This window comes from Ruegeria sp. BE3 (assembly GCF_056538865.1).
In genome coordinates this window covers 53,890-107,632 of record NZ_JBQFTW010000011.1, presented here as the reverse complement: position 1 = coordinate 107,632, position 53,743 = coordinate 53,890, and the positions used below count along the sequence as shown (strand labels likewise).

General features: G+C 59.3%; 65 protein-coding genes (2 of these 65 running past the window's edge). 32 read left to right on the top strand and 33 right to left on the bottom strand.

The genetic code is table 11. The features are described 5' to 3' along the window. From ACR0AZ_RS19115 to ACR0AZ_RS19070, 10 genes are all read left to right on the top strand, one after another. On the top strand, positions 1-1,067 hold the 3' portion of the coding sequence (locus ACR0AZ_RS19115; protein WP_480470773.1) for a TRAP transporter substrate-binding protein. The gene continues 79 nt to the left of window position 1, outside the view; only the last 1,067 of its 1,146 coding nucleotides appear in the window; its start codon lies beyond the left edge, outside the window; its stop codon occupies positions 1,065-1,067. 107 nt (positions 1,068-1,174) lie between these two features. Next, on the top strand, positions 1,175-1,690 hold the full coding sequence (locus ACR0AZ_RS19110) for a TRAP transporter small permease (protein ID WP_170694801.1): 516 nt from the start codon (positions 1,175-1,177) through the stop codon (positions 1,688-1,690). Between the two features lie 15 nt (positions 1,691-1,705). Continuing rightward, complete coding sequence (locus tag ACR0AZ_RS19105; RefSeq protein WP_480470772.1) at positions 1,706-3,037, top strand: TRAP transporter large permease; 1,332 nt, start codon at positions 1,706-1,708, stop codon at positions 3,035-3,037. 36 nt (positions 3,038-3,073) lie between these two features. Continuing rightward, positions 3,074-4,381: a histidinol dehydrogenase gene (hisD, locus tag ACR0AZ_RS19100; protein WP_480659438.1), complete on the top strand. Its 1,308-nt coding sequence runs from the start codon at positions 3,074-3,076 to the stop codon at positions 4,379-4,381. An 8-nt stretch (positions 4,382-4,389) separates the two neighbouring features. Further along, positions 4,390-5,127 (top strand): SDR family NAD(P)-dependent oxidoreductase, encoded by a 738-nt coding sequence (locus ACR0AZ_RS19095; RefSeq protein WP_480470770.1) that lies wholly within the window; start codon positions 4,390-4,392, stop codon positions 5,125-5,127. Further along, complete coding sequence (locus tag ACR0AZ_RS19090; RefSeq protein WP_480470769.1) at positions 5,124-6,086, top strand: alcohol dehydrogenase catalytic domain-containing protein; 963 nt, start codon at positions 5,124-5,126, stop codon at positions 6,084-6,086. Before ACR0AZ_RS19095 ends, ACR0AZ_RS19090 begins: the two co-directional genes overlap by 4 nt. 18 nt (positions 6,087-6,104) lie before the next feature. Further along, on the top strand, positions 6,105-6,410 hold the full coding sequence (locus tag ACR0AZ_RS19085) for a UxaA family hydrolase (RefSeq protein ID WP_170392543.1): 306 nt from the start codon (positions 6,105-6,107) through the stop codon (positions 6,408-6,410). A 12-nt stretch (positions 6,411-6,422) separates the two neighbouring features. Continuing rightward, positions 6,423-7,601 carry a UxaA family hydrolase gene (locus ACR0AZ_RS19080; protein WP_480470768.1) on the top strand — a complete coding sequence of 393 codons (1,179 nt, stop codon included), beginning with the start codon at positions 6,423-6,425 and terminating at the stop codon, positions 7,599-7,601. A 60-nt stretch (positions 7,602-7,661) separates the two neighbouring features. Then, entirely contained in the window at positions 7,662-8,696 is a 1,035-nt protein-coding gene (locus ACR0AZ_RS19075; protein WP_480668073.1) for an Ldh family oxidoreductase, read from the top strand. A 74-nt stretch (positions 8,697-8,770) separates the two neighbouring features. Then, the gene (locus ACR0AZ_RS19070; protein WP_480470766.1) at positions 8,771-9,187 is read left to right on the top strand and encodes a universal stress protein; all 417 of its coding nucleotides are present in this window, start codon (positions 8,771-8,773) and stop codon (positions 9,185-9,187) included. 46 nt (positions 9,188-9,233) lie between these two features. Here ACR0AZ_RS19070 and ACR0AZ_RS19065 read toward each other — a convergent pair whose 3' ends face one another. Genes ACR0AZ_RS19065 through ACR0AZ_RS19055 form a run of 3 tightly spaced genes read right to left on the bottom strand, consistent with a single transcriptional unit; the run spans position 9,234 to position 11,615 of the window. Further along, entirely contained in the window at positions 9,234-9,965 is a 732-nt protein-coding gene (locus ACR0AZ_RS19065; RefSeq protein ID WP_480470765.1) for an amino acid ABC transporter ATP-binding protein, read from the bottom strand. After that, positions 9,965-10,798, bottom strand: a complete 834-nt coding sequence (locus ACR0AZ_RS19060; RefSeq protein ID WP_480668072.1) for an amino acid ABC transporter permease — start codon at positions 10,796-10,798, stop codon at positions 9,965-9,967. The genes ACR0AZ_RS19065 and ACR0AZ_RS19060 overlap by 1 nt, the downstream gene beginning before the upstream one ends. 1 nt (position 10,799) lies before the next feature. Next, positions 10,800-11,615 (bottom strand): ABC transporter substrate-binding protein, encoded by an 816-nt coding sequence (locus ACR0AZ_RS19055; RefSeq protein ID WP_480470763.1) that lies wholly within the window; start codon positions 11,613-11,615, stop codon positions 10,800-10,802. 473 nt (positions 11,616-12,088) lie between these two features. Between ACR0AZ_RS19055 and ACR0AZ_RS19050 the strand changes: the two genes are divergently transcribed. Continuing rightward, positions 12,089-14,323, top strand: a complete 2,235-nt coding sequence (locus tag ACR0AZ_RS19050) for an autotransporter domain-containing protein (RefSeq protein WP_480668071.1) — start codon at positions 12,089-12,091, stop codon at positions 14,321-14,323. A 98-nt stretch (positions 14,324-14,421) separates the two neighbouring features. Here ACR0AZ_RS19050 and ACR0AZ_RS19045 read toward each other — a convergent pair whose 3' ends face one another. Continuing rightward, positions 14,422-15,813, bottom strand: coding sequence for an aminotransferase family protein (locus ACR0AZ_RS19045; RefSeq protein WP_480470761.1), 1,392 nt, complete (start codon positions 15,811-15,813; stop codon positions 14,422-14,424). Positions 15,814-16,032: 219 nt separating this feature from the next. Between ACR0AZ_RS19045 and ACR0AZ_RS19040 the strand changes: the two genes are divergently transcribed. After that, positions 16,033-17,661 (top strand): acyl-CoA synthetase, encoded by a 1,629-nt coding sequence (locus tag ACR0AZ_RS19040; RefSeq protein WP_480470760.1) that lies wholly within the window; start codon positions 16,033-16,035, stop codon positions 17,659-17,661. On the opposite strand, the gene ACR0AZ_RS19035 is transcribed toward ACR0AZ_RS19040, so the two are convergent. The 6 genes from ACR0AZ_RS19035 to ACR0AZ_RS19010 form a co-directional block, all read right to left on the bottom strand. After that, the gene (locus tag ACR0AZ_RS19035) at positions 17,658-17,990 is read right to left on the bottom strand and encodes a DOPA 4,5-dioxygenase family protein (RefSeq protein WP_480470759.1); all 333 of its coding nucleotides are present in this window, start codon (positions 17,988-17,990) and stop codon (positions 17,658-17,660) included. The two genes, ACR0AZ_RS19040 and ACR0AZ_RS19035, sit on opposite strands and share 4 nt — an antisense overlap. A gap of 87 nt (positions 17,991-18,077) precedes the next feature. Beyond that, complete coding sequence (gene maiA / locus ACR0AZ_RS19030) at positions 18,078-18,716, bottom strand: maleylacetoacetate isomerase (protein ID WP_480470758.1); 639 nt, start codon at positions 18,714-18,716, stop codon at positions 18,078-18,080. Between the two features lie 7 nt (positions 18,717-18,723). After that, a complete protein-coding gene (locus ACR0AZ_RS19025; RefSeq protein ID WP_480470757.1) occupies positions 18,724-19,266 on the bottom strand; it encodes a VOC family protein in 543 nt (180 codons plus the stop codon). 5 nt (positions 19,267-19,271) lie between these two features. Next, a complete protein-coding gene (locus ACR0AZ_RS19020; protein ID WP_480470756.1) occupies positions 19,272-19,469 on the bottom strand; it encodes a DUF2783 domain-containing protein in 198 nt (65 codons plus the stop codon). A gap of 5 nt (positions 19,470-19,474) precedes the next feature. Next, positions 19,475-21,085 (bottom strand): FAD-dependent oxidoreductase, encoded by a 1,611-nt coding sequence (locus ACR0AZ_RS19015; protein ID WP_480668070.1) that lies wholly within the window; start codon positions 21,083-21,085, stop codon positions 19,475-19,477. 134 nt (positions 21,086-21,219) lie between these two features. Then, positions 21,220-22,170, bottom strand: a complete 951-nt coding sequence (locus tag ACR0AZ_RS19010; RefSeq protein ID WP_480668069.1) for an MBL fold metallo-hydrolase — start codon at positions 22,168-22,170, stop codon at positions 21,220-21,222. A gap of 52 nt (positions 22,171-22,222) precedes the next feature. On the opposite strand from ACR0AZ_RS19010, the gene ACR0AZ_RS19005 reads away from it, so the two are divergent. Next, positions 22,223-22,786 carry a DUF2585 domain-containing protein gene (locus tag ACR0AZ_RS19005; RefSeq protein WP_170402422.1) on the top strand — a complete coding sequence of 188 codons (564 nt, stop codon included), beginning with the start codon at positions 22,223-22,225 and terminating at the stop codon, positions 22,784-22,786. A 20-nt stretch (positions 22,787-22,806) separates the two neighbouring features. Here the strand turns inward: ACR0AZ_RS19005 and fahA are convergent, their stop codons facing one another. Genes fahA through hmgA form a run of 3 tightly spaced genes read right to left on the bottom strand, consistent with a single transcriptional unit; the run spans position 22,807 to position 26,064 of the window. Then, entirely contained in the window at positions 22,807-24,066 is a 1,260-nt protein-coding gene (gene fahA / locus ACR0AZ_RS19000; RefSeq protein ID WP_480668068.1) for a fumarylacetoacetase, read from the bottom strand. A gap of 22 nt (positions 24,067-24,088) precedes the next feature. Beyond that, a complete protein-coding gene (locus ACR0AZ_RS18995) occupies positions 24,089-24,712 on the bottom strand; it encodes a LysE family translocator (protein ID WP_480668067.1) in 624 nt (207 codons plus the stop codon). Continuing rightward, positions 24,709-26,064, bottom strand: a complete 1,356-nt coding sequence (hmgA, locus tag ACR0AZ_RS18990; RefSeq protein WP_480668066.1) for a homogentisate 1,2-dioxygenase — start codon at positions 26,062-26,064, stop codon at positions 24,709-24,711. The genes ACR0AZ_RS18995 and hmgA overlap by 4 nt, the downstream gene beginning before the upstream one ends. Before the next feature lie 58 nt (positions 26,065-26,122). Between hmgA and ACR0AZ_RS18985 the strand changes: the two genes are divergently transcribed. Continuing rightward, the gene (locus ACR0AZ_RS18985) at positions 26,123-26,575 is read left to right on the top strand and encodes a MarR family winged helix-turn-helix transcriptional regulator (RefSeq protein ID WP_480660282.1); all 453 of its coding nucleotides are present in this window, start codon (positions 26,123-26,125) and stop codon (positions 26,573-26,575) included. Positions 26,576-26,637: 62 nt separating this feature from the next. After that, a complete protein-coding gene (locus ACR0AZ_RS18980) occupies positions 26,638-27,882 on the top strand; it encodes an adenylate/guanylate cyclase domain-containing protein (protein ID WP_480668065.1) in 1,245 nt (414 codons plus the stop codon). An 87-nt stretch (positions 27,883-27,969) separates the two neighbouring features. Here the strand turns inward: ACR0AZ_RS18980 and ACR0AZ_RS18975 are convergent, their stop codons facing one another. Beyond that, complete coding sequence (locus ACR0AZ_RS18975) at positions 27,970-28,779, bottom strand: division plane positioning ATPase MipZ (RefSeq protein WP_480470747.1); 810 nt, start codon at positions 28,777-28,779, stop codon at positions 27,970-27,972. Between the two features lie 218 nt (positions 28,780-28,997). Here ACR0AZ_RS18975 and ACR0AZ_RS18970 point away from each other — a divergent pair, with 218 nt between their 5' ends. The 3 genes from ACR0AZ_RS18970 (at position 28,998) to ACR0AZ_RS18960 (ending at position 32,298) form a co-directional block, all read left to right on the top strand. Beyond that, a complete protein-coding gene (locus ACR0AZ_RS18970) occupies positions 28,998-29,885 on the top strand; it encodes an AEC family transporter (RefSeq protein ID WP_480470746.1) in 888 nt (295 codons plus the stop codon). Positions 29,886-29,979: 94 nt separating this feature from the next. Then, positions 29,980-31,569 carry an MFS transporter gene (locus ACR0AZ_RS18965; protein ID WP_480470745.1) on the top strand — a complete coding sequence of 530 codons (1,590 nt, stop codon included), beginning with the start codon at positions 29,980-29,982 and terminating at the stop codon, positions 31,567-31,569. Between the two features lie 51 nt (positions 31,570-31,620). After that, complete coding sequence (locus ACR0AZ_RS18960; RefSeq protein ID WP_480470744.1) at positions 31,621-32,298, top strand: SOS response-associated peptidase; 678 nt, start codon at positions 31,621-31,623, stop codon at positions 32,296-32,298. A 79-nt stretch (positions 32,299-32,377) separates the two neighbouring features. Here ACR0AZ_RS18960 and rpmE read toward each other — a convergent pair whose 3' ends face one another. After that, positions 32,378-32,599, bottom strand: a complete 222-nt coding sequence (gene rpmE, locus ACR0AZ_RS18955) for a 50S ribosomal protein L31 (protein WP_480668064.1) — start codon at positions 32,597-32,599, stop codon at positions 32,378-32,380. Positions 32,600-32,610: 11 nt separating this feature from the next. After that, complete coding sequence (rplS, locus tag ACR0AZ_RS18950; protein WP_170328369.1) at positions 32,611-32,994, bottom strand: 50S ribosomal protein L19; 384 nt, start codon at positions 32,992-32,994, stop codon at positions 32,611-32,613. A 377-nt stretch (positions 32,995-33,371) separates the two neighbouring features. Here rplS and ACR0AZ_RS18945 point away from each other — a divergent pair, with 377 nt between their 5' ends. Beyond that, the gene (locus tag ACR0AZ_RS18945) at positions 33,372-34,175 is read left to right on the top strand and encodes a glycoside hydrolase family 25 protein (RefSeq protein ID WP_480470743.1); all 804 of its coding nucleotides are present in this window, start codon (positions 33,372-33,374) and stop codon (positions 34,173-34,175) included. Here the strand turns inward: ACR0AZ_RS18945 and ACR0AZ_RS18940 are convergent. The 12 genes from ACR0AZ_RS18940 to ffh form a co-directional block, all read right to left on the bottom strand. Then, a complete protein-coding gene (locus ACR0AZ_RS18940; protein WP_480470742.1) occupies positions 34,172-34,534 on the bottom strand; it encodes a hypothetical protein in 363 nt (120 codons plus the stop codon). The two genes, ACR0AZ_RS18945 and ACR0AZ_RS18940, sit on opposite strands and share 4 nt — an antisense overlap. A gap of 196 nt (positions 34,535-34,730) precedes the next feature. Continuing rightward, on the bottom strand, positions 34,731-35,540 hold the full coding sequence (gene trmD / locus ACR0AZ_RS18935) for a tRNA (guanosine(37)-N1)-methyltransferase TrmD (protein ID WP_480470741.1): 810 nt from the start codon (positions 35,538-35,540) through the stop codon (positions 34,731-34,733). Continuing rightward, a complete protein-coding gene (locus tag ACR0AZ_RS18930) occupies positions 35,537-36,352 on the bottom strand; it encodes a hypothetical protein (protein ID WP_480660270.1) in 816 nt (271 codons plus the stop codon). Before ACR0AZ_RS18930 ends, trmD begins: the two co-directional genes overlap by 4 nt. Further along, positions 36,352-36,855, bottom strand: a complete 504-nt coding sequence (gene rimM / locus ACR0AZ_RS18925; protein ID WP_480470739.1) for a ribosome maturation factor RimM — start codon at positions 36,853-36,855, stop codon at positions 36,352-36,354. Before rimM ends, ACR0AZ_RS18930 begins: the two co-directional genes overlap by 1 nt. After that, on the bottom strand, positions 36,848-36,994 hold the full coding sequence (locus tag ACR0AZ_RS18920) for a hypothetical protein (RefSeq protein ID WP_480470738.1): 147 nt from the start codon (positions 36,992-36,994) through the stop codon (positions 36,848-36,850). Before ACR0AZ_RS18920 ends, rimM begins: the two co-directional genes overlap by 8 nt. Before the next feature lie 2 nt (positions 36,995-36,996). Further along, complete coding sequence (gene bluB / locus ACR0AZ_RS18915) at positions 36,997-37,632, bottom strand: 5,6-dimethylbenzimidazole synthase (protein ID WP_480470737.1); 636 nt, start codon at positions 37,630-37,632, stop codon at positions 36,997-36,999. 12 nt (positions 37,633-37,644) lie between these two features. Next, positions 37,645-38,034, bottom strand: a complete 390-nt coding sequence (rpsP, locus tag ACR0AZ_RS18910) for a 30S ribosomal protein S16 (RefSeq protein WP_010437590.1) — start codon at positions 38,032-38,034, stop codon at positions 37,645-37,647. A gap of 43 nt (positions 38,035-38,077) precedes the next feature. Then, positions 38,078-38,374 carry a chorismate mutase gene (locus ACR0AZ_RS18905; protein ID WP_039541590.1) on the bottom strand — a complete coding sequence of 99 codons (297 nt, stop codon included), beginning with the start codon at positions 38,372-38,374 and terminating at the stop codon, positions 38,078-38,080. Beyond that, positions 38,371-38,910 carry a GNAT family N-acetyltransferase gene (locus ACR0AZ_RS18900; RefSeq protein WP_480470735.1) on the bottom strand — a complete coding sequence of 180 codons (540 nt, stop codon included), beginning with the start codon at positions 38,908-38,910 and terminating at the stop codon, positions 38,371-38,373. The genes ACR0AZ_RS18905 and ACR0AZ_RS18900 overlap by 4 nt, the downstream gene beginning before the upstream one ends. After that, positions 38,907-39,458: a GNAT family N-acetyltransferase gene (locus tag ACR0AZ_RS18895; protein WP_480668063.1), complete on the bottom strand. Its 552-nt coding sequence runs from the start codon at positions 39,456-39,458 to the stop codon at positions 38,907-38,909. Before ACR0AZ_RS18895 ends, ACR0AZ_RS18900 begins: the two co-directional genes overlap by 4 nt. Beyond that, positions 39,455-40,012: a GNAT family N-acetyltransferase gene (locus ACR0AZ_RS18890; protein WP_480660266.1), complete on the bottom strand. Its 558-nt coding sequence runs from the start codon at positions 40,010-40,012 to the stop codon at positions 39,455-39,457. Before ACR0AZ_RS18890 ends, ACR0AZ_RS18895 begins: the two co-directional genes overlap by 4 nt. After that, positions 40,009-41,517 (bottom strand): signal recognition particle protein, encoded by a 1,509-nt coding sequence (gene ffh / locus ACR0AZ_RS18885; protein ID WP_480470732.1) that lies wholly within the window; start codon positions 41,515-41,517, stop codon positions 40,009-40,011. Before ffh ends, ACR0AZ_RS18890 begins: the two co-directional genes overlap by 4 nt. Positions 41,518-41,774: 257 nt before the next feature. Between ffh and ACR0AZ_RS18880 the strand changes: the two genes are divergently transcribed. Further along, positions 41,775-42,662 carry a sulfotransferase domain-containing protein gene (locus ACR0AZ_RS18880; RefSeq protein ID WP_480470731.1) on the top strand — a complete coding sequence of 296 codons (888 nt, stop codon included), beginning with the start codon at positions 41,775-41,777 and terminating at the stop codon, positions 42,660-42,662. A gap of 3 nt (positions 42,663-42,665) precedes the next feature. Here ACR0AZ_RS18880 and ACR0AZ_RS18875 read toward each other — a convergent pair whose 3' ends face one another. Continuing rightward, positions 42,666-43,184, bottom strand: a complete 519-nt coding sequence (locus ACR0AZ_RS18875) for a hypothetical protein (protein WP_480470730.1) — start codon at positions 43,182-43,184, stop codon at positions 42,666-42,668. Between the two features lie 88 nt (positions 43,185-43,272). On the opposite strand from ACR0AZ_RS18875, the gene ACR0AZ_RS18870 reads away from it, so the two are divergent. Further along, a complete protein-coding gene (locus ACR0AZ_RS18870; RefSeq protein WP_480470729.1) occupies positions 43,273-43,803 on the top strand; it encodes a prolyl-tRNA synthetase associated domain-containing protein in 531 nt (176 codons plus the stop codon). Here the strand turns inward: ACR0AZ_RS18870 and ACR0AZ_RS18865 are convergent, their stop codons facing one another. Beyond that, the gene (locus ACR0AZ_RS18865; protein WP_480470728.1) at positions 43,804-44,544 is read right to left on the bottom strand and encodes an aspartate/glutamate racemase family protein; all 741 of its coding nucleotides are present in this window, start codon (positions 44,542-44,544) and stop codon (positions 43,804-43,806) included. A 68-nt stretch (positions 44,545-44,612) separates the two neighbouring features. Beyond that, a complete protein-coding gene (locus ACR0AZ_RS18860) occupies positions 44,613-45,194 on the bottom strand; it encodes an FMN-dependent NADH-azoreductase (protein WP_480470727.1) in 582 nt (193 codons plus the stop codon). A 119-nt stretch (positions 45,195-45,313) separates the two neighbouring features. On the opposite strand from ACR0AZ_RS18860, the gene ACR0AZ_RS18855 reads away from it, so the two are divergent. The 3 genes from ACR0AZ_RS18855 (at position 45,314) to ACR0AZ_RS18845 (ending at position 47,604) form a co-directional block, all read left to right on the top strand. Then, positions 45,314-46,192 carry a LysR family transcriptional regulator gene (locus ACR0AZ_RS18855; RefSeq protein ID WP_480470726.1) on the top strand — a complete coding sequence of 293 codons (879 nt, stop codon included), beginning with the start codon at positions 45,314-45,316 and terminating at the stop codon, positions 46,190-46,192. Then, complete coding sequence (locus ACR0AZ_RS18850) at positions 46,189-47,100, top strand: DMT family transporter (protein ID WP_480470725.1); 912 nt, start codon at positions 46,189-46,191, stop codon at positions 47,098-47,100. Before ACR0AZ_RS18855 ends, ACR0AZ_RS18850 begins: the two co-directional genes overlap by 4 nt. Before the next feature lie 90 nt (positions 47,101-47,190). Next, on the top strand, positions 47,191-47,604 hold the full coding sequence (locus ACR0AZ_RS18845) for a universal stress protein (RefSeq protein WP_480470724.1): 414 nt from the start codon (positions 47,191-47,193) through the stop codon (positions 47,602-47,604). A 3-nt stretch (positions 47,605-47,607) separates the two neighbouring features. Here the strand turns inward: ACR0AZ_RS18845 and ACR0AZ_RS18840 are convergent, their stop codons facing one another. Next, positions 47,608-47,940, bottom strand: coding sequence for an ArsR/SmtB family transcription factor (locus ACR0AZ_RS18840; RefSeq protein WP_480470723.1), 333 nt, complete (start codon positions 47,938-47,940; stop codon positions 47,608-47,610). Positions 47,941-48,172: 232 nt separating this feature from the next. Here ACR0AZ_RS18840 and ACR0AZ_RS18835 point away from each other — a divergent pair, with 232 nt between their 5' ends. The 5 genes from ACR0AZ_RS18835 to ACR0AZ_RS18815 all read left to right on the top strand — a co-directional run bounded on the left by ACR0AZ_RS18835 (position 48,173) and on the right by ACR0AZ_RS18815 (position 50,743). Further along, positions 48,173-48,505: an AtpZ/AtpI family protein gene (locus tag ACR0AZ_RS18835; protein ID WP_480470722.1), complete on the top strand. Its 333-nt coding sequence runs from the start codon at positions 48,173-48,175 to the stop codon at positions 48,503-48,505. Between the two features lie 2 nt (positions 48,506-48,507). After that, positions 48,508-49,266, top strand: coding sequence for a F0F1 ATP synthase subunit A (locus ACR0AZ_RS18830; RefSeq protein ID WP_480470721.1), 759 nt, complete (start codon positions 48,508-48,510; stop codon positions 49,264-49,266). 48 nt (positions 49,267-49,314) lie between these two features. Beyond that, the gene (locus tag ACR0AZ_RS18825; RefSeq protein WP_005981269.1) at positions 49,315-49,539 is read left to right on the top strand and encodes a F0F1 ATP synthase subunit C; all 225 of its coding nucleotides are present in this window, start codon (positions 49,315-49,317) and stop codon (positions 49,537-49,539) included. Positions 49,540-49,625: 86 nt separating this feature from the next. Continuing rightward, on the top strand, positions 49,626-50,177 hold the full coding sequence (locus ACR0AZ_RS18820; protein WP_480668062.1) for a F0F1 ATP synthase subunit B': 552 nt from the start codon (positions 49,626-49,628) through the stop codon (positions 50,175-50,177). 5 nt (positions 50,178-50,182) lie between these two features. Next, positions 50,183-50,743 (top strand): F0F1 ATP synthase subunit B, encoded by a 561-nt coding sequence (locus ACR0AZ_RS18815; protein WP_480470719.1) that lies wholly within the window; start codon positions 50,183-50,185, stop codon positions 50,741-50,743. A gap of 85 nt (positions 50,744-50,828) precedes the next feature. Here the strand turns inward: ACR0AZ_RS18815 and ACR0AZ_RS18810 are convergent, their stop codons facing one another. After that, positions 50,829-51,599, bottom strand: a complete 771-nt coding sequence (locus ACR0AZ_RS18810) for a FadR/GntR family transcriptional regulator (RefSeq protein WP_480470718.1) — start codon at positions 51,597-51,599, stop codon at positions 50,829-50,831. A gap of 151 nt (positions 51,600-51,750) precedes the next feature. Here ACR0AZ_RS18810 and ACR0AZ_RS18805 point away from each other — a divergent pair, with 151 nt between their 5' ends. The 3 genes from ACR0AZ_RS18805 to ACR0AZ_RS18795 all read left to right on the top strand — a co-directional run. After that, entirely contained in the window at positions 51,751-52,944 is a 1,194-nt protein-coding gene (locus ACR0AZ_RS18805) for an aminotransferase-like domain-containing protein (RefSeq protein ID WP_480668061.1), read from the top strand. A 44-nt stretch (positions 52,945-52,988) separates the two neighbouring features. Continuing rightward, the gene (locus ACR0AZ_RS18800; protein ID WP_480660242.1) at positions 52,989-53,384 is read left to right on the top strand and encodes a hypothetical protein; all 396 of its coding nucleotides are present in this window, start codon (positions 52,989-52,991) and stop codon (positions 53,382-53,384) included. Between the two features lie 141 nt (positions 53,385-53,525). Further along, positions 53,526-53,743 carry the beginning of a chromosome segregation SMC family protein gene (locus tag ACR0AZ_RS18795; protein WP_480668060.1) on the top strand. Its footprint extends 3,238 nt past the window's final position, so 218 of the gene's 3,456 nt are visible here — the first part of the coding sequence; the start codon lies at positions 53,526-53,528; its stop codon lies off the right edge, out of view.

The following is a 53,743-nucleotide window of genomic DNA, read 5'->3' as shown; positions in this document are numbered from 1 at the left end:
CGGCTATGGTTGCAGGCGCAGCCGGTACACTGTGGTCCAGCGAGGCCGCAGCTCAGACAGCCGCTGAGGAACGAGATCGGGAAAACGCGGCAGAATTCAAGATGACGCTGGCGACCGCCTATGTGCTGGGCGCGTCTCGTAGCTATCCGATCATGCAGCTGGACCTGAAAGAAAACATCCAGAACATGACCAATGGCAAGGTCTATGTGAAACTGGCCCCCGGTGGTCAGCTCGGCGCCGGTGGCGCACTGGCGCAGGCGGTGCAGGGAGGCACAATCCAGGCCGCGCAGCACTCGCTGTCGAACTTCGCACCCTTCGCGAGCGTGGTTGATCTGATCAACCTTCCGTATTTCTGCGGTTCGAACCAGCGGTTCACGAACCTGACCTCATCCGAAGCGTGGAAGGCGGAAGTTGACCCCAAGATTGCGGCATCTGGTTTCAAAGCTCTGATGTATATCGTGATCGACCCGCGCGTCGTCGCGGTTCGCAAGGGTGGCAACGCGATCATCACGCCGGGAGATATGTCCGGTGTCAAATTCCGCGTGCCCGGATCGAAAATGCTGCAGCAGTATTACGGCATGGTCGGCGCAAACCCGACGCCTGTGGCCTGGGGTGAAACTCCATCGGCCATCCGGCAAGGTGTTGCAGATGCACTTGACCCCTCGGTGGGCGCACTGCACGTCTTTGGTTTTGGTGAGATCCTCAGCCATGTGACCTTCACTCAGGCGGTGCCGGATAGTCAGGTCTATTCGATCAACCTCGAATGGTTCGACAGCCTGCCGATGGACGTCAAGGAAGGCATTGAGTTTGCGGGCGAAGTCACCCAGCAACAGAACCTGTCGAAAGTGCCTTCGGCCCGTGCCTATGCCATGTCTCAATTGATCGCGAACGGCGTGGAGTTCCACTCGCTCAGCGAAGATCAATTGGGCGAATGGAAAGAGGCCGGCGGCTATCAGCGCAGTGAATGGGACAGCTTCAAGACCGAGCTGGCCGGATCGATGGATGCGTTCGCCAAGCTGGAAGAAGCCGCAAACACGCGTGCGAAATACTACGTGCACGACGCCTGATCGCGTCTCTCCCCGGGCCGGCGCTTCTGGCGTCGGCTCACCTAATGTTTGCTCACCGAAAAACCCACTAGAAAACGTCGCCCCCGCGCGACGGTAGTGAGGATGCCATGTCTCAGCTCTTTCGAGCGATTGATAAAAATGCCGAACGTTGGCTGCTTCTTGTCTTCTACGTCATGCTTGTCGGCACGATGTTCATAGAAGTGGTCCGGCGCGAGGTCTTTGCCTACTCGTCCATCTGGGGCGAAGAAATCGTCCGGTATGCGTTTATCTATCTCGCATGGATCGGTGCCGCTGCAGCGGTGAAGGAACGCGGTCACATCCGCATTGACGTTCTGATGCATTACGTCCCGCGCACGGTCAAAACGCTGCTCTACATCTTCGGCGACATTGTCATGTTCATCGTGGCGCTCGTCGCGATCTACTGGTCGTGGGAGACCGTCCACGTGTCCTGGAAATTCGGGTCTGTCACGCATGGTCTGCGGATCAGCCAGGTCTTTTTCCTCATGGCGGTGCCGTTTGGTTTCGCGCTGGTCATCTTCCGGCTGGTGCAATCCTTCCTCCGCGATATTGCCGACCTTCGAGCGGGCCGTCCCGTCTACGAAGGCGACAAGCTGTTCGATTAAGGGAGGGCCTGATCCATGATGTGGCAACAACTCGGTGGTCAAACACTTGAACTTGGGTGGGATTTCTACGCCTCCGTTATTCTCTTTGTCGTCCTTGTCGCGCTTGCTGTACCGGTCTGGGCTGCGATTGGCGCAGCATCGATCACCATGCTGCTCATGTCCGGTGCGCTACCGCTCAGCCTTGTGGGTGAGAAGCTGTTCTCGGGCATTGATGCTTTTGCGCTGACAGCCGTGCCGCTGTTTATCCTGACCGGGGATGTTCTGGTCCGAACGGGGCTCAGTCGCAAGTTTCTGGACGTGGCCGAGGCGCTGACCTGCTGGGCCAAGGGCGGGTTCGGTTCGGCCACCGTTCTGGTCTGCGGCATGTTCGCGGCGATTTCCGGATCGGATGCAGCGGGTGCGGCAGCCGTTGGGCGCATGACTATCGACCGGTTGGTGGAGAGTGGTTACCCCCGTCCCTATGCCTGCGCCTTGGTCGCGGCGGGGGCATGTACTGGGATTCTTATCCCACCCTCCATCGCCTATATCATCATCGGCCTTGTGCTGGGCATAGCCGTCTCGACCTTATTCCTTGCAGCACTGATCCCGGGCCTTTTGATCCTGACGGCCATCCTGCTCACCAACGTCGTGATGAACCGGTTCAATCTCTGGGAAGGTGGCGGCATGATGACCGCAGCCGAATGGCGCGCGAATCTGTGGAGGACGGTCAAGTCCGGTTGGTACGCCTTCCTCGTCCCCGGGATCATCTTCTATGGCATCTTTTCGGGAAAACTGACCCCGACCGAAGCTGGCGCCGTGGCGGTTGTTGTGACCATTGTCATCGGGTTCATCCTGGGCACGCTGAAACTGTCCGATTTCCCGGCCATGCTGGTCAGCTCGGCCAAGGTCAACGGCGTGATCCTTCCGATCATCGCCTTCTCGATCCCTCTAGCCGAAGCGCTTGCGATCATTGGCGTACCGCAGGGCTTTGTCGGCGCTCTGACCTCCGTCAGCTCCAACGAATATGTGCTGATCGCCATGATGGTTCTCATCCTGATCATCGCGGGCTGCGTTATGGAAACGACGCCCAACATCGTGATCCTGGCTCCGATCCTCTACCCGCTGGCGCAAGAGATCGAGATGAACCAGATCCAGTTCTGCATCATGATGATCACGGCGTTGGGGGTTGGGTTCATTACTCCGCCATTGGGGCTGAACCTGTTCGTGGTGTCGGGGATTACGGGGGAGTCGATCCTCAAGATCGCCTACCGCGCCATCCCCTTCGTTTTCTTCATGCTGATCGTGACGTTGATGATCGCCTATATTCCGGCGTTTTCGACCTCGCTGTTGCCTGATGTCTATCGATAAGCCGCCGAAAGACGCGGTAGGAAAAGGACCTAATTCATGACCCGTGAATACCTGAAGAAAGCCACGCTGACCGCGCGTAGCGGAGCGTCGGATGTCAGCGAAATTGTCCAGGGAATCCTGACTGACATCGAAACAGGCGGCGATGCCAAGGCGTTGGAATACGCCGCCAAATTCGACAATTACGAAGGCAACGTCATTCTCAGCGATGCCGAAATTCAGGCTGCGATGGACGCTGTACCGCAAAAGTTGAAGCGTGACATCGAGTTCAGCCATAGCAACGTCAAACGCTTTGCCGAGGCGCAAAAGGCATCCATGACCGACATCGCGGTCGAGGTCGTGCCGGGCCTGACCGCTGGCCAGAAGATGATCCCGGTGGATGCAGCCGGTTGCTACGTTCCAGGCGGGCGCTACAGCCATATCGCCAGCGCGATTATGACCGTGACGACGGCGAAGGTGGCGGGATGTAAACATATCGTCGCCTGCTCGCCACCACGCCCGGATGTCGGTATCGCGCCTGCGATCGTCTACGCCGCGCATATCTGCGGCGCCGACAAGATCATGGCCATGGGCGGCGTGCAGGGGGTTGCAGCGATGACCTTCGGGTTGTTCGGTCTTCCCAAGGCCAACATCCTTGTGGGCCCCGGCAATCAGTTTGTGGCCGAAGCAAAGCGTATACTGTTCGGGCGTGTCGGCATCGACATGATCGCGGGTCCGACCGACAGTCTGGTCCTTGCGGATGTCACCGCTGATCCGATGGTTGTTGCGACGGATCTGGTCGGGCAAGCGGAACACGGATACAACTCACCGGTTTGGCTGGTGACAGACAATCGTGATCTGGCCGAAGAGGTCATGCGTCTGGTGCCTGTCCTGATCGAGGACCTGCCCGAAGTGAACCGCGAAAACGCTACGGCTGCGTGGCGCGATTACGCCGAGGTCATCCTGTGCGCGGATCGCGAAGAAATGGCGGCGACATCGGATCAATACGCACCGGAACACCTGACAGTCATGGCCGATGATCTTGATTGGTGGCTGGATCGACTGACCTGCTACGGGTCGCTCTTCTTGGGCGAAGAGACCACGGTTGCCTTTGGCGACAAGGCCTCGGGCACCAATCACGTGCTGCCAACAAGCCGGGCGGCCACTTACACAGGTGGCCTCAGCGTGCACAAATACATGAAGATCGTGACGTGGCAGCGATCGACCGTTGATGCGATGAAGCCGATTGCGCAGGCGACCGCCCGTATCTCACGCCTTGAAGGTATGGAGGGGCATGCGCGGACTGCGGATATTCGATTGGCCAAGTTCTTCCCCGATGAGAACTTTGACCTGACAGCCGAAGACTGACGCCTCCCGTGACCTATCATCCTGATCTCACTGGACATACCGCGCTTGTGACCGGGGCCAGTTCCGGCCTTGGGCGCAGAGCTGCAGACGTGCTGGCGCGCGCTGGTGCAAAGGTCGTGGGCGTGGCTCGGCGTGCAGAAGCGTTGGCCGAACTGGATCAGGTTCATGCGCTGCCATGGGATCTTTCTGATCGTGATCGGTTGGCCGAGTTGGCCGATGCCGCGTCACAACCCTTCGGGCCCCCGGATATTCTGGTACATGCCGCTGGGATCAACACGCGTGAGACTGCGGATGATGTCTCACCCAAAGGGTGGGACATCACGATCGGGTTGAACCTTGCCGTTCCTTTCTTTTTGTCGCAGCACCTTGTGCCTGAAATGAAGACCAAGGGTTGGGGGCGGATCGTCAATTTCGCTTCGCTTCAATCCAGCAGAGCCTTTCCCGGAGGGCTTAGCTATGGCGCGTCGAAGGGTGGTATAGCGCAACTGACACGGGCGATGGCCGAGGCCTGGTCTTCAAGCGGGATATGCGTAAACGCCATTGGCCCGGGGTTCTTTCGGACCGAACTGACCGCTGCGGTTTTTGATGATCCTGAACGCGCCGCCCGAAACGCAGCGCAAACCTGTATCGGGCGCAACGGTGAGCCTGAAGACCTCGACGGCCCGTTGCTATTCTTTTGCTCTGATGCATGCGCCTACGTGACCGGACAGGTTCTGATGGTCGATGGAGGGTTCACAGCGAAATGAAAGCTCTGGTCTACACCGATGTCGAAACGCTGGAATACCGCAATTTCGCGGACCCGGAGCCCGGCACCGATGAGGTTCTCGTCCGCATCGATAGCGTCGGCATTTGCGGGTCTGACATGCACGCCTATCTGGGCCATGATGACCGCCGCCCGGCACCGCTGATCCTCGGCCATGAAGGGGCTGGAGTGACTGCTGATGGTCGCCGCGTAACCATCAATCCGCTGGTCAACGACCCCGACAGCGCGGCCAGCCGGTCCGGACGCGAGAACCTTTGCCCCGCGCGACAGATCATCTCGATGCCGCCGCGTGAGGGCGCTTTTGCGGAATACGTCGCCATACCGGATCGCAATCTGATCGAGGTGCCCGCGCATATCACGCTCGAGCAGGCAGCACTGGCCGAACCGATTGCAGTCAGCTGGCATGCGGTGCGGCTTGGGCTTGCGGCCCTGCACCCGGCAGATGAACGGCGCGCCCATGTGATTGGTGGCGGAGCCATCGGGCTCGCGGCGGCGCTGGCGCTCACCGCGATGGGCATCGAACGCGTCACCTTATCCGAACCCAATGCGGTGCGCGCTGACTATCTGCGCAATGTTTGCGGGATCGACGTGGTAGACACCCCGGATCAGGACATCCCACTGGTGATTGACGCGGTGGGGTTTGCAGCGACCCGCGCGGTCGCGTCGGCGCTCGTCAGCCCTGGCGGTGTGATCCTTCACATCGGCCTCGGCAGTTCCGAAGGTGGCCTGGATATCCGGCGCATCACGCTGCAGGAAATCACGCTGATCGGCACCTATACCTATACCGCACAGGATTTCCGCGACACTTGCAGCGCCATGTTCGATGGCCGCCTCGGGGCGCTTGATTGGGTTGAAACCCGCGACCTGTCCGACGGCGCCGCCGCCTTTGCAGACATTCGCGCAGGCAAGACGCTTGCGCCGAAAACCATCCTTAAACCATAGCGAAAACCGGAGACGTTGATGTCAAATCCAGCCCCAAATGAAATACCGCACCTTCTGGTGCATGAAGAGGAAGACAATGTTGGTGTTGTGGTCGTCGAAGGCCTGACCGCAGGCACTGACATGCTGTGTTGTATCACCCACGACAATTCGACCTTTCGCCTGACTGCAGGTGCGGATGTACCGATTGGCCACAAGATCGCGCTCACGGACCTCAAGAACGGAGATACGGCGATCAAGTATGGTGAGGATATCGGCAAGATCATCGCTGACATCCCCCGAGGTGGGCATGTCCACACGCAAAACTGCAAGACCAAGCGCTGGTAAGGGGCTAATATCATGAGCAAATATTCGAACATGACTGTCATGGGCTACCGGCGCGAAAATGGCCGCGTCGGCGTGCGCAACCACGTGCTGATCCTGCCCGTCGATGACATTTCCAACGCCGCTTGCGAGGCGGTGGCCAACAACGTCAAAGGCACGCTGGCAATCCCGCATGCTTATGGCCGACTTCAGTTTGGCGAAGACCTCGAGCTGCATTTCCGCACCATGATCGGCACCGGGGCCAACCCAAATGTGCATTCGGTGGTGGTGATCGGCATTGAGCCGGGCTGGACCAAGCGCATCGCTGATGGCATCCGCGAGACGGGCAAAGAAGTGGCTGAGTTTTCGATCGAACAGAATGGTGACTTCGAAACCATCCGGCGCGCTTCATGGGCGGCCAAGGACTTTGTCCACAAGGCCACCGAGGTTCAGCGCGAGGAATGCTCGATCAACGAGCTGTGGATCTCGACCAAATGCGGTGAAAGCGACACGACAACAGGTTTGGGATCCTGCCCGACCGTCGGCAACATGTATGACAAGTTGCTGCCCGAAGGGATCACCGGGTTCTTTGGTGAAACCTCGGAAATCACCGGAGCGGAACATATCTGCCAGAAACGGGCCATCAACGAAGAGGTCGGCGAGCGCTGGTACAAGATGTGGAAAGCTTATCAGGACGATGTGATCTTTGCACATCAAACCGATGATCTCAGCGACAGTCAGCCAACCAAGGGCAACATCGAAGGTGGCCTGACCACCATCGAGGAAAAGGCGCTTGGTAACCTCGAAAAGATCGGCCGGACCTCGCAGTATATCGACATCTTGGAACCCGCTGAGCAGCCAAATTCGGGCAAAGGGCTTTACTTCATGGACAGCTCTTCAGCGGCGGCGGAATGCGTGACGCTGATGGCCGCAGGCGGTGCGGTGATCCATACTTTCCCAACCGGGCAAGGCAACGTGGTGGGCAATCCGATCGTACCGGTCATAAAGATCACTGCGAACCCACGCACTGTGCGCACCATGGGTGAGCACGTGGATGTCGATGTCTCGGGCATCCTGCGCCGTGAGCAAACCATTGATGAGGCCGGAGACGCGCTGATCGATATGATCCGCCGGACCGCGAATGGTCGCAACACAGCGGCAGAAGCACTGGGGCATCGGGAATTCTCGATGACCAAGCTGTACCGTAGTGCGTAAAAACTCCGAGGCGGCCAGTTGCATTTGCAACGGCCGCCTCTCGTTTGAACCGGGGCTTAAATGGCTGACACGATCCACCTGACGCTCGCGGAGGCGGTCGCTCTGCTGACCACTGTCTTCGAAAGAGCCGGCGTATCCAGCGCTGTCGCCTCCAGCGTTTCGCGGGCCCTTGTGGCCGCGGAAAGCGAGGGGCAGGTTGGGCACGGTTTCAGTCGCGTGGCAGACTATGTGGCGCAGGTAAACAGCGGAAAAATCAAAGCGGATGCTGCACCGGTTGTGAAGCAGTACGCACCTGCTGCGCTGCACGTGAAAGCCGACCATGGGTTTGCTTATCCTGCGTTAGAGGCTGCGCTGAAGGCAGGTGTTCCCATAGCGCGTGAGATGGGCATTGCAGTCATGACCATCGGCAACTCGCATCACTGCGGAGCCTTGTCGGTACAGGTCGAGCGGATTGCCGATGCTGGTCTGATCGGCCTGATGTTTGCCAATACACCCAAGGCTATCGCGCCTTGGGGAGCCAAAGAGGCCATCTTCGGCACTAACCCGATTGCCTTCGCGACACCCGTTGCCGATGGTCCGCCGCTGGTTATCGACCTGTCGCTGTCCGTCGTTGCACGCGGAAAGGTCATGGCTGCAAGGAAAGCGGGAAAACCGATACCGGAAGGCTGGGCGCTGGATTCTTCAGGGCACTCGACGACCGATCCTGAGGCCGCATTGGGCGGTACGATGCTGCCCATCGGCGATGCCAAGGGTACGGCGCTGGCGCTTATGGTCGAGATACTTGCAGCGGCGTTGACGGGCAGCGCCTTTAGTCAAAATGCAGGCTCGTTCTTTCAAGCGGAAGGCGATGCGCCGGATGTCGGTCAAACTCTCATCGCCATCAACCCGGGTATCCGCTCTGATTTCGGGGTGCGTGTAGCAGCTTTGCTTGATCAAATAGCCTCGTTGGAAGGCGCGCGTCTTCCGGGAGAGCGCCGTCGCCAAGCCATCGCTTCGGCAACGAAAGATGGTTTGAGCATTCCCTCACATCTCTATGGGCAGGTCTGTCAATTCGCCGGCTCGGGCAACACGCCACCGTTAGAGGTCCGAAATTGAGCTTTTCAACGGTCACAATAGAACTGAGCGCTTCACCCCTGGACGCCACATCAACCTGATAAGGAGTGCGTTACATGTACAAATCCATCTTGATCCCCGTGGCGATCGACCATGAAGAACTGGTCGCCGAGAAGATTGCCACCGCCCGCAATATGCTGGCCCCGGGTGGAAAGATCACGCTACTGACCGTGCTGGAACAAATTCCCGGATTTACGGCGGAGTTCGTGACTGTGAAGTCCGAAAATCATCTGACCAACAAAATCATGAGGAAACTCAGATCCCTCGCCACAGATGCCGTTGATATCGATTGCCAGGTCGAGACCGGGAAACCCGGTATCCGTATCACTGAGGTCGCGCGTGAAATCGGCGCCGACCTGATCATTGTCGGCGCGCATCATCCTTCGGCGCTGGACTATTTTTTGGGTTCGACAGCCTCACGTGTATCTCGCCGGGCAACATGTTCCGTTCTGATCCAGCGTCCGCTGGGCTGACACTTCGGTGAGCGTCGCAGAGTTGACGATTGTCGCTGCTGTGCGGTTATTTTAACGCGCGCGCCAAAAAGGCTTTGGTCGTCGCATGCGCCGGGTTGTCGAACAGAACCGCCGGAGGACCTTCTTCGATGATCTGCCCGCCATCCAGGAAACAGACTTTGTCCGCCGCTTCGCGGGCGAAACCCATTTCATGAGTGGCCATGACCATCGTCATGCCCTGACGCTTCAGCATCAGCAAAACATCCAGCACTTCACCTACAAGCTGGGGATCAAGGGCCGAGGTGATCTCATCGAACAGCATGACCTCGGGTTTCATGGCCAGCGCTCGGACGATGGCGACACGCTGTTGTTGTCCGCCTGACAGCTGATCGGGATAGTTGTTCATGCGATCGGCCAGCCCAAACCGTGTAAAAAGCGCTTCGACCTCCGGCAGCAGCTCGGCGCGTGAGAGGCTGCGAACCCGGCGCGGGGCGAGCAGGACGTTTTCCAGCGCCGTCATATGGGGGAAGAGGTTGAAGCTCTGGAACACGATGCCGATCCGGGAGCGGACGGATTGCGGGTTCAGGCCGGGGATCGAGATATCCTCGCCGTCCAGAAAGATCGCTCCATCCTCGATCGGCTCAAGCAGATTGATGCAGCGCAGCAGGGTCGATTTACCAGACCCGGACGCGCCGATCAGGCAGACCATCTGGCCCTCTTCAACAGTCAGATCGATCCCGTCACACACCGTGCGGTCGCCGAAGCGTTTGACAACGCCGCTCAGTTCCAGTTTGGGCATCAGCGTCTCTCTCGCATCTGGCGGGCCATCAGATGATCGGCATAGCGTGTGGCCGGGATTGTCACGATCAGAAAGATGATCGCCGCTCCAACATAGGGGGTGAAATTGGCCAGCAGGGATTTGAATACGCCGGCCTGACGAAAAATCTCGACCGGGCCGATGAAACTGAGCAACGAGACGTCTTTTTGCAGCGCGATCAGCATGTTCATCTGCGAGGGCACAACGTTACGGATGGCCTGCGGCAACACCACGTCGCGCATCACCTGCCGTTCTGACAAGCCCAGCGAAAGGGCGGCTGCGCGCTGGCTATGATGAACGCTATCGATACCAGAGCGGAAGATCTCGGCCACATAGGCTGAATAGGTCAGGATCAGCGCTAGCGAGCCCCAGATATATGGAGAGTTCCACGGGCGCGGCAGGCCCAGCCCCGGAATGCCGAAGCCGATCAGATAGACTGTTAAGATGACAGGCACGCCGCGGAAAATGTCGGTAAACGCCGCGCCAAAGATGCGCAGCGGAAACAGGGCGGGTGACTTTGCGTCCCGTGCCAATGCGATCAGCAGGCCAAGCACCGCGATAGCGGGCGCGGACCAGGCAAAGATCATCACGTTGATCCGAAACGCCTCAAGCAGTTTCGGGAAGGTTTTGACCAGCGTCTCTCCGTTAAAAAAGCTCTGCTGAACCTTCGACCAGCCCGGCGCCAGCGGCACCAGAAAATATGTCGCGGCCACAACCGTGACCGTGCTTATCGTGGCGATCACCAACGACCGGCGTCGCTGTTGCGCCTCATAGCGTTCGCGGCGGGTCATCCCGCCCGCCTTTTGGTTGCTCATGTTACTTGATCAGCGGAACACCGGTCGAGTCCTGCAGCCATTCGGCCTCGATCGCGGCCAGTTTGCCGCTTTCGGTCAGCGCTGCCAGAGCTTGATTAACGCAGGTTTTCAAGGGGTTGCCTTCCTCCATCAGCATTCCGAACTGATCGGGATTGTCGCTTTCATCCGCTGGAAACTGCCCGATGACCTTCGAACCCTCAATCATCACTGCGCTGAGAAACAGCGCCGTTGGCAGATCAAACAGCGCTGCGTCGATCTGGTTGGCCGACATTGCTGCATTGACGTCAGCGTTGTCCCCGTAAAGCAGCGGGTCGCTATCCGGCTGAATGATACTGGCCAGCTTGGGAACCGCAGTGGTCGACCCGACGGCACCCCATTGCAATCCCTTCAGCGCGTCGAGCGTTGGGGCCGTGGCTGTCGCGTTCGGGCTGACCAAAACCGCCATCGGCGCGGTGTAGTAGGGGGCCGAGAAATCAACGACCTGATCGCGTTCGGGCGTGATCGAGTATTGCTGCATGTTGACGTCAAATTCTTTGGCACCCGGCTGAATGGCCTCGTCAAACGAAGACCTGACCCATACGACATCCTCGGCGGCGAACCCCATCTCTTCGGCAACGGCATAGGCAACGGCCGCTTCAAAGCCTTGGCCGGATTCAGGGGCGTCGTCGATCACCCATGGGTAATAGGCCGGGTTGCCCGTTGCGATGGTGAACTTACCTTCTGTCAGGGTCTTGCCAGCGGCGCAGTGCCCATCCGCGAAGGCCGCGGTTGAGAGGCACAGGACCGAACCTGCCGCGATTGAGAGCATCTTGGACATCAGTGGAAACTCCTGCTGGATTGCTTTGCCGCTACGGTAATTCTGCCCGCGCACGCTGTCTAGAACGTGTTGCGGTGCTCCGCATCGGTTCGACAGAGCTTTTTTGGAAACAATCGCCCTGCGGTGTGATCAATGTGCAATATAACGGCTGCGAAGTGCATCCAAAGCGCTGCCTTAATTGCGCCTTACTTCGACTATGGGTAGAAATCTGAACAAAGTATTAATCAGTGATTTTGTAGAGGTATGGGAATATGGGTCGATGCGCATCAAAGCGCACGCGGGCAGCGCGTGGTGGTCGTTTGGTCAGATTGAAAGGCCAGATCGTAAGTGTTGCGCCATCATCGGCATTTGCATTTGTTGCGGGCGTTGCGCTATCGGTTTCACCGTTGAAGGCTGAAGAGGTCTCGACAGCCGTCGATATCCCGATTGTTTTTAACTTGGACGAAGACAACACGATTACTGAAACTGGATCTGTGAATCTTTCCATCGGCGGGGACGCTGTAATCTTGAATCCTGACTATTCCAGCACATTCACCAACAACGGGTTGGTTCGGGGGCCGGCACCGCTTGCCGCGATCGGAAATGGTGTGCGGGTTCTTGGTCAGCTTTTGTCGACTGGTCAGGTTATCAACAATGGCGAGATTGATGTCGCTGTAGATACTCCGGACAATGCGCTTGCACGCGGTATCCAGTTCACTCAGAATGTTGGTGGGCGCGTTCTGAATACAGGCCGCATTGCAGCCAGTTCGACGGTTGCCACGGGGACCGGGGCAGCCTTGGTTTCTGGTATACAATTCGATGGAATGATCCTTTCCGGTGCGGCCATTGAGAACTCTGGAGAAGTGATTTCGATCGCAAACGGTTCCTCAACAGTAGAACTGAATGTGTTGGGGCTGGCTTTCGACGGTGATGTTGCGACAAACCTGATCAACAGCGGCACAATTCGCGCCGAAGGAACAAATGGCGGTATAGGCAACGCCCGCGGCATTCAGATCTTACTGGGCGTGCCTCTGACTGGTGACATCAACAATTCAGGGCTCATCCAAGCGACGATCGAAAATGCAGAAGACGCCTCGGCTGTTGGTGCGATCGTTCAGGGCTTGATGACCGGAGATTTCAACAACAGCGGTCAGGCGATTGCCGAGGCTCAGGGGGCCGCGTCAGCGACGGCCATTGGCTACAACCTGACTGCTGATCTGGATGGCAACTTTGTCAACAGTGGCGAAATCAACGCCCGTGCAGAAGGCGCTTCTGATGCGAACGCTTTGGGCGTTGACATATCGGGCCGCGTGGATGGAGACATTCAAAACACTGGTTCGGTGACAGCTACGGTTGTGGTCGGATCCGGTGCTGCCACCAACAGGGCCTCAGGCATTCAGGTTGGCGACATGCAGGGCCATTTCTCGAACGGCGGCGAAATCTCGGCAACGGCTTTGGGTACAGGTTCGGCTGATGCTTTCGGACTGCGCTTTGACAATTTTGATGGGGTGATTGCTGATGTGGGCCGGATCTCAGCGACCTCCGAGAATGGCCAAGCCTATGCGATTTTCCTCGGTACCGGTACCGGTACGCTGAACGTCGACAGCCGAGACGATGTAACCGGCCTGATCCGGGTTCAGGATCATAACGTCAATCTGGATGCGCAAGGCGGAAGCACTGTGTTCTTCTTCGAAGACGCAGCGCCGGGGTCAGGTGCATTTGTCACCACCGTTTCGGACGGGCGGTCGGCCTGGTTCGTCGAAGATGAAGGCGGTTCCGCTCCTGTCTACGCGGTAGTCGACGGCGCAGATATCGTGACCTCGGGCGACATCATCGCCTATTACGGTTCGGTCGTGGGGCGCACGGCTGAAGCGTTACGCTATGATCTGCCCGAACAGCCCGCACGCGGTCTAGCGTTTGCAAGCAGCGCCAGTGGCTTCCGCCCCTTCGCGATGATTGACGCTGAACTCCGACGGTTTGAGAGCACCCCCGGCATCAATACCGATCTGGAGGTGTTCAACGGTGTGGCGGGGTATTCCGGTCAGGCCGAGAACGGTTTGTCGATGGCATTTGGACTGGGTGTATTCCGATCAGATGGCGACACCGATACCACCGATTTCGATACCATCGGTATCTACCTGGACGCTGCATTCGGCCGCCAGTTCGGGGCATTCACTGTGGAAGGCGGTCTGGGGTTTGGATGGTTGTCCACCGATCGGTCGCGTCAGGTCTCGGGTAGTTCCGATGCCGAAGCTGATTTTGACAGCACCTTGTTCACCGCGCATATCGGTGCCAAGCGCAGCTTTGACGTCAGTGATACGTTTGGTCTGTTTGGGTTCGGCGACGTCCGCTATACGCGTCAAAAGGATGACAGCTATTCCGAAACCGGATCGATTGCGAATGCTTCAGTTGGTGAAACGACTACTGAAGTAATTGAAGCGCGCCTTGGCGTTGAGGTCGAGAAAACTCTGGCAGATGGCGGCCTTCTGATCGGTAAACTCAGCGGCGTCGTGCGGCGCGATCTTGGGGATACTGATGCCGATGTGACCGTCTTTTCCGACACACAGACCCTGTCCTTTGCTGCGACCGATTTCACCGGCGCAAGTGTTCTTGTTGGATATGAACATGATCTGCAAGAAAACATGCGCCTTGAGGTCACGGCAGAGCATGAGATCGGCAATGAAGCACAAGGTCCGAATTTCCTGGCCGGAATAAGGTGGAATTTCTGATCTGCGCCAGATTGGAAACGGCTTAATCCCGCTGCCGGTACAATAAAAAAACCCGCCGTTGACCGGCGGGTTTTTCGTATCTGCGTCAAAGGTTTGGCTTAGCCGAAGACCCGCCCCAGCGCACCGTCCACAGCATCAGTGATCTGATCAATATCGTCCGGTGTCGCAATCAGCGCGGGCGAGAAGCACAACGTGTTGTTCTTGCCGGGGACCGAGCGGTTGGTGACGCCGATGATCACACCCTGCGCCATGCAGTCAGCAACAACCGCCTGAGCCAGTTTCTCATCCACCGGTTCGCGGGACGCACGATCCGAGACCAGTTCGGCTCCAAGGAACAGACCCTTGCCGCGCACGTCGCCGACGACCTTGTGCTTTTCCATCAGCGCCTGAAGATTGCCCATCATGCGATCACCCATGGCCGAACAATTGCCCAGCAGGTTTTCGTCTTCGATGATGCGCATGTTCTCGATCGCCGCCGCCGGTCCCGCGGTGCAGCCACCGAAGGTCGAGATATCGCGGAAATAGTTCATCGGGTCCGCTGCATCGTCCTTGAACATCTCGAAGACGTCTTCGGTTGTCACCAGGCAGGCAATCGCCGCATAGCCCGAAGCCACGCCTTTTGCCATCGTGACGAAATCGGGTTTCACGCCATATTGCTGATAGCCGAACCAAGTGCCGGTCCGGCCCACGCCGCACACGACCTCGTCGATATGCAGCAGGATGTCATATTTCTTGCAGATTTCCTGCACACGCTGCCAGTAACCCTCGGGCGCTTCGATGACACCGCCGCCTGCGGTTACCGGCTCAAGGCACAGTGCGCCCACGGTATCAGGGCCTTCGCGCAGGATGACTTCTTCGATCTGATCGGCAGCCCATTCACCGAAATTCTCTTCGGGTGCGCCGTTCAGCTCATGCTTGCGGTATTCCATACAATGCGGCACGCGCACGAAATCGGGCGCGAAGGGGCCATATTGCGCGTTGCGCTCGTCCTGACCACCAGCAGACATCGCTGCGAGGGTCGAGCCATGATAGTCACGGTCGCGATACAGGATCTTGGTCTTCTTGCCGCCATAGCGCTTATGCGCGATCTGACGGATCATCTTGAACGCCTTCTCATTCGCTTCCGAGCCGGAGTTCGTATAGTAGACGCGGCTCATGCCTGGCATCTTGCTGATCAGCTTTTCAGCAAAGATCGACCCGGGGATCGAGCCCGCGGAATTGGCGAAATAGCACAGCTTCATCAACTGGTCATAAACGGCCTTGCAGATGGATTCGCGGCCGTAGCCGACATTCACCGTCCAGACCCCGCCCGAGACTGCGTCCAGATGTTCTTTGCCGTTCTGATCCCAGACGCGCATGCCTTTGCCTTCGACAATGATGCGCGGATCGTTGGTTTCAAAGGGTTTGTGCTGGATCAGGTGGTGCCAGATATGCGCGCGGTCAGCTTCGACGACGCGAGAGAGATCGTTTTCGTTGAACGTGCCGTCCATGACATGTCCTTTCAGGGTGAGGCGCGCAGGAATCAAACTCCCGGACGGGCGCGCGATGACGTGATGCTGCAGATCAGCGCGAATGAGACCCGCACAGTAGGGCCAGATTAACTCATAGAATAGCGCCAGTGTACCAAAATCGCGTATTTTTACGGGTTTGTTTTGGCGTAAGCTTTGTGCTCAATACGCCAAATCTGTCGCGTTTGGGAGGAGCACCGGATGAGCGCAGCCAACATCTATGAACAGCATCTGGACAAAGGTCCGGCGAATTTCACTCCGCTGTCTCCGCTGAGCTATATCGAGAGGACAGCGGCGGTTTATCCGGATTATCCAGCCGTTGTTTACGGGGACCGGAGGTATACTTGGGCACAGACCTATGCCCGCTGTCGCCAGATGGCCAGCGCACTGGCAGCCCGAGGGGTCGGGCAGGGCGACACGGTTTCGATCATCGCCGCCAATATCCCCGAACTTTACGAGGCGCATTTTGGTGTGCCCATGGCAGGTGCCGTCCTCAACGCGATCAACACGCGGCTGGATGCACCGATCATCGCTTTCATCCTGAACCATGCCGAGGCCAAGGTTCTGCTGGTCGACCCCGAGTTTTCGGGTGTTGTGAAACAGGCGCTGACGGAGGTCGACCATGACGTGCTTGTCATCGACATCGAAGACTCCAGCTTTGACAGCGGTGAGCGGCTGGGTGATCTGACCTATGAGGGACTGCTGGCTGAGGGCGATCCTGAATTCAACTGGTCTCTGCCCTCAGACGAATGGGACGCGATCACGTTGAACTATACCTCGGGCACCACCGGCAACCCCAAGGGCGTGGTCTATCACCATCGCGGCGCGGCGCTGAACGCGACCTCGAACATCCTGACTTGGGGCATGCCGCAGCATTCGGTCTATCTGTGGACCCTGCCGATGTTCCATTGCAACGGCTGGTGCTTCCCCTGGACGATGGCGGCCAATGCGGGCACGTCCATCTGTCTGCGCGCGGTGCGGGATGAGCCTATCTATCGCGCCTTCCGTGAAGAAGGAGTGACCCATTTCTGCGGCGCGCCAATCGTGCTGAACATGCTGGCCAACGCGCCGGATCATCTCAAGGATTTCAGCCAGCAGATCAAGGTGATGACCGCAGGTGCCCCACCGCCCGCCAAGGTGATCGAGGCGATGGAGGGGATGGGGGTCGAAGTCACCCATGTCTATGGCCTGACCGAGACCTACGGGCCTTCTGTTGTCTGCGCCTGGAAAGACGAATGGAACGACAAGGAGGCCAAGGATCGCGCCGCGCTGAAGGTTCGTCAGGGCGTCAAGTACGTGGCGCTCTCGGGTCTTATGGTCGCCGATCCCGAGACGCTTGAGCCCGTGCCCTCGGATGGTGAGACCATGGGCGAGATCTTCATGCAGGGCAACATCGTCATGAAGGGCTACCTCAAGAACGCCGATGCCACCGATAAGGCCTTCAACGGGGGATGGTTTGCCTCGGGCGATCTGGGTGTGATGCACCCGGATGGCTATATCGCGCTGAAGGATCGGTCCAAGGACATCATCATCTCAGGTGGCGAGAATATCTCATCTGTCGAGGTTGAGGATGTACTCTACAAGCACCCGGCTGTGATGGAGGCTGCGGTTGTGGCCCGTCCGGACGAAAAATGGGGCGAAACACCCTGTGCCTTTGTCGAGCTGAAACCACAGGCAGAGGCGAGTGAGGCTGACATCATCGCCTTCTGCCGTGACCACATGGCCCATTTCAAAGCCCCCAAGACTGTTGTCTTCGGGGCGCTGCCAAAAACCTCGACCGGGAAGATTCAGAAGTTCATCCTGCGCGATCACGCACGCGCGTTAAGTTAGTCAAAGATCGACAGATCAAGCTCCAGCATCTCGCCCATCCAAATGGCGCGATCCCGGTGATCTGCCAGGTGGTCACCGGTCTCGGGGTGGGTGAAGATGGTCAGGCCCTGACGGTTCAGGATCAGCCAGGGAAAGACCTGATCGAAGGCCTCGGCTGGAAAGCCCAGCTGGCAACTCCAGCGCGGATGTGGCCCGACATTACGCGCATGCATGCGGCCCATCTGCACGGCAGGGAACAGGCGCGCGGCCTCTTCGCAGACCTGCTGCGCGGTGTCTTGCGTGCCGGCGTCGAAATAGACATGGGCGTGATAGCCGGTGATCTCGGGCATGGTGGTCTCCGTATGTCGTTACAGGGCAACCTAAGGATCAGCTAAACCCTTTGGCACCTGCATTGCCACACAGACCCTGTGCACCGGTCAGATGGGGGCGTGCAAGTCCGGATGCGCGGCGGCAAAGGCCGGGTGATCCGAGCAAACAGCCTCGACCGCCAACAGGCGCGGCATATCGGACAGATCGACCTCCCAACGGCGGGCATTGTAGAGCTGCGGGATTAGGCAGATATCGGCCAGACCGGGTGTGTCGCCAGTGCAGAATGGGCTCTGATCGAATTTACCCAGCAACGCCTCGAACGCCAGCAGGCCGGGGCGAATGAAATGGCGCATCCAGTCGCCGGGCATATCACCTGTACCATCGCTCAACTGTGTGGCGTGGCGCGCAACTGACAGGTTGCAGACCGGGTGGATATCCACCGCGATGCTATGTGCTAGCGCCCGCGCCGCCGCCCGCCGGGCTGGATCCTGCGGCAGCAGACCCAGCTGCCGGGTCTCGTCCAGATAGTCGAGGATCGCCAGAGACTGCGTCAGGCGCACCCCGTCGATGTCCAACACGGGGACCAAGCCTTGCGGATTGCGCGCCAGATGATCCGGCGCGCGATGCGCACCACCAACCAGATCTATCACCACCGGGCGATAGGCGATGCCCGCCAGATTCAGCGCGATCCGCAGCCGGTAACTGGCAGAGGAACGCCAGTAGTCATAAAGAACAACTTCGGTCATTCCCCGATCAGTCCTTGCTCAGTTCCTTGGCGTGCAGCCAGTCGGCGTGCTGAGGCGCCTTCTTGGTGCGCGACCATTCTTCCAGCATGTCCCATTTCACCGAATCCAGCCGGGCCAGCATCGCCTCTTCCTCGGGGTCGGGGCAAGCCAGTTCGACGCGGTGCCCGTTGGGATCGAAGAAATAGATCGAATGAAAGATCGAATGGTCGGTGACGCCCAGAACTTCAACCCCATTGGCCTCAAGATGGTCCCTGAAGGCGATCAGTTCATCGCGGTCTTTCACCTTGAACGCGATATGCTGTACCCATTTGGGCGTATTCGGATCACGGCCCATTTCAGGCTTTGTCGGCAACTCGAAAAACGCCAGCACATTGCCGTTTCCGGCGTCTAGAAACAGGTGCATGTAAGGGTCGGGTTCATGGGTGGAGGGCACATGGTCTTCGGCAATAGCCAGAATGAAATCCATGTTCAGCATCTTGCCGTACCATTCTACGGTCTCTTTCGCGTCCTTGCAGCGATAGGCGACGTGGTGGATCTGTTCGATTTTCATGACGCTTACTCCTGTTTCAACGCAGCGGCGTCCAGCGCCTGCTTAAGCACGGCGTTGTCGCCAATATGGTTTGCCAGCACCAGCACCAGCCGCGCATTCAGCGCGTCGCTGTCGGCTTGGTCCAGCCCTTCATGCGCCGCCAGCAGGTCGGCATAGAAATCATCCGCACGGGTCAGGTTGGGTGAGAGGATCAGATCGGCCATATCGCTTACTCCTTGCCTGTGGCGCGGCGGACCGCGTGCCGGAATGCGTTTTCTTCGTAGGTGTCGCGGCGCGCAGCCACATGCTGATCGGGCCGGATCAGATAGACCGCGCTGGTGGCATCGCCCAGATAGCGATGTTTCAACGTCAGAGTGGGATCATCCTTGATCGACAGAGCCAGACGTTTGACGGTGATCCCATCTACCTCGATCTCATCCGGGGCGTCCGCGTCGATGGTCAGCAGAGTGAACTCTCCGGCCAGCTTGGGCAACAGGAAGCCATCGCCCAAAGGCGCATCGGGGCAGGGCGCGCCCGGTCGGGTCGGCGCTGGTCCGTTCAGCGCGTCGGCAGAGTTCAGAGGTGACCCGTCATAGACACAAGGCACGCTCAGACGACCGGAATTCACCAGGGGCCGCGCGAAATCGTAATGTTCGCTCAAGTCCAGCACGGCGTCGCGGAAAATCCGAGACATCTGTGATTTCGGCGTAATGAAATCGGTGGACCGGGTTGAGTTCAGGATGTTCTCATCCGCGCCCTGAATACGTTCGGAATCATAGCTGTCGAGCAGTGTTTCAGGGGCCTCACCGTCAATCACCAGTTTCAGCTTCCAGCACAGGTTGTCCGTATCCTGTAGGCCCGAATTGGCACCACGCGCGCCGAATGGGCTGACCTGATGCGCGCTGTCACCTGCAAAGATCACGCGACCATGGCGGAATTGTTCCATCCGGCGGCATTGGAATGTGTAGATACTGACCCATTCCAGTTCGAACTGAACATCCTCGCCCAGCATGGCCTTGAGGCGTGGGATCACGTTTTCAGGGCGCTTTTCGCGTTCCTTGTCGATGTCCCAGCCCAATTGCAGGTCAATTCGCCAGACGCCATCGGGCTGTTTATGCAGCAACGCAGATTGGCCCTTGTTGAAGGGCGGGTCGAACCAGAACCAGCGTTCCGAAGGGAAATCGGCCTCCATGATCACATCGGCGATCAGGAAGTTGTCCTCGAACACGCGGCCCACAAAATCCTTGCCCATCATGGCGCGCATGGGTGAGCCCGCGCCGTCGCAGGCGATCACCCAATCCGCCTCGATGGTGTACGAACCCTCGGGGGTTTCGACCTCAAGCTTCACGTGATCAGGATGCGTTCCGACGGCTTCGACCTTATTGCGGCCCCGGATTTCGATCGGCGCGCCCTGCGCTTGCAATTCGCGCACGCGGTCGACCAGAAACTGTTCGAAATAGTATTGCTGAAGGTTGATGAAGGCTGGGCGCTGATCACCGCTGTCGGGCTGCAGGTCGAACTCGTAGACCTGACGTTCGTCGAAGAACACCTTGCCCTTGTTCCACAGCACACCCTTGTCGACCATCGGCTGGCCACAGCCCAGACGGTCGAGAATTTCCAGCGGTCGTTTGGCGAAACAGATGGCGCGGCTGCCGAAGCTGACCTTGTCATTATCGTCCAGCACCAGCACCTCTACCCCTTGCTGGGCCAGATCGATCGCGGCGGCCAGACCCACCGGACCGGCCCCGACAACGATGACCTTGTGGCGCACGGGCGCGGGCGCGGATTGGTCCGGGCTGGCCTCGTAGGCGTAAAGTGGAACTTCGAAAATCTTGTTCACGGTCTCTCTCCCAGTTCTGGTGCAGCGGGCACACCTCATCTGTTCTCCGGCGGGATAGCGCCGGAGGGTTGGTCTTAGCGTTTCACTGTCAAATCCGGGCCGCCACGATCTGGATCAAATCCGGCCCGGAATTCTTAGCCCTGCAGGGCCTCCCACATCTCGAGATCGCGTTGGGCGGTCCAGATGCGGGGTGTGTCGATGCCGCGCGCCTCGTCATAGGCGCGGGCGACGTTAAAGGGCAGACAATGTTCGTAGATCGCGTAGTCGGCGAACTTTGGATCGCATTCGGCACGCACGGCGTCCCAGGCTTCTTTCAGGGAACCACCGCGTGCCGCAACTTTGGCTGCCGGCCGATAGGTGCTTTCGACAAAATCGCGGGTGTTTTCGATCGCCGCATTGACCATGTCTTTACCGACCAGAGCGTCGCCACGTCCCGGAGCGATGGCGTCCACGTCAAACCACTTGATCTCATCCAGCGTATCGCCCCAGTCGCTGAAATGTCCGTCGCCGCAATAGCAGGCCGAGTGGTATTCGACGATATCGCCGGTGAACATGACGTTCTGATCGGGCACATGGATCACGATATCGCCCGCCGTATGGGCGCGACCCAGATGCATCAGGTCGATCCGGCGGTTGCCCAGATAAACCGTCATCGTGTCGCTGAAGGTGGTGGTGGGCCATGTCAGGCCGGGGATGCTCTCATGCCCCTCGAACAGGCGCGGGAAGCGTTGGAATTCACTGTCCCAGTCCTCCTGACCACGCTCGACCACCATGGAACGGGCCATGTCGGACATCAGGATCTGTTGTGCGCCAAAAGCGCTGGCGCCCAGCACGCGGACGGCGTGGTAATGGGTCAGCGCCACGTGGGTGATCGGTTTGTCGGTCACCGAGCGCACGCATTCGATCACCTTGTTGGCCAGACGCGGTGTTGCCTGTGCCTCGACAATCATCACGCTGTCGTCGCCGATGATCACGCCCGAATTGGGGTCGCCTTCAGCGGTGAAGGCATAAAGCCCTTCGCCCACCTGGGTGAACGAGATTTTCTTTTCCGACATGTCCCCCTGGGACGCAAATGCCTTGGCCATATCAGTGATTTCCCTTCTAGACAGCGACTGGCTTTGATGATGTTGTCGCCATATGTTTGAACGTCGATTTTTGCCTTATTGGGCAACCGCTTGTGTTGTCATTGCCTGCGCCATCATCCTGCTGTGGATGGGGCGCGAACCGATTTGCAAATGTGGTTATGTCAAGCTGTGGCATGGTGAAACCTTCAGTTCCGAAAGCTCGCAGCACCTGACCGATTGGTACACGCCCAGCCATATCATTCATGGTTTTCTGTTTTACGGTCTTTTGTGGCTGGTGGCGCGCCGCCTTGCCGTTGGCTGGCGGTTGTTCATCGCCACCTTGATAGAAGTCGCGTGGGAGATTTCCGAGAACACCAATGCCGTGATCGAACATTACCGCGCGGTCACGATCTCGCTGGACTATTACGGCGACAGTGTCGTCAACTCGATCGCCGATATTGGCGCGATGATGCTGGGCTTCTGGTTGGCCCGTCGCCTGCCGATCTGGATGACCGTCACCATCGCGCTGGGGTTCGAGATCCTGACCACCACGCTGATCCGCGATGGCCTGACGCTGAACGTGCTGATGCTGCTCTATCCGATCGAGGCCGTTAAGGACTGGCAGAGCGCGCTCTGAATATGTGGGCCGAACCTGCATCAATCTCTGGCGAACGGATTTTCGAGCGCGGGCAGAACGGTGCCCGTACAGTCACCGAAGCCGATGGTATAGCCATCGCCTTTGGCGGCAGCGGTCAGGGTCAGAGTATCCCCGTCCTCGATGAAGTTGCGGGTTTCGCCAGTGTCGAGCGTCAATGGCTCCTTGCCGCCCCAGCTCAGTTCCAGCAATGAGCCGCGCTCCGGTTTGGTCGGGCCCGAGATGGTGCCTGACCCCAACAGATCGCCAGTATTCATCGGACAACCCGAAGTCGTATGATGCGCCAGTTGTTGTGCCGCCGAGTAATACATCTGGTTGTAGTTGGTGCTTGCGATGGTCGTCGGCCCCTGACCTTCGGGGGCCATGGTGATCGATAGGTCAATGTCATAGAGCATCGGACCGCAGTCTTTCAGGTGATCCAGCAACTCAAACTCGCGCGCGGGCGTATCGCAGCGGAAGGGTTCGAGCGCCGCTTTGGTCACGATCCATGGGCTGATCGAGGTTGCCGTCGCCTTGGCCTGAAACGGTCCAAGCGGCTGGTATTCCCAGGCCTGAATATCGCGTGCCGACCAGTCGTTCAGCAGTACATAGCCGAAGATGTTGTCATCCGCCTCCTGCACTGAAATCGGGCCATCCGAGGGCGTGCCCACGATTGCGCCCATCTCCAGCTCGATATCAAAGCGGCGGGAGGGCAGGAAAGCAGGCAGCTCCTGATCGGGGGATTTTAGCTGACCCCACGGGCGGCGGATATCGGTGCCCGAAACGACAACGGAAGACGCGCGCCCGTTATAGCCGATGGGGATGTGCAGCCAGTTGGGGGGCAGCGCATTTTCGGGGCCGCGGAACATTGTGCCGACATTGAAGGCGTGGTTCCGACCCGCGTAGAAGTCGGTATATTCGCTGACGGCAAAAGGCATGTGCATCTCGGCATCGCTCTGCGGGATCAGCAGCGCCTCGATCTTATGTTGCTCGTCCGAGCCGTCGGCCAGAAGCGCCGTGAGGCGCTCGCGCAGGGCGGCCCAGACGGCGGGGCCTTCCTCCATCAGCGGGTTCCAGAAGGGCAGGTCGAACAGTGGCTCGTCGGACAATGTGATGAGCCCGTCGGCCTCGGCAGCAGTCACGTCGAAAATCATGTCGCCGATGGCGACGCCGCAACGGGCTTCGGTGGTTTCGGTCGAGAACACGCCATAAGGCAGGTTGTTTAGCGGAAACGGGTGGTCGGCGGAGTTGGCCGATGCGACCCAGGATTTCATCAAAGGCATGTGACGTCCTTATGTCTTTCAGTTACGAGGCAGCGCGCAGGGATTTGATGCCCAGCAGAACCGCCGCCAAAATCATGAAGCTGCCCCCGATCCGGTCGAGCCAGAGCCGTGCAGGCCCCTGCAGCCGCCGCGCCAGCCAACTGGCGCTGGCGCCATAGGCCATCAGGAACAACCCGTCCATGATCAGGTAGGTGGCCGAGAGGATGGCAAATTGCGGCCAGAAGGGCAGCGCGCCATCAATGAATAGCGGAAACAGAGCAGCAAAGAACACCACCGCCTTGGGGTTTGCGGCAGAGGTGATGAACCCTTGCATCCACAACGCCTTGCGGCTGGCGCGCGGGGCTTCGCCGGTGGCGGCGGTGCGGGCTTTCAGGATTTGCTTGACGCCGAGAAACACCAGATAGGCCACGCCCAGCCACTTGATCACTGCCAACGCGGTCCCCGACGTGGCGATCAGGGCGGCCAGACCCAGCCCTGCGGCCAGCATCTGCAGGAAATTGGCCGTCAGATCTCCGGCTGCGGTGAACAGCCCGCGACGCAACCCATTGGTGGCCGAGTTCGACAGCATCAGCAATTGGCTGGGTCCGGGTGTGCTCATCAGCAGCAGGACGGTCAGCACATAGGTTATCCAGGTCTCAATGCTCATTTTTTGCCCGGCGTCCCGTCGAATTTCTTCTCAATGTCACTCCAGCAGTCGATGTAGTCATCCTGCAGCGGCGCTTCGGTCGCAGCGAAGGCCGTCAGATGCTGCGGAAAGCGGGTTTCGAACATGAAGGACATCGTGTTCTCCAGCTTGTCCGGCCCGAGGTTCGAATTTGACGCCTTTTCAAAGGCTTCCTTGTCCGGCCCGTGCGGAATCATCATGTTGTGCAGGCTCATGCCGCCGGGGATAAAGCCCTGCGGTTTGGCGTCATACTGACCGTAGATGTTGCCCATCAGCTCGGACATGATGTTCTTGTGGTACCAGGGCGGGCGGAACGTGTCTTCCATCACCATCCAGCGTTCGCGGAACAGAACAAAGTCGATATTCGCCGTGCCTGGCTGGCCCGAAGGCGCGGTCAGCACGGTAAAGATCGACGGATCAGGATGGTCGAACAGGATCGCGCCGACCGGACAATAAGTGCGCAGGTCGTATTTATAGGGTGTGTAGTTGCCATGCCATGCCACAACATCCAACGGGCTATGACCGATCTTCGTCGTGTGGAACTGACCGCACCATTTGATAGTCACGGTCGAGGGCACCTCGCGGTCTTCAAACGCTGCCACCGGGGCCTTGAAATCACGCGGATTGGCCATGCAGTTGGCCCCGATCGGCCCCCGTCCGGGTAGTTCGAATTTCTGCCCGTAATTCTCACAGACAAAGCCACGTGCAGGACCTTCCAGCACTTCCACCCGATAGAGCAGCCCACGCGGGATGATGGCGATTTCCTTGGGCTCCAGATCAATGATGCCCATCTCGGTTGCAAAGCGCAGGCGGCCCTCCTGCGGCACCACCAGCAACTCGCTGTCAGCCGAGAAGAAATAGTCATCCACCATCGACTCGGTAACCAGATAGATATGGCTGGCCATGCCGACCTGCGTATTTACGTCTCCGGCGGTGGTCATCGTGCGCATACCGGTCAGCCAGGTCAGACCCTCATCCGAATGTGGCACCGGATCCCAGCGGTATTGTCCCAGCGAAATCACGTCCAGATCAACGCAAGGGGCCGATTTCCAATAGGGCAGGTCGATTTTCTCATACCGATGCGAGTGCTTCACCGAAGGTCGAATGCGATAGCACCACGTGCGTTCCGGCGGGTTGGCGGTGAAAGCGGTGCCGCTGAGTTGTTCACCATAAAGGCCATAGTTGCACTTTTGCGGGCTGTTCATGCCCTGTGGCAGCGCACCGGGCAGGGCTTCGGTCTCAAAGTCATTACCAAAGCCGGGCATATAGCCGGGATGGGTGCCAACGGGCGTGCTGGCCTGGGTCATCTTGTGCGGGTCGGTGGGGCGATTCATCGGACGCTCCTTCAAGTTGCTGCTTGTCGGATAATAGTTGATTTTGTAACTAACAAGAATGACCCAGCAGAATAATGACGAAAAAGATGAGTTTGATCTGCGAAATTTCCTGCCATTCCTGTTGAATCAGGCGGCCGAGGAAAGCTCGCTCGAATTCCAGCGCGTCTATAAGAATCGCTATGGCATGTTGCGCACCGAATGGCGGGTGCTGTTTCACCTTGGCAATTATGGCGAGATGACCGCAAAAGAGATCGGGCTGCGGGCCAAAATCCACAAGACTAAGATCAGCCGCGCGGTGCGCAGATTGGAACAGCGCCGTTATCTGCAACGTTTGCGGGATGAGAACGACCGGCGGTCCGAGCAGTTGTCGCTGACACATTCGGGCCAGGCCGTGTATCGTGAGCTGCGCGACATAGCACGCGACTATGACGCAAAGCTGGCCGCGCGCTTCACCACAGGCGAGGCGGCGCTTTTGCGGATGATGCTGCGCCGCTTGGCCGGGATGGATTGACGCACTGGTAATTTGAGGCCGTCGCGCCCAGATCAACAGCAGAACGGACACAGGAAGGTGAAATGACAGCCACGGACCCCAACGCGGCGAAATCCCATGCTTTGATCGACTGGCTTGTCACACGCGGCCTGGAAGGGGCGGACAAAGAAGCGCTGCTGGACGGCTATTGCAATCAACTGGTCGAGCTAGGCGTTCCGCTGATGCGGTTTCACGCGGCCCAACCAGCGTTGCATCCCGTCTATGGTGGCACCGGCTACAGCTGGTATCAGGGACGCGGCGGGGATTTCCAGACCTTTGAATATACCGAAGAGCCCAGCGAGATCTGGAAGAGCAGCCCGCTCTTTGTCATCCTCAACGATGATGTCGACGCCGTCCGTGAACGATTGGTCGACCAGAATGAACCCAGCCGTTTTCCCCTGCTGAACGAATTGCGGGAACACGGCGCGACGGATTACTACGCCACCGGCGTCAGTTTTGATGTGCCAACCCATCGCGGTGCGCGGGATGCAAAAAGGGCCATAAACGGTGTGCTTATGTCTTGGGCCAGCAATGCGCCCGAGGGATTTTGCGGCGAAGATCTGGAGCTGATCAACAGCGCGCTGCCTCATTTAGGATTGGCGCTGAAGTCAGCTTCGAATGCGCGCGTATCGAAGGATCTGATGCGTGTCTATCTGGGTCGCGATGCCGGGCAGCGGGTCTTGTCTGGCGAAATCCGCCGGGGATCATTGCAGCAGATCGATGCGGTGATCTGGAACTTTGATCTTGAAGGCTTCACCAGCCTGTCCGAGGATTTGCCGGGCACCGAGGTCATCGACATGCTGAACGACTACCTCGCCGTGGTGGTGGAGGTGGTGCATCAATGCGATGGCAACATCCTGAAATTCATGGGCGATGGCGTGATGGCGATGTTTGATGTGGGTGAAATTGACGCCGATGCCCGCGCGGCGCTGGGCGCGGTGACCCTGTTGCAGGACCGGATGGCCGAATTGAACGCGCAGCGAACATCCCATGGTCAACCCGTGTCGAACTACACATTGGCCCTGCATTCGGGTGAGATCCTCTATGGCAATATCGGCTCTGACACCCGGCTGGATTTCACTGTAATCGGTCCTGCAGTCAACCAGACAGCACGGATCGCGGGGATGCATCGCTCACTGGGGCAGCGCATCCTGATCTCGGACGACGTCGCACGCGCGGCGCAGCCCTGCGAACAGGAACTGATTTCGGTCGGGCGTTACATGCTGCGCGGAGTGGCAGAGCCGAAAGAGCTGTTTACGGTGTATGGCGCAGGCGGCGGTGAGAGATAGCGCGAGCTGTATCCGGAGAAGTTGGAACTGCCGAGTTTTCGCTATCTCATGATCGGGCAATCGGGACGCAGTGCGTGCCAAAATGATCTAGAAATCGATCTCAACACCCGGCAGGTTCAGCTCTTTCATCATGTCGCGCAATTCCTGCCGCGCGGCAATGTTCGAGATGTTGAGCTGTTTGACCCCGATATCCTTGAGATCCAGCAAGGTCAGGCCACGTGGGAACAACTCTCGGAAGATGACCCGCTCGGAAAAGCCCGAGGCGATGCGGAAACCGATGCGCTGTGACAGCATCTCGATCGCGCGTTGCATCTTCTCCTTGTTGACCATGCGCTGGGTGCCGACCCGGTTGCGCACGACCACCCAGTCAATCGGCTTCAGCCCCGCCTGCGCGCGCAACTGGCGAGCATTCCAGACCATCTCGGAATAGACAGATGGTCCAAGGATTTTCTCGCCCTTGGAATCGATCCGCGCCAGCAGATCGAAATCGATGAAACTGTCGTTCAGCGGCGTGATCAGCGTATCGGCCAGCGAGTGCGCCACCTGACTCAGTCGCGTATGCGAGCCGGGGCAGTCGATCAGGATAAAATCGCTGTCGCTTTCCAGTTCCGCCACAGCGGCTGAGAGGCGATGGTCATAGATGTTCTCGCCCGGTTTCAACATGCTGGCGTCGATCTCGGGTAGATCGTGATGGCGCGGGCTGGGCAGGGACAACTCCGAGCCATTTAGGAAGTTCAGGCGGTTTTCAAAATAGCGCCCCAGACTGCGCTGGCGCAGGTCCAGATCCAGGGTGCTGACCTTGTGCCCCAGCCGCGCCAGAGCGGTGGCCACATGCATCGACACGGTCGATTTACCTGCGCCGCCCTTTTCGTTCCCGACCACAATGATATGTGCCATGCCTGTATTCCCAAGTCCCGCCGTGTTTGCCCACACGTTGTTGCCTGCCACTATATGTTGTGTGGACGGCGAAGGAAAGGACCTCGGGCGTCTCTGAGGGACAATATCAGAGACGATTTTGGAAAACCAAGCAGCGGGCGGGGCTTAGCGCGAACACTTGTCAAATTGCCCCCTCTGTTTCACTGTCCGGACATGGCAACCGCGATCGAGGACTGTCTTTGGATCACCTGTTTCTGAACGTCCTGAACGTGGTTTTGCCGGTGCTGATCTGCGCTGGAATCGGTTATGGGCTGGCCCTGATCAAAGCTCCGTTCGACAACAAAGTTATTGGCGGGATTGTCTCGAAGGTGGGATATCCGACGCTGATCATCTCTCATCTTTCGACCACAAAGATCGCGGTCGGGACTTTTCTGGACCTCATGACGGCGGCTGCTCTGGCCATCGCAGGCTTCGGCGTGATGGGGTTTGTGCTGCTCAAGCTGCTGCGGCTGCCGGTCCGCGCTTTTTTGACCCCGTTGATGCACGGCAATGTGGGCAACATAGGCTTACCGATCACCCTGTTGGCGCTGGGTGACGCGGGGATGGCCTACACAATGGCCTTTGTGGTGGTGGTCCTGATCAGTATTTTCACTGTTGGCATGTGGATACCGGCCGGGGAGTTTTCACCCAGGAAGCTTGCAACCTCTCCGATCATCTACGCGGTGGCCTTGTCTCTGGTGCTGATGGCGACGGGTCACAGCTTGCCGCAGCCGATTTCCAAGTCCTTTGACATTCTGGGCGGGCTTTCAATTCCGCTGATGTTGTTGACGCTTGGGCATACCCTGGCGACACTGCGCATCAAAAGCCTTGGCCGTGCCGTTCTGCTGACGGTTTTGCACCTAGGGCTGGCCATCGTCATCGCCAGCACATTGGTCTGGACGTTCGGATTTACCGGGGCGGAACGCGGGGCGGTCATTCTCTGTTGCCTGATGCCATCATCCGTGGCGACCTATCTGTTCATCGACCAGCACGTGCCTGAATATGCGCCGGATGTGGCCGGCTTTATACTGGTGTCGACACTGGCGACGATCCTGGTGCTGCCGCTGGCGTTGTCCTACTGGATTTGACGCCCTATGCCTGAACGTAGAAAAATGCTTTAATGCCCGTGTGTTAAATTGGCGGCGCGCTGCGATGGCGCGCGGCTTTCTGCAGGGGGGAGCAATGTCGACCAATCAACCCGATGGCGGATCTGTTGCGGGTGGCGCGCGCATGGTGCTGCTGATGACGGCCATTTGCATGATGGTTGTCGGGTTCAACACCACGGCCGTTGCAACCATCCTGCCCAATCTCAAGGCCGAGTTCGATCTGACCCCCTCGGGCCTGCAATGGGTGATGGCGGCCTATACGGTGGCCAGCGCGACGCTTGTGACCATCGTCAGCCGGTTGGGGGATATCACCGGCAAGATGGGCGTGTTTTTCTTTGGTATGATCGTCTTTGCTGTCGGATCGACCCTTGCCCTGATTTCGCAGGATGCGACGATGATCCTGATTGGGCGCGGTGCGCAAGGGGCAGGGGCTGCGGCGCTGTTCGGTACATCCCTGTCCATCCTGACCGCCGCCACGCCCGAGGACCAGCGTGCAAGCGTCACCGGTGCCTGGGGAGCGATTGTCGGCCTTGCCATCGGCGTCGGCCCCATCGTTGGCGGCGCCTTTGCGCATTATGTCAGTTGGAGAGCCGTGTTCGCCACGGATCTGGTGCTGCTCGCCATTGCCTTTGTGATCGGGCTGCAAGTCAGCAAACACAAATATGTCCCGGACATGCGTCAGGCCGATGCCAGATTCGACTATGCCGGGGCTATTGCCATGATCCTGCTTCTCGGCCCACTGTCCTTTGCACTCAGCAATGGGGAAAGCAGGGGGTGGGGGACGGCCCTGACATTGGTTCCGCTGGCTGTTTCGGCCTGCGCGGTGGTGGCGCTCGTCCTGACGTCCCGACGCAGCCGGGACCCGCTGATCGAGCTGCGATACTTCCGTCATCCTCGCTACTTCATGGCGGCGGCCGGAATGTTCTTCACCGGCTTCACGCTTTTTGCCTTCTTTGTCTACTTCAATGTCTTCGTCCAATCGCCCGATGCATTCGGATACTCCGCGATTGGCGCAGGCAGTGCGATCCTGCCGCTCAGTATCAGCATGTTCATCATATCCGTCACCGCGCCGCGATTCCTGGCGCCCTACAGCTTTCAATGGCCGGTCGCGCTGGGCATGGGGTTCATGGCCTGTGGATTTCTGCTGTTGATGACGACCACGAACACCACCAGCTATTCGGGGATATGGTGGAAACTGGTCATCGTCGGGATCGGTCTGGGGATCGGCTTTTCGCTGCTGCCCCGCCTCGGTCTGCGCCTGCTGCCCGAAGAACATGTCGGCCAGGGATCAGGCGTGATCAACGCATTCCTGTATTTCGGAGCGACCCTGGGCGCGGTTGTCGGAGGACTGGCCGAATCCATCACCATCCGCCGAGGGCTGTCCGAGGTCATCGATGCATTGCCCGCAGGGTCCACCCAACGTGCCGACCTAGCCCATGCTCTGACGCATGGCACTCCCAGTCAGGTTCAGCAACTGATCACGGGGCTGGACCCGGATAGCGGCGCACAGCTGGCCAAAGCATTGCGCGATCTTCAGGATAACGCCTTTGACAGCGCAATGCTGGTCGCTGCAATCGCGGCAATCGTGGCGATGCTGCTTGCGCTGATGTTGCTGAAGGGACCCGTCCCACCTGTTCACAGCGCGGTGGATCTGACCAGGGACTGACGGCCCAATGGTTCCCTTGTGACGACCGATCAATCGGCCTAAGCTTTTGCCATGTGTGGAAAATTTGCAGCCGGTCATCTGACGCAGCGGGAAATGCTGGCGATTATCGAATATTTTCTCTACGGCAAGGTCTCGCCTCATCTGCCCGAACAACTGCCTTCGGGCGGGTACAATGTGTCTCCCACCAATCGGGTTGGTATTGTCCGTTGGGACGGTGAGAGGGCTGAGTTGGCCACGGCGCGCTGGCAGATCAAGGACCCGCGCAGCAAGAAGCCGATGATCAATTCGAAGATCGAAAATGTTAGCTTCTGGCAGGAATATTGGAACAAGGGGCGCTGCCTTATCCCAGCGCTGGGCTATTATGAATGGCCCAAGGATCAAGGCCATGATTGCCCGCTCTACATCACGGTTCAGCGCAACGCCCCAGCGATGTTCTTTGCCGGGTTCTATCGAACCGTTGACGGCAGCCACAGCTGCACGATCCTGACCCGCACACCCAGCCCGCAGATCGCGCATATTCACAACCGAATGCCGGTGATCCTAACCCCGGATGAGATCGAAAACTGGCTTTCCGGCGTTACGACGGCGCAAGAGGCGCAGCAATCGTTGGGCACACATTACGAGGGCCGGTTTGAATATCACACCGTAAAACCCATCAAGCGCGGTGCCGAGGGCGAGGATATGATCGAGCCGTACACACCCCCTGTACAGACTAGGTTTGATTTCTGAGCCTGATGTAAAACGCGGCAGGCTAAAACAAAGAAGGCCGCCCAAAGGGACGGCCTTTCGCATGTCAAACGGCTTAGGCTTAGAATCCCAGACCTTCGTATTTCTTCTTGAACTTCGACACACGGCCGCCGGCGTCCATCAGACGCGCGCCGCCCCCGGTCCATGCGGGGTGCACGGAGGGGTCGATTTCCAGGGCCAGCTGGTCGCCCTCGGCGCCCCAGGTGGATTTCATCTGAACCACGGTGCCATCGGTCATTTTGACGTCGATGAGGTGATAATCGGGATGGATGTCTTTTTTCATCTTTCCGCTCCTTACGCCTCGGCGCCAGCCTTGGGCTTGTAGTTGGTGACCTCTGCGATACGTGCGGATTTACCACGGCGCGAGCGCAGATAGTACAATTTGGCGCGACGGACGCGGCCACGGCGGACAACGGTGATGCTGTCGATGTTGGTCGAATGCAGCGGGAATACACGCTCCACGCCTTCGCCAAACGAGATTTTGCGGACGGTGAACGAACCGGCGATGCCGCTGCCACCTTTGCGTGCAATGCAGACACCTTCGTAGTTCTGCACACGGGTACGTGACCCTTCGGTCACCTTAAAGCCGACACGGATGGTGTCACCGGCTTTGAAGTCGGGGATGTCTTTCCCCAGGGCGGCAATTTGTTCCGCCTCAAGCTGTGCGATCAGGTCCATCGCATTAACTCCTATCTGCTCGTGGTTGGTCCACGAAGTTTGGGCACGGCCTGAGAGCTCTTGGTCTTCATCGGGTCCTGCGTACAGCCCGCCAGAGATCAGATCGAATGTTCCTTTGGTCCGGTCCGCCCTGACGCGCCTTGGCTGAAGAAAGCCGGGCGTCACGCCATGATGCAAACCAAAACACCGGAGTCGCGCAAAGCCACACCGGATTGCGGTGCTTTACGGGCTTTGAGGGCAGGGATCAAGCCTAAACTGCTATAATTCGCGACCTGTGGCGGTGGGTTTTTGCCGTCGCGCAAAAGTATCGTTGCCTTGTCCGCCCGATCAGGCATTCTGGAGGCAATTACAAGAGCAGATTTGAGATATTCCAGATGATGCGCAAAGCCCTCCTGCTGGCTGCCATAGCCCTTGCCGTTCTCTCCTGCGGTCGCCGCGGCCCCGCCCCCCAGACCGTCGAGCCTCAGGCCTTTGCGGACACGACGCCTCCTGCAGTGATCTTCCCTGCGTTCGGGGATGCCGACCCGCACCCGTGGGAAGGGCGGCATCCGGGGCATTATCCGGTGCATGGTCTGGACGTGTCGCGCTGGCAGGGTCCAATCGACTGGCGCACCGCCCGTGCTTCGGGCGTCAGCTTTGTCTTCATCAAGGCGACTGAAGGCGGGGACTTCACCGATCCGATGTTTGAAGAGCATCGGCGCGGGGCACAGGCGGCAGGTGTGCCGTGGGGCGCTTACCACTACTACTATTTTTGCCGTCCCGCGGCGGAACAAGCCCGGTGGTTCATCCGCAACGTGCCCAGAGGGGCCGACCTGCCGCATGTCCTCGATATGGAGTGGACGCCTCATTCCAAAACCTGCACCCTGCGCCCCGATGGCCGCACGGTGCGGTCCGAGGCGCAAAAGTTCCTCGATATCCTCGAACGTCACTATGGCCGCCGCCCGATCGTCTATACGACCGTGGATTTCTATCAGGACACCGATATCGGTCGCCTGCCCAAAACCGAGTTCTGGTTGCGCTCGGTCGCGGGCCATCCCCGCAACGTCTATCCGCGCGCAATCTGGCGGTTCTGGCAGTACACCGGCACCGGGCTGGTGCCGGGTGTGCAGGGCAAGGTGGACATCAACACCTTCAACGGCGCGCCTGAAATCTGGGCGCGGTGGAAGGCGGGGACACCTTAAGTTGTTGGCACGCCATAGGTTTCGATTGTGCCACCACTCACAAGGTGGTCAAGCCGACGCACACGCTCCTCTCCGACCGAATCTCGCAGCCAGAAACGCTCACCAGCAGTCAGGTCGCGGCGCTCGAACCCACGTTCGGTCATGCAGCGATCGACCTGATCAATTTCACCCTGACGGCGCAATTCATGCCGACCGGTATAGGCGGTAACTGAACCGACCAAAACCGATGACATCAGAATGAAAGCAGGGTAGGCACCAATCACAGCAGCATTGCCGCCGATATCCGCTTCTGAGGCACAATACTCAACCGCCACCCGGGCCGAGTGCAGGTTATGCCCCGCCTGCGTGGGTACCGACATTTCAAGAGGTTTGGTCGTGCAGGCCGAAACCCCAAGCACAGCCAGACAAATGATTTTCTTAATCTAACAATCCGTGATACGGGGTTGGAAATTGATTTAAGCAACATCTTTTAGATGAGTATATTTAAGTTTCATCAGCCACAAGATGTGTTCAAAGAAACCCCAAAGCTGCGACCTGCGGGCCACACTTTGTTCGTCAATCGGACGTTTCGTTCTGTGTCTTGCGATAGTTCTCCCACAAATCAGGCCGCCGCTCGCGGGTGATCTGTTCGGACATGTCGTGGCGCCATTCGGCGATACGGCCATGGTGGCCGGACATCAGGATATCCGGTATCGCGCGGCCTTTCCATTCGGCGGGACGGGTGTATTGCGGATGCTCCAGCAGGCCCGAGGAAAAACTTTCCTCCTCTGCTGACGCCTGATTGCCTAGAACGCCGGGGATCAGCCGTACCGTGGCGTCGATCAGGGCCTGCGCGGCGATCTCGCCCCCGGTCATGACAAAATCGCCCAAGCTGACTTCCTGCACGCCGTAGTGTTCCAGCACGCGCTCATCGACGCCCTCGAACCGACCGCAAAGCAGCGTCATGCCATCGCAGCGCGCCAGGTTCTGCATCATCCGCTGGTCCATCCGGCGGCCACGTGGGCTGAGGTAGATCAGCGGCCAGTTACCCTGGATACCCGCCATCGTGTGCTCGATGGCCTCGCCCAGTACATCGGCCCGCAAGACCATGCCCGCGCCTCCGCCCGCGGGGGTGTCATCGACATTGCGGTGCTTGCCGACGCCGAACTGACGCAGATCGACGGTTTCCAGCTGCCACAATCCTTCCTGCAGCGCCTTGCCCGTCAGGCTTTCACCCAGAACGCCGGGAAAGGCAGATGGGAACAGCGTGATGATCTTGGCTTTCCACACCCCATGCAGGTCTGGGCTGGGGTTCATCAGTTCGCGCGGCTTCAGGGTCGGGCGGATGGCTTTGCGGCCATGAGATTTTGCGGGCGTGTCTGTCATGATGTGCCGATCAGATCCGTTTGAACGCGTTCAACCAAAGCCGCCTTTTGATCGATCAGCGCCGTATCGTCCAGAGCGGATCGGTTCATTTCCAGCATCCGTGCCAGCACGTCTTCGGGCAAGCCGGTATTCGCGCGGGTTGGGCCAACCAGTTGCGCGGCCTCTGCTGCGGGCAGGTCCAGAAAATCGGCAAAGGGTGTTCCGGGGCCAAAGGGACGCGTGCGCAGATCCTCAAGCCATTGGCTGCGCACCTGAACCGAGGGCAACCGGCCCCTGATCTCTTCCGCGACGGATAGCGGGGACGCGACAGGTGCCATGCGATCGCGGAACGTGTCGAAATCCAGAACCATGCGCGTGCGATGCAGGTCATGAGCCCAGAGGCTACGTAGCCAGCTCTCACGCTGGCGCAGTGACAGGTAGAGCGTGATCTGAAGCTCTTCCTGTGCGAACCGTTCGCGGACCAGATCGATCAGACAGGTGGCCAGCTCCGGCGCTGCCTCATACCCGACGGCCAGATTGCGGCTGGGTCGCAGGCCCGAGAAATTCTCTTCGCTCAGCACCAGCCCGCGCTTGTGGCCGAAAGTCAGCGATTTCAGAAACTGCCGCATCTGATCGCTGAAATCGCTCAGCGCGCCGGGCGTGCCATAGAGCGAGTAGCGCGTTGCAGCCTCGGACAAGCCGGAATTCCGCGTGCGATAGGGCAGGACCAGTGCATGATGCGGCCAGATCAGCGCTCGGTTCTCAAACAGAAAGGATTGTGCCGCCGTCGTCCCGGTCTTGTGCAGACCCAGATGCAGCAGCACGCGGCGCATTACAGCAGGCCTTCGGGCGGATCGGCGATGATACGGCCCCTGTCCAGATCAACCGTGGGCACTGCCTCCAGCGTGAAGGGCAGCAGGACCGTGGCTTTCAGGCCAGGGCCGTGCAACTCCAGCAAATCCGCGGCACCGTGGTTCTGAACGGACTTGACCCGCCCCAGCAGGGTGCCGCCGGTATCATAGACCTCCAGCCCGATCAGGTCGGTGTGATAGAACTCATCATCCGGCAGAGACGGCAGCTGATCACGCCGCGCGTAAAGACGCAGGCCGTTGAGCGCATCCGCCTCCTCCTTGGTCTCGACCCCACCCAGCCGGGCGGAGAAACCGTTCTTGATCGGGCGGGTCAGAACGACCGGATAGCGTTCTTTTCCCTCTTCGTCGGTCAACGGCGAATAAGCCTCGATATCTTCGGGCACAGCGCAGAAGCTTTTCAGCCGCACCTCGCCGCGCACGCCATAGGATCCCGCAATGCTGCCGACGCAGATCAGATCACTCATTTGAGCCTTCCGTTACACATAGTCCGCCCCGCCATTGCCCGACCCCTTCGCAGGCCTCGCGCTGGTTCGAGCGTTCAAAGAACACGCCCACAATAAAGGCGATCATCAGCAGGATGGGAAGCCGTAACAATCCGAACATGTCTAGCGTACCTCGACGGGCAGGGTGTCGGTGCGGTCTTCCCAGCCGACCTGTTCCAGTTCCGGCGTGTCCGATACGGTCTCGGGCACGCCCACGCAGAAGTAGCCGATCAGACGCCAGGTTTCGGGCACATTCAGATCTCGGGCCATGCGGTCGGGTTCAAGGATCGACACCCAGCCCAGCCCCAGCCCTTCGGCGCGCAGTGCGAGCCAGAACAGGGTGATGGCCGAAACAACGGAATAACGCCGCATCTCGGGCATGGTGCCCGCGCCCAGTCCTTGCCCCTTGTCGGTGGCATCGTCGCAGAATACCGCCAGTTGCACCGGGGCCTCTTGCATGCCCGACAGTTTCAACTGGCTGTAGAGCCGAGCCTTTTCGCCGGAATAGCCCTCCAACGCCTCAGCATTCGCGCTTTGGAAATTCTTCAATGCCGCGTCCCGCGCGGCGTCACTTTTGACGCGGATCACGCGCCAGGGTTCGCTCAGCCCCACCGAGGGGGCCAGCCGAAACGCGTCGAGGCAGCGCGTCAGCACTGCCTCGTCTACCGCATCGGTGCGGAACCGGCGCACATCACGCCGGAGCCGCATCAACAGATCGAACTGCGTGCGAAAATCGTCGGTAAAAGCCTGATCCTGCACGCGTCCGCCTGCTTATTCTTCTGCAGCAGCTTCTTCGGCCGGGGCAGCTGCAGCTTCGGCAGCCTCAGCAGCCTTAGCAGCTTTCTCTTCCGCGCGCTCCTGAGCTTTCTTGCCCGGGGTACCCTTGTTGGGGTTGTTGCGCTCGGCCTTGTCGCGTGCGCCAGCTGCTTCCAGCATGCGTGCGATACGGTCGGTGGGTTGAGCGCCCTGATCCAGCCAGTACTGGATGCGCTCCATGTTCATTTTCACGCGCTCTTCGCTGTCTTTCGGCAGCAGCGGATTGTAGGTGCCCAGCTTTTCGATGAAACGGCCATCGCGCGGCATACGGCTGTCAGCCGCAACAATGCGATAGAAGGGACGCTTTTTCGAGCCGCCGCGGGCGAGACGAATTTTCATTGCCATGGTGGTATCTCCTTTAGATGGCGTTTACCGGGATCGTTTCCGGTTAATTCTGATGTTTCTTGTGGTGTCGGATGACTTCCTGAATGATGAAATTCAGAAAAGCCTTGGCGAAATCGGGGTCCAGATCGGCCTCTTTCGCCAGGTCTTCTAACCGTGCGATCTGCGCGGCCTCGCGCGAAGGATCGGACGGGGGAAGGTCGTGTGCGGCCTTGAGCTTGCCAACAGCCTGCGTGTGCTTGAACCGCTCGCCCAGCGTATAGACGAGGATCGCGTCCAGCCGGTCGATGCTTTCGCGGTGGTCCTTCAACAGCGCGGCAGCCTGTGTCACGGGGTTGGTCATTGGCCGGTCCTTTCGGTGGTCAGGTCGATCTGCGGATGGCGCCAGATCTGGGCGCGTTTGCCCAAAAGTTCAGCATTCTCAAGTTCCAGCGATGCGCCAAGCCGTTCGGCCAAAGCGCGTGAGCGGTCATTGGCATGGGCGATGTACGAAATCACACCGTTCAGACCCTGATGCCTTGCCGCGTAGTCACGCGCAGCCGCCGCAGCCTCAAAGCCCAGACCTTTGCCCTCGGACTCGGCCATCAGGGTCCAGCCCAGCTCGGGTTCGGCCCAGCCGGGCACGTAGATCATGCCGGCCCAGCCAGCAAACGCGCCGCTGGATTTCTCGGTCAGGTGCCAAAGGCCATAGCCCCGCAACGCCCAATGGCCCAGCCGGTTCGACAATGAGCTCCAGCACTCGAATTCGTTCTTGGGGCCGCCAACCATATGGCTGCGCTCGGTCGCGAAGAACGCGGTCATCGCGGGCAGGTCATCCAGTTGCGGCGCGCGCAGGATCAGACGCTCGGTCTCGACGGTGGGGATGGTGAAAGAGGTCACGCGTAGGCCTCCATTCCGCCATTCACAAGATCGGCAGGCGCCGGATGCCGCCAGATTTCGGTCTTGCCGAACTTGGGGTGTTCATAGTGATATTCGAACTGCGCCCCCAGACGTTTGGCCACAGCCCTGCTGGCGTGATTGTCGAGATCAATGAGCGAGATCGCAGTATCCCAGCCCAGCACATCATAGGCATGCGTGCGTGCGGCCAGCGCGGCCTCGGTCGCATAACCCTTGCCGGTGGCGTGGTTCATCAGCGTCCAGCCGACCTCAGGCTCAGGCCAGCCTTCGGGGAACCACAGGCCGATGCGACCGACATAAGCGCCGGTGTCTTTCTCATCGACGCTCCAGTACCCATAGCCGCGCAGCGCCCAATGGCCCAGCAGCGAGGCGACCACCCTCCAGACCTCATCCCGGCGCAATGGCCCGCCGACAAACCTTGCGGCATCGCTGGCGAAGAACGCGGTGTCAGCGTCCAGATCAACCTCGGACGGTGCACGCATAATCAGGCGCTCGGTCTCAAGAACGGGGATGGGCAGCGAGAAGCTCATGACCGCACCTCTCCGTAACGCCAGACATGCTGATCCGCTCCGATTGCGCGCTCAGCCACTGCGTCTCGCGATGCGCCCAGCCGTTCGGCCAGTGCGTTCGATCGGGTGTTGCTGGCAGACACGTAGCTTACGAACTGCCCCGATCCGAGGAGATTAACGCCGAAATCGCGCACGGCAGAACAAGCCTCAGTCGCGTATCCCTGCAAGCGGTGATCCGCGTCGATCATATAGCCAAGCTCGGGCTCGCGATCGTCCCATTCGAGGCCCAGAATGACGAAGCCAATGGCCCGATCATCTTCTTTCAGGGTGACGGCAAACAATCCATGCCCATGCAGAAGCCAACCGGACGTATAGTAAGAGAATTCGGTCCAGGCTTCCTGCTCGGTATCGCCAAAGCTGTCTTTGCAGATCGACGTCCATACCGGCAGATCGTCCAGTGTGGGTGCGCGCAGAACCAGCCGCCGGGTCTGAATGACCGGCAGGGCCGCGCGATACTGCGCCGCTGCCATCGCCGCCTTACCGGACGGGGGCTGGGTGCAGCGTGCTGGTGTCATTTTTTCTTTCCGAACCCGCTTAGACCCGGGGGCAGGGCCATGCCGCCGCCCAGTCCGGGCATGCCGCCGGGCATCTTGCCACCCATCGCTTTGGCGGCTTGTTCCAGCGCCTTGGGGTCCATGCCTGCGGCCATTTCCTCGGGCGAGGGGCCGCCTTTGCCGAACATGCCTTTCATGGCCTGTTTCAGCATCTTGCCTTTGCCCATCTTGCCCATTTTCTTCATCATGTCCGACATCTGCCGGTGCATCTTGAGCAGTTTGTTGAGGTCGCTGACCTCCATCCCCGAACCCGCGGCGATGCGCTTCTTGCGGCTCGCCTGCAACAGCTGCGGATTGGCGCGTTCGCGTTTGGTCATCGACTGGATCATGGCGATCTGCTGGCGCAGGATCTTGTCGTCCAGACCGGCCTGATCCATCTGCTTGGCCATTTTGCCCATGCCCGGCATCATGCCCATCATGCCCTGCATACCGCCCATCTGGATCATCTGTTCCAGCTGCATCTTCAGGTCGTTCATGTTGAACTGACCTTTGACCATGCGCTTCATCATGCGCTCGGTCTGTTCCATCTCCATCGTTTCCTGGGCCTTTTCGACCAGGGCAACGATGTCGCCCATGCCCAGAATACGTCCGGCAATCCGGTCCGGCTCGAAGGTTTCGAGGGCGTCCATCTTCTCGCCCATACCGACAAAGCGGATCGGCTTGCCGGTCACCGCGCGCATCGACAGGGCCGCACCGCCGCGCCCGTCACCGTCCATCCGGGTCAGAACCACGCCCGAGATACCGACCTTGGCGTCGAACTCCTCGGCGACCTCAACGGCGACCTGACCGGTCAGGCCGTCGACCACCAGCAGCGTTTCACGCGGGTCGACCACGTTGCGGACCTGCTCGACCTCGTCCATCAGGACTTCGTCGATATGCAGACGGCCCGCAGTGTCGAGCATGTAAACGTCATAACCACCCAGCGTCGCCTGCTGCTTGGCACGCCTGGCGATGTCGACCGGTGTCTGACCGGGAACGATCGGCAGCGTGTCAACACCAACCTGCGTGCCCAAAACAGCAAGCTGATCCATCGCAGCCGGGCGATAGACGTCGAGCGAGGCCATCAGGACCTTCTTGCCCTCTTTTTCTTTTAGGCGTTTGGCGAGTTTACCGGTGGTGGTGGTCTTACCCGAGCCTTGCAGACCGACCATCAGGATCGGGGCTGGCGGATTGTCGATCTTCAGCGCGCCGGGGTCTTCTTCGCCACGCAGGGTATCGACCAGAGCGTCGTGCACGATCTTGACGACCTGCTGGCCGGGCGTGATCGATTTGGTCACCGCCTGACCGGTCGCCTGTTCTTGTACTTTCTTGACGAATTCGCGCGCCACTGGCAGCGAGACGTCGGCCTCAAGCAGGGCAACCCGAACTTCACGCAGGGCGGTTTTGACGTCTTCTTCGGACAGCGCACCCTGTTTGGTCAGCCGGTCAAAGACGCCGGAAAGGCGTTCGGATAGATTTTCAAACATGCCTTCGGCCTCCTATGCCGGTTCTCGAATGGCGCTTCTCAGATAAGAAGCACCGGTTAAATACACAATTGCCCCCACGGGCGAAACTCGCTGGTGGGGGGCGATCCCTGAACGACTCAAGGGACCGGAAGGTCAGACGCTTCCGGATGTTTGGGGTTCTCTACGCCCAAGCGCCCCCTGAGTCAAGGCAAGCGCTTTGAGCAAAAAGCTATGTTGGGCTAACGTCCTCGCGTCGGGGTCAAGTTTGGAGATCAGTGATGAGTCAACCATTTCCCAGGCGCACCAAAGACTATGTTGGTGAAGTCACCAATACCGACATCTGGTCCAGCTTCGAAATCCGCCCGGATGACATCTTTGTCTGCACGCCGCCCAAGTGCGGCACCACGTGGACGCAAACCCTGGTCCGTATGCTGATCACCAAAACCGCAGATCCCGCGATCTACAACAATCGGGTCTCACCCTGGCTGGATTGCGGGTTCAGAGACCGCGAGGAGCAGGACACGCTATTAGCGGCGCAGACGCACAGGCGCTGCATCAAGACCCACACGCCGCTGGACGGGATCACCTATTCCTCGGACGCCACCTACCTTGTGGTGCATCGCCACCCGGTCGACGTGCATTTCTCGCTGCGCGCCCATGTGGCGAATATGAAAGACGACTGGCTGGACTACCTGTTCCCCGAGGATATGTCCGAAGCCTTCGCGATGTTCCTCGACCGACCCGCCTCATCCAAAGGCACCGATGATCTGACGCTGGCCTCGTTCGTCCATCATTATCGGTCGTTTCGGCAGTTCAGGCATCTGCCGAACATCCATTTCCTGCATTACGCCGAACTCAGCCGGGACTTGCCGGGGCAGGTGGCACGGCTCGCCGGGATTATGGGGACGGAGATTGAACCGGCGTTGATCGACGAGATAGCGCAGGCTGCAAGCTTTGGTTCGATGAAAGAGAACGCCAGACATGCGTCGCAACAACCCGGGTTCAAAAGCGCGTTTCAGGACTATGCGCAGTTCTTCGCCTCGGGGACCAGCAACAAGTGGCAGGGCAAGCTGACCGCAGATGATATGGCCCGATATGATACGCGCCTGTCCGAGATGGTCACCCTGGCTGAGCGGGCATGGCTGGAGCACGGACAAAACCCATGACTGTCAGGCCTGTTCCCGGGCTTCGTCCTGCTTACGCGCGGGCAGCCAGGCGTTGACCGCGTCAACCATTTGATGCGCGCCGCGCCCGTTCGAGAATGCCTCGACGATCGGATGCCGTCCGGCGCTCATGCCTTTGTCGAGTATTAAGACAGGACGATAGAGGGTCGATGTCCTCTTGTTGCTACGCGATGTGGTGCTTTCGATCTCTGCGTGCGACAGGTTTGAAAGCTTGTGCTCGACTGCGTCATAACCAAAGACCGATTGCCTGCGGATGAGGATGCTGTCCTTGTTGCGATCCAGAATGACTTGCACCCGGCGGACGAAGACACAGAACGCTCCGACACCCATTCCTCCGCCGAAAAGTGCGAAGAAGATACCGAACAAGATACTCTCACCACCCTCGCTGACCATGAACAGGCCAGCGCCGACGAAGGCCAGAATGAATAAGACCAGCGTGATGCCGATGAACCAGGGCGTATCTGACAGGATCAGCTGGTTCGGTGTATTTCGTGTAACTTTCATGGCGGCACGCTAGCACCGAACGCCGCACCTGTCGTGGCTTGAATTTGCACGGCCGTTGCGCGATGAGCGCGTCAGACAGGAGGTTCCCATGGACGCATCATCTGCCTTTCAGGATACATTGCCGCTCAGCTCGGATGCGCTCTTGGCGCGGCTGGACGATTGGGGGCTGCCCTATCGGTTGCACACCCATATCCCGCTGCGCACGGTGGAAGACGCCAAAGGGGTCGAGGACCAGTTCATGGTGCCGGGCGAAAACGCGTTGCGGCTCAAGAACCTTTACCTGCGCGACAAGAAGAAGCGGAACTATCTGGTGACTCTCGAACAAAGCCGCGAGATCGATCTCAAGGCGCTGGGCGCTGAGCTGGGGATCGGAAACCTGTCCTTTGGTTCGGCGGATCGCTTGTTTCAGAACCTCGGCATTCGCCCCGGCGCGGTCACTCCGCTGGCGATGATCAACGGGGTGCAGAATGACGTGCGCTTTTTCATGGATGCCACCGCGCAGCAGGCAGACATCATCTATATGCACCCTCTGGTGAATGACCGGACCGTCGCGCTGAGGCGCGATGATCTGATGTCATTCTTCGACAAGATCGGGTGTGAGGTGACTTGGCTGCCCTGATCACGCCTCAAGCGCTTCGTTCAGTGCGGCAGCGACATGGGCGGCAGACGGGTTGATGAACAAATGCCCATCCGCCTCGAACACCGGATCGTCCAGATTGTCGGGGAAGGCCAAAGGCAATTCGGTGCAGGCCAGCAGGACAGCCGTACCGGATGAGGCGTGTTTGTCGCAAAAGGCCAACAAGCGAGAGCGGGCGGTGCCGGACGCGCCGCCATAAAAATCGCTGTCGATCATCGCCTGCATCTCGGCAATCTCGGGCTCGGGCAGCCGGGGATTTGCGGTGACGCCTTCTTTGGCCAGTCGATCGGCATAATTGCTGGCCTGCATGGTGACCGTCGTGCCCAGAACCAGCGCCTTGGTCGCACCGGTTGAAGCGGTCGCGTCTGCAGTCGCATCGAAAATGCTGAGAATGGGCATCGAAACCCCCTCACGGATCGCGTGAAGGCGCGCATGGGGCGTGTTGGAGGCGATGATGCCGAAATCACATCCGGCGTTTTGCAAGGTCAACAGCGCATCGCGGAACACGGCGTCGAAGGCGGCCCAACTGACTTCATCTCCGGCCACACCTCGCAACGCACGGGTTTTGGCCTGCGTGACTGACTCGATGGTCATAGGCGGGATGGGCAGCGGCGACCCGTGGCCGCGATCTGCGAAATGCCGGCCTGCGCCCTCCGCGATGGCGCGGTAATAGTCGACGGTTGAGGCCCAACCCACGCCGCCCAGTATCCCGATCTTCTTCATGTGAAACGCCCAATCTGCTGATCTGCCTTAGCGCAGACTGGACGTTTCCGTCAGAAATGGCCAGAGGCTCAGGCCGCCAGTTCGGTGACAGCTTTCTGCGCGCTGGACAGCGCGGCCTCGGGATCCAGCGCCATACGGTCAGCCGCGATGACCTCGACATCGTGGATGCCGATGAAGCCCAGAACGTGGCGCGCATAAGTGGTGGCAAAGTCGATCTCGGAACCAACCGCCGTACCGCCCGAGGCAACAGCGAGGACGGCGCGTTTGCCTTCCAGCAGGCCTTTGGGGCCTTCCTCGGAATAGGCGAATGTCACACCGGCGCGGGCGACCAGATCGATCCAGGCCTTGAAGGCCGCTGGGACCGAGAAATTGTAGATCGGAAGGCCGATGACGATGGTGTCCGCGTTTTGCAGCTCGGTCACCAGTTCATCCGACAGGGCCAGCAGGTCTTGCTGCACCGCGTCGCGCTGATCTGCCGGGGTGAAATTGGCGGCAATCCAATCCTCGGTCAGCAGGGGCAGGGGGGTCGCAAGATCGCGACGGATGACGCGCCCGGCTCCAAGGTGGCGCACCACGCGGTCGGACAGGTCGCGGGTGGCGGATCCGGTGCGGCGGGCCGAGGCGTCGATATGCAGGATGGTCTTGGTCATTCGATGGGTCCTTTGTTGCAGGAATGCTTAACGTCATTCGAATATGAGCGTTGCATCCGCGAACAAAACTCAGATATACCCACAGATATTGTTGGAATTTGCACAGTGGAACAGATGCAATGGACAATTGGGATGAAGTGAGAACCGCCTATCAGGTGGCCCGTATGGGAACGGTCAGCGGTGCGGCGGATGTTCTGGGCGTTCACCACGCCACCGTGATCCGCCATATCGACGCGATTGAGGCACGGCTGGGCGTCAAACTGTTCCAGCGCCACGCGCGCGGTTACACGCCAACCGAGGCTGGTGAGGATCTGCTGCGCGTGGCTCAGGCGACCGAGGATCAGTTCAACCAACTGGTTGGCCGCATGAAAGGGCGCGGCGATGATGTCTCGGGCGAGCTGGTGGTGACGTCGCTGGCCTCGCTGGCCCCTTTGATCGTACCGACGCTCAGCGAATTCCAACGGACACATCCGGGTTTGATCGTGCGCTACCTGACCGGCGACCGGCTGTTCCGTCTCGAATATGGCGAAGCGCATGTGGCCATCCGCGCCGGGGCCGCGCCGGATCAGCCAGATAACGTGGTGCAGCCCTTTATCCCGCAAGAGATCGGCTTGTTTGCCAGCAAGACCTATATCGCCCGCCACGGCAAACCCACCGGTGTCGAGGATTTCGGCAACCACCACTTCGTCGGCAACGATGACGAAAACAGCCGCGCGCCGTTTTCCCGCTGGCTGCGCGCCAATGCGCCCGAGCAATCGATCACCTTCCGCTGCACCAACAACTTCTGCATGCGCGAAGCCGTTCTGGCCGGGGCCGGCATCGGTTTCATGGCCCGGTGGGAGGCCGCGCGCGACCCCGATCTGGTCGAGGTGATGGAGCCTCTGCCCGAGTGGTCGGGCAAGCTGTGGCTGGTGACCCATGTAGATCTGCATCGCACCACCAAGGTACAATCCTTCCTGTCTTTCCTGAAAGATCAGTCCAAGGGCTGGCTGCCGTGACACCGCAGGCACGCGGCCATCTGGCCATGCTGGTATTCTCGGCGCTGGTGGCGGGCAGCTTCTCGCTGGGCTCGATGGTAGCCAACGAGATTGCACCCTCGGCGATCACGGCGGCGCGCTTTGCAATTGCGGCGGTGGTGATCGGCGTCGCGGCGCTTGCCACGACGGGCATTTCGCGCAGCGCGGCACAGGCGCCCTGGCGCTATCTGGTGCTGGGCGCACTCTTTGGTAGTTATTTCGTTTTGATGTTCTATGGCTTGAAAACCGCACCGCCGGTCAGTGCGGCGGCGGTCTTTACGCTGACCCCGGTCATGTCGGCACTGGCCGGATGGGTGCTGCTGCGCCAGATCACCACCCCGCGCATGGCACTGGCCCTGTCGGTCGGCGCGGTCGGGGCGCTTTGGGTCATCTTCCGGGCCGATTGGCAGGCCTTTCAGGCTTTCGAGATCGGGGTCGGAGAAATCATCTATTTCTGGGGCTGCGCCGCGCATGCGATCTATACACCGATGGTGCGGCGACTGAACCGAGGTGAACCCGCGGTTGTCTTCGCCTTCGGCACGCTGCTGGCCGGGTGCCTGATCCTGACCCTGTGGGGCTGGTCCGATATCCGGGCCACCGATTGGGCGAACCTGCCGGGGATCGTCTGGCTGACTCTGATCTACATCTCGCTGTTTGCGACAGCCGCCAGCTTTGTTCTCGTGCAATTTGCGGCACTGTGCCTGCCCGCCGCCAAGGTCATGGCCTATACCTACCTGATCCCCAGCTGGGTGATCCTGTGGGAGATCTCGCTGGGCCGGCCTGCGCCGACCGCGCTGGTTCTGGTCGGCGCGGTCCTGACCGCCGTGGCCCTGTTGTTGCTGCTGAAGGGCGAGGACGCCCCGGCCAATACCGCCCCCATTCAGGAATAGCCCTCTCTGCCCGTATCTGATCCCTTTTGAGGTAGGTCAAAGCCATTACATTCGAATTTCTCTATGCATTGAGCAGAGGAGGAAGACGTAATGTTCAAACATATCATGATCCCGATTGACCTTCATATGCCGCCTGAGATCGAAAAGGCGGTTGCGGTCGCCTCGCAATTGGCCAAATGGCAGGGTGCCAGGATCACCATTGTCAGCGTGACCGGAACGCAGCCCGGCGACGTTGCCCTGAAGAAAGACACGATAGAGGAAAAGCTGAACGCCTGCGCCCGCGAAATCGCCGAACAAAGCGGGGCCGAGGTTCATACGCGCAATATCCATTCGGTCGATGTCGCGGTGGAAGTCGACGGAGACCTGACCCGGACCGCAGAAGAAATCGATGCCGATCTGATTGTCGTGGGAACCCACGCGCCGCGCATCACCGATTATCTGTTTTCCAGCCATGCCGGCTATCTGGCCAAACATGCCAGTATGTCTGTCTTTGTCGTGCGCTGACGCCTAAGGCTCTTCCGAGGGCAGTTCGACCTCAAGAAACCGCTCGAACGCATCCAGATTGACCGGTTCGAATTGTCCGAACCCCTGCATCCAGACCGAGGCGGCGCGCAGCGCATCGGGTTCCAGCTTGCACCATTTGACCCGCCCGCGTTTCTCCTGAGAAATCAGACCTGCCTTGGTCAGGATCACCAGATGTTTCGAAATCGCGGCCAGTGACATCTCGAACGGTTCAGCCACGTCGGTGACGGCCATGTCATCCTCAAGCAGCATCGCAAGGATGGTGCGTCGGGTCGGATCGGCAAGGGCCGCGAATACGGTGTCGAGATCACTGGGCATGGTCCCGCTGAACCATAGCCTTTGAGTTTGGTCAACCATTTGGTTGAATATGCGAATTCGCCCCGGTCTGCGTGCTGAGGTTGTCCCGAGCCTCTATCGGGCTTTGTGTGTGCAAGATTTTTAGCATAAAAATCTTATACTTAGCGGCGGCGAAGGTGCGACTTATACGCCGTTGACTCTGCGCGCGCACCGCCTTAGCACCTAGCCTCAAGACAGTGCGAGGAAACCGCCCGTGACCGATGACGACCAAAAGCAGCGTATGGCGCAGCTTGAGGCCAAGATCGAAGCGGCGAAAAAGGCGAAACAGCCTAAGCCCCGCGCAGATGCTGACGTATCCGGGGGCGAGCTTGCCTGGAGGATGGTCATCGAAATGGTATCCGGTCTGGGGATCGGATTTGGCATCGGATACGGGCTGGACAGCCTGCTCGGGACGATCCCGATCTTTCTGGTGCTATTCACATTGCTGGGCCTTGTCGCGGGCGTGAAGGTTATGCTCCACAGCGCGAAAGAGGTTCAAGAGAAACAAGCGGCCGCAAGCGCGACCGAGAAGGACGAGAGGGACTGAACGTGGCAACCGAGACCACCGCAGAAAAAGGCAGCAGCCTGGCTTTCCATCCGATGGACCAGTTCATCGTCAAGCCGCTCTTTGGCGACGGTGCGATTGCCTGGTACACGCCCACCAACGTGACCCTGTGGCTGTTCCTGGCGATTGCGGCGATCTTTGCCCTGCTGGTGCTCAGCACCTCGAAGCGCGCGATTGTTCCGACGCGGATGCAGTCGGTGGCCGAGCTGGCCTACGGTTTCATCTACAAGATGCTGGAAGACATCTGCGGTAAGGAAGGCGTTAAGTACTTCCCCTATGTCATGACCCTGTTCATGTTCATCGTCTGCGCGAACTTCTTGGGCATGCTGCCCATGTCCTTCACAACTACATCGCATTTCGCCGTGACCATCCCGCTGGCGCTGGCCGTGTTCCTGACCGTGACCGTATTGGGTTTCGTCAAGAACGGCGCAGGCTTTCTGGGCCTGTTCTGGGTCTCCAGCGCGCCTCTGGCGCTGCGTCCGGTTCTCGCGATAATCGAGCTGATCTCGTACTTCGTACGTCCCGTCAGCCACTCCATTCGTCTTGCCGGTAACGTCATGGCAGGCCACGCCGTGATCAAGGTGTTCGCAGGCTTTGCTGCGATTGCCGTGATCTCGCCCGTGTCCGTTCTGGCGATCACTGCAATGTATGGCCTCGAGGTCCTCGTGTCCTTCATCCAGGCCTACGTATTCACCATTCTGACCTGTGTTTATCTGAAAGATGCGCTGCATCCTTCGCACTAAGGTCCGATACCCCAACATCGAAACTTCCAATTCGTAAGGAGACACATCATGGAAGGCGATCTCGCACACATCGGCGCAGGCCTGGCAGCAATCGGTTCCGGCGCAGCCGCAATCGGGGTGGGCAACGTTGCAGGCAACTTCCTGGCCGGCGCCCTGCGCAACCCTTCGGCGGCTGCTTCGCAGACCGCAACCCTGTTCATCGGTATCGCGTTCGCAGAAGCGCTGGGCATCTTCGCATTCCTGGTCTCGCTGCTGCTGATGTTCGCCGTATAATCTGCGGAACCTGATCCTTACGCGCAGATGGGCCCAAGCCATAGCGGCCCATCTGTTGTAAAGACAACGTTTCGACGGAGGACATCATGGCGACTGAACCCATTGCTGAAGAAGTAGTAGGCACATGCGTTGATTCCAGCGGCTACGCCGTCGGGATGCCGCAGCTCTGCTTCGATTGGTTCCCCAACCAGATTTTCTGGCTGGTCATTACGCTGGTCGTCATCTTTCTGGTCCTGTCTCGCGTGGCTCTGCCCCGCATCGCGGCAATTCTGGCGGAACGTCAGGGGACCATTACAAATGACCTGGCTGCGGCCGAAGATCTGAAGGCCAAGGCGGTCGAGGCCGAAGAGGCCTATAACAAGGCGCTGGCCGATGCCCGTTCTGAGGCACAGCGTATCGCAGCGGAAGCCCGCGCCGAAATCCAGTCTGGTCTGGATGACGCGATTGCAAAGGCGGATGCGGAAATCGCTGCAAAAGCGGCTGAATCGGAAAAGGCAATTGCCGACATCCGTGCCGGTGCGCTGGAAAGCATTCAAGTGGTTGCCAAGGATACGGCGGCTGAACTGGTCACTGCACTGGGCGGCGAGGCGGATGCCAAAGCCATCGACAGTGCCATTGACGCGCAGACGAAAGGATAAGTGACATGCGAAACACTCTTGCCCTTATCCTGACCCTCGGCATCGCCAGCCCCGCGTTGGCCGCAAGCGGCCCGTTCTTCTCGCTTGCCAACACCGACTTTGTGGTCACTCTCGGCTTCATCGTCTTCATCGCGGTCCTGTTCTACTTCAAGGTCCCCGGCATGATCGGTGGTGCGCTGGACAACCGGGCCGACGGCATTCAGGCCGAACTGGACGAAGCTCGCGCCCTGCATGAAGAAGCACGCAGCCTGCTGGCCTCGTATGAGCGCAAGCAGCGCGAAGTTCAGGGTCAGGCCGATGCCATTGTCGCCGCCGCCAAAGAAGACGCGGTTCTGGCAGCTGAGCAGGCCAAGGTTGATCTGGAGAAGTCCATTGCACGCCGTCTGGCCGCTGCACAGGATCAGATCGCATCGGCTGAGGCGTCTGCCGTGAAGGAAGTTCGCGATCAGGCCATCACAGTTGCTGTTTCGGCAGCCAACGCCGTGCTGGCCAAGCAGATGACTGCCGCTCAGGCGAACAAGCTGATCGATGCGTCCATCGCGGATGTCGGTGAAAAGCTGCACTGATCGCCTGGATCATATGATTTGAAAAAAACCCGAGGGTCTCAGACGCTCGGGTTTTTTTGTTTGTTAACGTGTCGATCGTGAGTGATCAGACCTCGCCGGTCTCGTGCTTCAACCGCTGCTGTGCGATCTCTTCATTGTGCAGGGCCTTCTGCTGATCGGCCATGCAGCCTTTGACAAAGTTCAGATGATCCTCGACCGCCTGCCGGGCGCCCTTTGGGTCACGGTCCTGCAGGGCCGTGTTGATGGCACGGTGTTGATCCAAAATAGCTTCCCGAGTGGTGCGCTGATGGAACATGACCTGACGGTTGTAGAACACGCCCTGCCGCAGCAGATCAAACATCGAGCGCATCATGTGCAGCATCACCACGTTATGGCTGGCCTCAATGATCGCCATGTGGAACTGGGCGTCCAGATGTGCCTCTTCATCGGTAGCATTACGCGCATGGGCGGCTTCCATCTTGTCCAGAATGGTCTGCACCACTTTCAGGTCGCTGTCCGAACCCATCCGGGCGGCCCGCTCGGCCGCCAGCCCCTCCATATCACGCCGGAACGAGAGATAGTCGAACACCGCCTCATCATGATTTCCAAACAGCCGGATCAGCGCGGGAGAAAAGGCTGATCCCAGAACCTCGGCCACATAGATGCCCGATCCGGCCTTGGCGGTCAGCAACCCCTGCTCCTGCAGGTTTGATATCGCCTCGCGCAGCGACGGGCGCGACACGCCCATCCGTTCGGCCAGTTCCCGTTCCGAGGGCAGGCGTTCGCCGGGGCGCAGAATGCCGCGCAGGATCAGCAGCTCGATCTGGCGCATGACGGCCAGAGACAGTTTTTCGGTCTGAACTTTGTGAAAGGGCATGAGGTCTACACTGGAAATTGGTCAACTCACATGACCATGTCTGGGCCGGGTGTTCAAGCGGCTCACAGGGATTGAAACATTAGGTCAGCATTATTGACATAAGGGGTGTTTTGCCTAATCTTCACCACAAGGGCAGAGGAGGCCCGTAGCGATGGATCAACTCTATGCCACCCGCGCATCCCGGATGAAGGCATCTGAAATCCGCGAGTTGCTGAAACTGCTGGGCGAGCCCGGTATCATTTCCTTCGCAGGCGGTATTCCTGATCCGGCCCTGTTTCCGGCAGAGGCTTTTGCAGAGGCGTTCCAGAATGCGCTCGGACCCGATCAGCAGGCACAGGCGCTGCAATATTCAGTCAGCGAAGGTTATGCGCCGCTGCGCGACTGGCTGGTCGGCTACATGCGCGGGATCGGTGTGGACTGCGACATCGACAACATCCTGATCACCTCGGGTTCGCAGCAGGCGCTGGATTATCTCGGCAAACTGTTCCTGTCTCCGGGCGATACGGCTCTGGTCGGCTGGCCCACCTATCTGGGCGCGCTCAATGCTTTTGACGCATACGAGCCACGTTTTGACCAACTCAGTGTCAACGGTAATCGCAGGGCCGCCGAATATCGGGAAGCTGCCGAGGGCAGCCCGATCAAGTTCGCCTATCTCTCCGCCGACTTCGCCAACCCGACGGGTGAGACGGTCGATCTACGGGGCAGAGAGGCTCTGCTGGATCTTACCGATGATCTGGGTTGTGCGATGATCGAAGACGGCGCCTATCAGGCGCTGCGCTATGACGGCGACCCGATCCCACCGATCTTGGCGTTGGAGCAGGCCCGCAAAGGCTCGATTGAAAACTGCCGGACGATTTATTGCGGCAGTTTCTCGAAAACCCTGTCGCCCGGGTTGCGCGTTGGTTGGGTGGTTGCCGCGAAACCGGTGATCTCGCAACTGGTGCTGCTGAAACAAGCCGCTGATCTGCATTCCTCGACAATCAACCAGATGGCCGTATGTCAGGTGGCACGGGACTGTTTCGAAACGCATGTGCCCATGCTGCGCCGCACCTACGCTGCCCGCCGCGATGCGATGCTGGAAGCTCTGGCCCAGCATATGCCCGATGGCGTCGACTGGACCCGGCCCGAGGGCGGCATGTTCATCTGGGTCACCCTGCCCAAGGATGTGGACGGGGCTGACCTGTTGGCCCGCGCGCTTGAAACGGTCAAACTGGCCTTTGTCCCCGGGCAAGCCTTCTACCCCGACGACACTGGGGCCAACACGATCCGGCTGAGCTTTTCCAACTCGGATGAGGACACGATCCGCGAGGGTATCCGCCGTCTGGGCGAGGTGCTGCGCACCTGAGGCAGGAAAGGTTTCATTAACCATATTGCCGCTAAAACAGCGGCATGATCCGCCTGCTCGCTTTCCTGCTCCTTGCCGCCTGCTCGGGCGGCACGCCTTATTTTCGTGACCTGCCCGCAACGCGCGTCGCGGTGAATGGCAGCGTCTTCGACGTCCGCGTCCGCAATGAGCTGGCCGAGGCCGTCCGCGTGAACCCGCAATACGCCCCACGTCTGGGGCCGATACGCGACCGGGCCGCGCTGGCCATGGCGCAGGTTTCAGGCTGCCCGCTCCTGGACGTTCTGGGCGACGCGGCGGTCACCGTGGGGGTGCTGGGCTGCGACCGCGAACTGGGGGAAAAGCTGGTTTTCGGGGCGCTCATGATGCGGTCTTATGAATGCGTCAATTATGGCTATTCCGGCGACTACGGATATCAGGTTTTCGAATGCACACCTTACTGAGATGCGCGAAACCCTGCGTAGTTTTGCCAAGATATTGTGGATAACTCGACCAGATGTCCCATATCCTGCGCATTCACGTTGACACCTCCCCCATCCCTTGCGCAGACTTCCGAACCATAGGAATCATACAAAGAGCAGCCATTGCGCTTTAGCAAACTCAAACTGACCGGCTTCAAAAGCTTCGTTGACCCGACCGATCTGATCATCGCGGACGGGCTGACCGGAGTCGTCGGTCCCAATGGCTGCGGCAAATCCAACCTTCTGGAAGCGCTGCGCTGGGTGATGGGGGAAAACCGCCCCAAATCCATGCGCGGCGGCGCGATGGAGGATGTGATCTTTGCCGGTGCCGCAACCCGGCC

Coding starts and splice junctions, on each gene's coding strand:
- ACR0AZ_RS19110 (WP_170694801.1), top strand. CDS start 1,175: ATGTCTCAGCTCTTTCGAGCGATTGATAAAAATGCCGAACGTTGGCTG.
- ACR0AZ_RS19105 (WP_480470772.1), top strand. CDS start 1,706: ATGATGTGGCAACAACTCGGTGGTCAAACACTTGAACTTGGGTGGGAT.
- hisD (WP_480659438.1), top strand. CDS start 3,074: ATGACCCGTGAATACCTGAAGAAAGCCACGCTGACCGCGCGTAGCGGA.
- ACR0AZ_RS19090 (WP_480470769.1), top strand. CDS start 5,124: ATGAAAGCTCTGGTCTACACCGATGTCGAAACGCTGGAATACCGCAAT.
- ACR0AZ_RS19085 (WP_170392543.1), top strand. CDS start 6,105: ATGTCAAATCCAGCCCCAAATGAAATACCGCACCTTCTGGTGCATGAA.
- ACR0AZ_RS19080 (WP_480470768.1), top strand. CDS start 6,423: ATGAGCAAATATTCGAACATGACTGTCATGGGCTACCGGCGCGAAAAT.
- ACR0AZ_RS19075 (WP_480668073.1), top strand. CDS start 7,662: ATGGCTGACACGATCCACCTGACGCTCGCGGAGGCGGTCGCTCTGCTG.
- ACR0AZ_RS19070 (WP_480470766.1), top strand. CDS start 8,771: ATGTACAAATCCATCTTGATCCCCGTGGCGATCGACCATGAAGAACTG.
- ACR0AZ_RS19065 (WP_480470765.1), bottom strand. CDS start 9,965: ATGCCCAAACTGGAACTGAGCGGCGTTGTCAAACGCTTCGGCGACCGC.
- ACR0AZ_RS19060 (WP_480668072.1), bottom strand. CDS start 10,798: ATGAGCAACCAAAAGGCGGGCGGGATGACCCGCCGCGAACGCTATGAG.
- ACR0AZ_RS19055 (WP_480470763.1), bottom strand. CDS start 11,615: ATGTCCAAGATGCTCTCAATCGCGGCAGGTTCGGTCCTGTGCCTCTCA.
- ACR0AZ_RS19045 (WP_480470761.1), bottom strand. CDS start 15,813: ATGGACGGCACGTTCAACGAAAACGATCTCTCTCGCGTCGTCGAAGCT.
- ACR0AZ_RS19040 (WP_480470760.1), top strand. CDS start 16,033: ATGAGCGCAGCCAACATCTATGAACAGCATCTGGACAAAGGTCCGGCG.
- ACR0AZ_RS19035 (WP_480470759.1), bottom strand. CDS start 17,990: ATGCCCGAGATCACCGGCTATCACGCCCATGTCTATTTCGACGCCGGC.
- maiA (WP_480470758.1), bottom strand. CDS start 18,716: ATGACCGAAGTTGTTCTTTATGACTACTGGCGTTCCTCTGCCAGTTAC.
- ACR0AZ_RS19025 (WP_480470757.1), bottom strand. CDS start 19,266: ATGAAAATCGAACAGATCCACCACGTCGCCTATCGCTGCAAGGACGCG.
- ACR0AZ_RS19020 (WP_480470756.1), bottom strand. CDS start 19,469: ATGGCCGATCTGATCCTCTCACCCAACCTGACCCGTGCGGATGATTTC.
- ACR0AZ_RS19010 (WP_480668069.1), bottom strand. CDS start 22,170: ATGGCCAAGGCATTTGCGTCCCAGGGGGACATGTCGGAAAAGAAAATC.
- ACR0AZ_RS19005 (WP_170402422.1), top strand. CDS start 22,223: ATGTTTGAACGTCGATTTTTGCCTTATTGGGCAACCGCTTGTGTTGTC.
- fahA (WP_480668068.1), bottom strand. CDS start 24,066: ATGCCTTTGATGAAATCCTGGGTCGCATCGGCCAACTCCGCCGACCAC.
- ACR0AZ_RS18995 (WP_480668067.1), bottom strand. CDS start 24,712: ATGAGCATTGAGACCTGGATAACCTATGTGCTGACCGTCCTGCTGCTG.
- hmgA (WP_480668066.1), bottom strand. CDS start 26,064: ATGAATCGCCCCACCGACCCGCACAAGATGACCCAGGCCAGCACGCCC.
- ACR0AZ_RS18985 (WP_480660282.1), top strand. CDS start 26,123: ATGACCCAGCAGAATAATGACGAAAAAGATGAGTTTGATCTGCGAAAT.
- ACR0AZ_RS18980 (WP_480668065.1), top strand. CDS start 26,638: ATGACAGCCACGGACCCCAACGCGGCGAAATCCCATGCTTTGATCGAC.
- ACR0AZ_RS18975 (WP_480470747.1), bottom strand. CDS start 28,779: ATGGCACATATCATTGTGGTCGGGAACGAAAAGGGCGGCGCAGGTAAA.
- ACR0AZ_RS18965 (WP_480470745.1), top strand. CDS start 29,980: ATGTCGACCAATCAACCCGATGGCGGATCTGTTGCGGGTGGCGCGCGC.
- ACR0AZ_RS18960 (WP_480470744.1), top strand. CDS start 31,621: ATGTGTGGAAAATTTGCAGCCGGTCATCTGACGCAGCGGGAAATGCTG.
- rpmE (WP_480668064.1), bottom strand. CDS start 32,599: ATGAAAAAAGACATCCATCCCGATTATCACCTCATCGACGTCAAAATG.
- rplS (WP_170328369.1), bottom strand. CDS start 32,994: ATGGACCTGATCGCACAGCTTGAGGCGGAACAAATTGCCGCCCTGGGG.
- ACR0AZ_RS18945 (WP_480470743.1), top strand. CDS start 33,372: ATGCGCAAAGCCCTCCTGCTGGCTGCCATAGCCCTTGCCGTTCTCTCC.
- ACR0AZ_RS18940 (WP_480470742.1), bottom strand. CDS start 34,534: ATGTCGGTACCCACGCAGGCGGGGCATAACCTGCACTCGGCCCGGGTG.
- trmD (WP_480470741.1), bottom strand. CDS start 35,540: ATGACAGACACGCCCGCAAAATCTCATGGCCGCAAAGCCATCCGCCCG.
- ACR0AZ_RS18930 (WP_480660270.1), bottom strand. CDS start 36,352: ATGCGCCGCGTGCTGCTGCATCTGGGTCTGCACAAGACCGGGACGACG.
- rimM (WP_480470739.1), bottom strand. CDS start 36,855: ATGAGTGATCTGATCTGCGTCGGCAGCATTGCGGGATCCTATGGCGTG.
- ACR0AZ_RS18920 (WP_480470738.1), bottom strand. CDS start 36,994: ATGTTCGGATTGTTACGGCTTCCCATCCTGCTGATGATCGCCTTTATT.
- rpsP (WP_010437590.1), bottom strand. CDS start 38,034: ATGGCAATGAAAATTCGTCTCGCCCGCGGCGGCTCGAAAAAGCGTCCC.
- ACR0AZ_RS18905 (WP_039541590.1), bottom strand. CDS start 38,374: ATGACCAACCCCGTGACACAGGCTGCCGCGCTGTTGAAGGACCACCGC.
- ACR0AZ_RS18895 (WP_480668063.1), bottom strand. CDS start 39,458: ATGAGCTTCTCGCTGCCCATCCCCGTTCTTGAGACCGAGCGCCTGATT.
- ACR0AZ_RS18890 (WP_480660266.1), bottom strand. CDS start 40,012: ATGACACCAGCACGCTGCACCCAGCCCCCGTCCGGTAAGGCGGCGATG.
- ffh (WP_480470732.1), bottom strand. CDS start 41,517: ATGTTTGAAAATCTATCCGAACGCCTTTCCGGCGTCTTTGACCGGCTG.
- ACR0AZ_RS18880 (WP_480470731.1), top strand. CDS start 41,775: ATGAGTCAACCATTTCCCAGGCGCACCAAAGACTATGTTGGTGAAGTC.
- ACR0AZ_RS18875 (WP_480470730.1), bottom strand. CDS start 43,184: ATGAAAGTTACACGAAATACACCGAACCAGCTGATCCTGTCAGATACG.
- ACR0AZ_RS18870 (WP_480470729.1), top strand. CDS start 43,273: ATGGACGCATCATCTGCCTTTCAGGATACATTGCCGCTCAGCTCGGAT.
- ACR0AZ_RS18865 (WP_480470728.1), bottom strand. CDS start 44,544: ATGAAGAAGATCGGGATACTGGGCGGCGTGGGTTGGGCCTCAACCGTC.
- ACR0AZ_RS18860 (WP_480470727.1), bottom strand. CDS start 45,194: ATGACCAAGACCATCCTGCATATCGACGCCTCGGCCCGCCGCACCGGA.
- ACR0AZ_RS18855 (WP_480470726.1), top strand. CDS start 45,314: ATGGACAATTGGGATGAAGTGAGAACCGCCTATCAGGTGGCCCGTATG.
- ACR0AZ_RS18845 (WP_480470724.1), top strand. CDS start 47,191: ATGTTCAAACATATCATGATCCCGATTGACCTTCATATGCCGCCTGAG.
- ACR0AZ_RS18840 (WP_480470723.1), bottom strand. CDS start 47,940: ATGCCCAGTGATCTCGACACCGTATTCGCGGCCCTTGCCGATCCGACC.
- ACR0AZ_RS18825 (WP_005981269.1), top strand. CDS start 49,315: ATGGAAGGCGATCTCGCACACATCGGCGCAGGCCTGGCAGCAATCGGT.
- ACR0AZ_RS18820 (WP_480668062.1), top strand. CDS start 49,626: ATGGCGACTGAACCCATTGCTGAAGAAGTAGTAGGCACATGCGTTGAT.
- ACR0AZ_RS18815 (WP_480470719.1), top strand. CDS start 50,183: ATGCGAAACACTCTTGCCCTTATCCTGACCCTCGGCATCGCCAGCCCC.
- ACR0AZ_RS18810 (WP_480470718.1), bottom strand. CDS start 51,599: ATGCCCTTTCACAAAGTTCAGACCGAAAAACTGTCTCTGGCCGTCATG.
- ACR0AZ_RS18805 (WP_480668061.1), top strand. CDS start 51,751: ATGGATCAACTCTATGCCACCCGCGCATCCCGGATGAAGGCATCTGAA.
- ACR0AZ_RS18800 (WP_480660242.1), top strand. CDS start 52,989: ATGATCCGCCTGCTCGCTTTCCTGCTCCTTGCCGCCTGCTCGGGCGGC.